Here is a 55,098-nt window from a genome sequence, read left to right as displayed (position 1 = left end):
CCCCCCAGACCACACAACCACCGTCCCGTCCCTGCGTGACCAGGCCACCCCCGCCGTCAGGCTCAGCCCGTCCCCGACCACGGGGTTGCCAGACCGCGTAGCTACGCTCCGGCCGGGAAACTACCGGGGGACCGGTAGCGTCCCGGCCTTGGCGTAGCGTCCCGACCCGAACCGTAGCGACGCCAAGCCAACAGCGGCGATCCCGGGGCTCCGCGCGTCACACCAGTCCGCTCCGGTCACGGTGCACATCGGCGCCCGTCACCCCGGCCGAGACGCCCGACACGACCTCGGCGAGGGGCCCGGCCACCCGCCCCGCGAGGGCGAAAAGGCAACGTAGCTACGCTCCGGCCGGGAAACTACCGGGGGACCGGTAGCGTCCCGGCCTTGGCGTAGCGTCCCGGCCTTGGCGTAGTGTCCCGGCCTTGGCGTAGCGTCCCGGCCTTGGCGTAGCGTCCCGGCCTTGGCGTAGCGTCCCGACCCGACCCGAAAGAGTGACCGCCAGGTTGCGAGGCATTCCTGGCCCGATGGCGCGGCCCGCGGACGGTGACCGCCACCTTGCGCGGCATACAACCTCAGGACCGACGCCCGTAACCCGCACAACCTGGCAGTCACCCCACACCAGCCGCCAAGACCCGCCCGACAACCCGCACAACCTGGCGGTCAGCCGCACACCGGCCACCGCCGCGCGGGCGGCAGGGTGGTCGGAGTCACGACCGGCGCCGGGTGGTCCAGTGGAGCCGCCACCCGCCCTACTTCCCTCTGGACGAGGTGGTCGGAGTCGCGACGCGGCGCCGGGTGGTCCAGTGGGGCCGCCACCCGCCCTACTTCCCTCTGGACGAGGCGGTCGCGGTCGCGACCGGCGCCGGGCACCTCCCCCTGAAGCTGTCATCCACCTTGCCGCCCTCTGGGCGGGGTGGTCGGGGTCACGACCCGGCGCCGGCCAGCTCCAGCCCGACGACCGCGCCGATCACCGTGATCGCGGGGGACTGCAGCCCGGCGGCCGACACCGCGCCGGGCAGCGTCTCGACCGTGCCGCGCACGATGCGCATGTGGTCCGTCGCGGCGTCGGCGACCGTGGCGGCGAGGGTCTCGGGCGGCATCCCCCCGCGAACCAGCCGCGCACAGATCGCCGCGAGGTTCGTGAGACCCATCAGGACGACAACCGTGCCCCCGAGTGCGGCGACGGCGTCCCAGTCGACGGTCGAGCCCGGATGGTCGGGGCCCACGTGGCCCGACACGACCGTGAAGCTCTGCGTGACGCCGCGGTGCGTGAGCGGGATGCCGGCGAGGGCGGGCCCGGCCACCGCCGAGGACACCCCGGGAATCACGCGCACCGGCACGCCCGCGGCCGCGCACGCCTGCCATTCCTCACCGCCCCTGCCCAGGACGAAAGGGTCGCCCCCCTTGAACCGGACGACCCTGGCGCCCTCGCGGGCGTACCGGATCAACTGCGCGTCGATGTCGTGCTGAGCGGTCTGGGCGCCGCGCGGACGCTTGCCGACGTCGATCAGCGTCGCACCCGGCCGGGTCTCCGACAGGCACGCCACCGGCGCAAGATGGTCGTACAACACGACGTCCGCCTCGCGCAATGCCTTCAGACCTCCGACAGTGAGAAGGTCGGGGTCGCCGGGACCGCCCCCGACGAGAACCACCTCACCCGGCCGCACCGCGACCTCACCCACGATCACACCCTTCGTCGACAGATCCACGCACTCGGTGCCCCCGCGCTCAGCCACCGGTCCGCCCATCGGTACCGCACAGCGCGTTCACCGCCGCCACTGTGACCGCGCTGCCGCCGCGGCGGCCGTGCACCACGAGGAACTCCAGCCCGAACGGGTTCACGGCCAGGGCCTGTTTCGACTCGGCCGCGCCCACGAAGCCCACCGGGATCCCCAGAACCGCCGCCGGCCTCACCTCCGGCTCGGCCGCGATCACCTCCAGCAGATGGAACAGGGCCGTGGGGGCATTCCCGATCGCGACGACACTCCCCTGCAGCACCGGACGCCACAGCTCGACCGCGGCGGCGGTCTTGGTGGTACCGAGGGCGGCGGCGAGCCCGGGCAGCCGGGAGTCCCCGAGATGGCACACGACCTGGTTGTCCCGCGGCAGCCGCGAGCGGATGATGCCGCTGGCGACCATGCGGGAATCGCACAGGATGGGCGCCCCCGCCCGCAGGGCGTCCGTCGCCGCGCGGTGCAGCCCGGCCGACCAGGCGAGGTCGTCGACCAGGTCGACCTGTCCGCTCGCGTGGATCATCCGGATCGCAACCGGGCGCAAAGCGACCGGGAGCCGGTCGAGACGAGCCTCCGCCTCGATCGTCGCGAACGAGCGCCGGTAGATCTCGGCGCCGTCCTTGACATAGTCGTAGGGCTCATCCACGGTCGGCCTCGGCGAGCTCCACCAGCCGGTCGCGCAGCGCTGCCGAACGCCGCGGATCGTGCTCGGAGAGCACGGCGATGGTGGCGCCGGCGAGCTCCCCGGTCGCCGGTGTCCATGCCGAGCCCGACGACGCCTTGTCGGCACGGACGCAGAACGTGTGCCGCTCCTCGGCCGCCGCCGCCACACGGGCGTTCACGGCAGGGTCGTCGGTGGCCGCCAGCACGTACCACGCGTCGTCCAGGTCGGATTCGACGACGTCGCGGGCGACCCACTCGATGCTCCCCGCCGCAGCGAGCTCCGCCAGCGCGGGATGCAGCCGGGGTGCGACGACGGTCACGTCGGCGCCCGCGGCGAGCAGGCGCGGAACCCGCCGCCGGTTGACGCAGCCGCCGCCGGCGGCCACCACCTTGCGACCGCGGAGCAGCAGACCCGACAGATAGGCGGGCGAGCCGAGATCGGTACGCGCGTGGAGCGCGCCCTCGCGATAGCGCGCGACAACCACCTCGGCGAGCTCGGGGCAGTCACCGAGGACGTCCGCGACACGCACCTGCGCATCGGGGTGGGCGGCGGCCCACTCGGTGGCCGCGGCCTGTACCCAGGTCGCCAGCCGCCCCGGGAACAGATAGTGCGGCATCACGACGATCCGGCGTGCACCGGTGAGGTGGGCCAGGTCCAGCGACTCGCGCACGGTGGGATCGGCCACCTGGATGAAGGCGGGCAGCACACGCCCGTACCCGCCGACGTCCTGCAGGACACGCCCGAGACGGACGTGGTCGGCGTTCGCGTCCGTCACGCTGCAGCCGCGGCCGACGAAGACCACCGCCACCTCGGCGGGGTCCCAGCCTGCGCAGGCGGCGTCGATCCGTTGCCGGGCCGCCGCGACGAGCGGCGCGGGCGAGCCGAGATGCCGTGTGTAGACGACCGTCGCGTCCGCGCGGCCGCGCCTGCCGCTCTCGATCGCCTCGGGGATGTCCTCGCGGACGTGGCCGCCGGTGCCGATCATCAGCGGCACGACGACGGCGTTCGGCGAATCGGCGAGGACGCCCGAGAGCGCCTCGTCGATCGTCGGCGGCGTGAGCTCCACGAAGCCCGCCTCGACGCGGACGCCGGGAAGCAGCGTCCGGACGCGGTCCACGAGGCAGAGGCAGACGGCCGCGCCGGCCTCGTCCCGGGTGCCGTGACCGGCGATGACCAGCGGCGGCGCCGCCGCGGGGGCAGGATCGGGCAGGGGTGTGGTGTCGTGGCTCATCGGCTCATCCAGTGGTAGTCGCGCGGGGTCACCATGGCGGTTCCCCCCGCGCCGGCGGGCAGGTAACGGGTGGTCGAGGAGCCGACCACCACGAGGGAATTCATGTTCACAACGGCCGGATCGAACTCGGCGATGGTCGACAGCGTGACCCGCTGGCCGGGCCGATAGGCCTCCTCGACCACGGCCACCGGGGTGGCCGGCGGCCGGTGCGCGGCCAGGAGGGCCATGGCGTCCGGCAGGTGGTGCAGCCGCGTCCGGCTGCGCGGGTTGTAGAGCACCGTGACCAGGTCGGCCTCGGCGGCGGCCCGCACGCGCCGCAGGATGGTGTCCCAGTCGGTGTGCAGGTCGGACAACGAGATGGTGGCGTGATCGTGCCCGAGCGGCGCGCCCAGGATCGCCGACGCGGCAAGGCTCGCCGTCACTCCCGGGACCACCTCGACGTCGATCCCTTCGGTGCCCTGCTCCAGGGTGGGCGAGGCCATCGCGTAGATCGCCGGGTCGCCCGAGGAGATGAGGGCGACGACATTGCCGGCGCGCGCGAACTCGATCGCGGTGGCCGTCCGCTCCTCCTCCTTGCCCATCGGTGTGCTGGCGATGCGCGTCCCCGGACGCAGCAGGTCCTTCACCTGGGAGATGTACGGGCGGTACCCGACCACGACGGACGCCTCCCGGATCGCCTGCTGGGCGCGCGGCGTGGTCAGGTCGCGGGAGCCGGGGCCCAGCCCGACGACGGTCAGCCGCCCGCGGGCCGGCAGCCGCCCGATCGCGCAGGTCGCCTCGGGGGTACGCCGCTTCTCCACCACGAGGTCCGCTCCGTGGGCGAGCACGGACGCCTCCGCGACGCTCGGCGTCCCGACGGCGGCCTGCGGGGCCGCGCTGGGGTTCGGCACGTCCTGCCCGGCGAGTGTCTCGGCCGGGTACGTGACGAACGGCACACCCAGGCGCGCGGCCAGGCCGGCGAGGCCCGGCTCGTCGGCCTTGGCATCGACCGAGACGAGGGCCGCCACAGACGCCGCCGCCAGACCCGCCGCCGCCAGCGAGGAGGTCAGCAACTCCTGGAGGGCGTCGACGGAGGTACCGCGGTTGCAGCCCATGCCGACGACCAGGCTCGGAGGGTTGAGGACCACGGTCGGCAGGCCGTCCGCCGGAGGCGACACCTCGTCGGTGACGAGCACCCGGGCCACCATTCCCACCGGCTCCCGGCCGGCGTCCACGACCTGCGCGTTCTCCGGCAGCGGGGGCAGCGGCCACCGGCGGGCACGGACGACGCCGACGGGCCGGCCGTCCAGGATCGCGCGGGTGACGGACGCGACATCGCCCGACCACGGCCAGCCGAGGGTGTCCAGCGCGGGAAGTCCCAGCGCGTCCGTCGCGGTGGTGATGACGGCCGTCGCACCCAGCCGGTCGGCGAGGCGCCGGGCGAGATCGTTGGCGCCGCCGCCGTGCCCCCCGACGAGCGGGACGACGAACCGGCCCGCCTCGTCGATCACGACCACGCCGGGATCGGTGTGCTTCGACGCGAGCAGCGGCGCGATCAGCCGGGTGGTGGCCCCGAGCGCCAGATGGCTGATGATGAGGTCGCATTCGCTCCAGGCGGCCGGCAGGCCGGCGACCGCGCCGTCGGCGTAGCGGCGGGTGGGCTCGCCGAGGATCTGGTCGATCCGGTCGGCGCGGGCGCGGCTCGCGGGGCCGCTGGTCACCTGCCCGATCATGCGCGTACTCCCGTCGTGAGAAGGAGACCGGCCACCGACTCGCCGGTCCAGTGATAGCCGGCCGGCAGCGGCTCCGGGACGCGGCCGGTCAGAACCGCCGCCCGGGGGGACACGCCGTCCAGCACGTCCGCCGTCCCGGCGACGACCACGTCGGCGACGGGCGCCGCGGCACGTCGCGGGATCGTGGCGTCGCGATCGATCGCGGCACCGGCCCAGGCGGCGAGCGCGGCGACGTCGGCGCCGAGCTCGCCCGTGGCCCACACCAGCTCACCGGGCTCGGGCAGCAGCCGGGCGAACGCGACGGCCGCCGCGGCCGAGACCTGCGGGCGGGGAGCACGATCCGGTCCGGCGATCACGCCTGCCCAGGCCGCATCGGGCTCGTCGGGCCGCGCGGCGAGGACGAGAACGACATTCGGCTCGCTCGGCTCCGTCGTCGCGGCGGCCGTGCCGTCCAGGACGCGGACACGCTCCTCCGGCTCGCCCAGGCGTTCGGCCAGGACATACCAGCGGTCCTGGCCGGCGAGGGCCGCGGCCAGCTCCCGCAGCCCGTTGTCGGCCGACGTGAGGACGGCGACCTTCGGGTGCGCGCGGGCGAGATTCGCGGCCGTCGCCAGCGGACGCCCGTGCGCGCTCACGACGACGGCGTCGTCCCAGGGCAGGCCGACCGCGGCGAACGCCGTCGCGATCGACGACGGCGCGGGGATCACGCGGGGGCGCAGACCGTGGAGCCGCAGGGCACGCACGACCCCGAAGAACAGCGGGTCGCCGCTGGCGATGACCACCACGTCCGCCTCGGGCGGCAGGTCGGCGACCAGTTCGGCCGCGAGTCGCGGGGCGCCCAGCCGGATCCGGCGGGCCGCCGGGACGTCCAGCGCGTCGAGCTGGCGGCTGCCCGCCACGACCCGGTCCGCGTGCGAGACGGCCGCGCGCAGCCCGTCGCCGGGGACCCCCAGCAGCCCGTGCACGGTGATCACGGCGCCTCCCGCGTGACGAGGGGCGTGCCGTCCGAGGGGCGGTAGCCGTGCGGGAAGCCCGGGTGGTACAGGTGGCTGCGCGTCGTCGTCTCCTCGGCCAGCGCCGGGCCGACCAGGACGACGGTGTGCTTCCACAGCTTGTGTGCCTTCATGGTCGCCGACAGTTCGCCGAGCCGGCAGCGCAGCAGCAGTTCGTCGGGCCACGTCACCCGGCAGCCCACGATGCACGGCGTGTCGGGGGCGTACCCGCCGGCGAGCAGTTCGTCCTGCAGGACCTTGTGCCGGGCCGCCGACAGGTACAGCGCCATCGTGACCCCGTGGGCCGCGAACCCCCGCACCGTCTCCCGGTCGGGCATCGGGGTGCGCCCGCCTTCGAGCCGGGTGAGGATCAGGGTCTGCGACACCTCGGGGACGGTGACCTCGGCATCCGCCCGGGCCGCGGCGGCCGAGAACGCCGACACCCCGGGGACGGTGCGGTGCGGGATGCCGATCCGCTCGCAGATCCGGCGCTGCTCGGCGGTGGCCCCGTAGATCGACGGGTCGCCGGTGTGCACCCGGGCCACCAGCAGCCCTTCGTCGTGGGCGCGCTGGTAGAGGGGGGTGATGTCCTCCAGCGACTCGGTCGCCGAGTCGATCACCAGCGCGCCGGGCTTGGTGTCGGCGACGATGGCCGCGTCGACGAGGCTCGATGCCCAGATCACGATGTCGGCCGATGCGATGACCTGGGCGCCCCGCAGGGTGATCAGGTCGGCCGCGCCCGGTCCGGCGCCTACGAACACCACCTCGCCGCTCACAGCCGGCCCCCGGTCTCGGAACGGACGGCCGGGACGAGCACCGTCGAGAAGTAGGGCGCCTCGTCGGTGGAGACCGCCGAGAGCGGGGTCAGCGACTGCCCGGGACGGCCGACGTCCACTCCCAGGACGCCGTCGCGCTTCCGGGCTCGTAGCAGCGCCAGCAGTTCGGCCAACTGCCGGCCCCCCTTGTACGCCACGATCGTGTCGGAGTGGTCCAGCGCGGCGGTGACCGCCTCGAGCCCGGCGGTGGCGGGCACCAGGGTCAGCGTCTCGCGGCCCTCGACCAGCGGCGTGCGGCTCACGGCCGCCAGCGCCTGCATGGCGGTGATGCCCGGGACGACCTCGACCGTCAGGCCCGGGACCGCGGCCTGCACGTGCGCGGCCAGGTAGGAGAACGTCGAATAGACGCTCGGGTCGCCGACCGTTGCGAACGCGACGGTCCGGGCGCCGTCCGCGAACGCCTCTTCCGCGGCCTGGGCGGAGGCCTCCCATGCCTTGCGGCGGCGGGTTCCGACTCCGCGGCGCTGCGCCATGCTGAACGGGATCCTGCGGATGCGGCCGGTCACGGACGGGCAGGCCGTGGCCACGATCTGCTCGGCCCGGCCGGGGTCGGTTCCGCTTGCCTCGGTGGCCGGGACGAGCACGACGTCGGCCGAATGGAGGGCGCTGACGGCCTTGAGCGTCACGAGCTCGGGGTCACCAGGGCCGACGCCGACCCCCAGGAGGGTCGGCGTGGAGTCGGCAGGCAAAGCCATGTCAGGGAGCCTCCTCAGGTGTCCACGCCCGATGCATTGCTCTGCAGCACGGCGAGTTCCTGGCTCCCGGATCGCTCCGGTCACAGTGGCGGGACCGCCCCGGACTCACCCGACCTCGGGTTCACCGGAGTTCCTCAGCACATCGCTGCGGGACCAGTCTGGCACACTCTCGCGCATCGGGTTACCACGAGCGGGAGTTGGACGGTGCGACGCAACGACGGTGTCCTCGCGGCAGGTCTGGTCCTCGGCTGGGTCGCCGACCAGGTGTTCGGAGACCCCCGGCGCGGGCATCCGGTGGCCGGGTTCGGGCGGGTCGCCGCAGCGCTGGAACGGCGTCTGTACAGCGATGATCGCGCCCACGGGGTGCTGTTCGAGGCGATGCTCGTGGGCGGGACGCTCGGCCTCGGATGGTCGGTGCGGCGCGTCGTCCGCGATCGTCCGCTGCTCGGCCTGCTGGCCACCGGGGTCTCCACCTGGGCCGTCCTGGGCGGACGTTCGCTGACGCGGGAGTCCGAGGGCATCGCCGCCGCGCTGTCCGCGGCCGACCTGCCCGCGGCACGTCGGCGCGTGCGCAACCTCGTGAGCCGCGATCCCGAGACGCTGGACGCGGCGGGCATCGCCCGGGCCACGCTGGAGTCGGTCGCCGAGAACACCTCGGACGCCGTGGTCGCGCCGCTGTTCTGGGGCGCGGTGGCGGGCGTCCCCGGCCTCCTCGCCTACCGTGCGGTGAACACGCTCGACGCGATGGTCGGGTATCGCAACGAGCGCTATCGCGCCTTCGGCTGGGCCGCGGCGAGGCTCGACGACCTGGCGAACTGGGTTCCTGCCCGGCTCGCGGCCGGCCTGACGATCGCCGCCGCGCCGCTCGTCGGCGGTTCGGCGGCCGACGCGATACGCGCCGTCCGCGAGCAGTCCGGGCGGCACCCGAGCCCGAACGGCGGCGTGGTGGAGGCGGCGTTCGCCGGCGCGCTCGGCGTGCGGCTCGGCGGCCGGAACGTCTACGACGGCGTCGAGGAGGACCGGGGCGAGCTCGGCTTCGGTCGTCGGCCGCGGCCGGGCGACCTGCGACGGGCCGACGCCCTGGCGGTGATCGTCTCCGCCGGTTCGGTGGCGACGTGCGCGGCTCTGGCGCTGCTGCGCGAAGGTTGGTCACTTCCCCGACGGGGAGGGCTCTTCCGGCGAGAAGTCGGTCACTTGGTGCACGGAGGGACCGGCCGATGACCGTCCTGCTGCTGGGCGGCACCGCCGAGGCCCGGCGCCTCGCCGGGCTCCTCGTGGCCGACGGGATCCCCCTGGTCACGTCCCTGGCCGGGGACGTCGAGCAGGTCCGGACGCCACCGGGGGACGTCCGCATCGGCGGTTTCGGAGGCGCCCCGGGAATGATGTCCTACCTCCGCTCCCGAGCGGTGACCGCCGTGATCGACGCCACCCACCCGTTCGCGGCGCGAATCACCGCGAATGCGGCCACGGCGTGCACCGCGGCGGAGGTGCCGCTGCTGCGGCTGTCGCGCCCGAGCTGGGGCGATCGTCCCGACGCCGCCGGATGGCATTGGGTCGACTCGCTCGCCGCCGCGCGCGTCGTGGCCGAGTCCCTCGGGCGACGGGTGTTCTTGAGCATCGGCCGACAGGGCGTGGCCGAGTTCGGCGCCTGGACCGACCGGTACGTCCTGGTCCGAGTCGTGGATCCTCCCGCCGATCCGGTGCCCGCCGCCTGGGAGGTCCTCCGCGCCCGCGGGCCGTTCGAGCTCGCCGACGAGGTGGCACTGCTGGGCGGCCGCCGCATCGACGTCCTCGTCACCAAGGACTCCGGTGGCGTCAGCACCGCCGCGAAGCTGGACGCGGCCGCGCGCCTCGCCGTGCCGGTCGTCGTCGTGCGCCGACCGCCCGTCCCCCCGGGCGTCCCGGTGGTCGCGACCGTCGCGGAGGCTCACGCCTGGGTCGCCGCCCGCTGATCCTCGGCCGGCGGAGCGGCGTCCTCGTCGCGCGAAGACCGGTCACGTCCCCGACGGAGAAGCCGTTCCCCGCGAGAGGACAGTCAGTCGTGCCAGCGGGCACCGGTCACGCGACGAGCTGCTGACCGAGTGCGCGAGCTCGCTGCAGCACCACCGCATTGCCCCGTCGCGCCGCGATCTCGGCGAGGCCGGGCCACCTCGGCTCGGGCAGCAGACCACGGCGAGACGCCTCGGCCAGGATGGGCGCGTACTCGAGGGCGACCTCGAGGACTCGGTTGAGCCATCGCGGCACCCGTTCCTGGCCGGCCGCGAAGCGGATCGATTCGGCCAGCACCGGCCACAGGACGGGCAGCGTCGAGACACTGTCCGCGAGGATCGGCATCAGCCTGCCCGGGTCGAACGCGTCGTTGCCCAGCAGGGACGTCATCGCGGCGCTCACAGTGCGGGAGCCGACCCGTGGCTGTCCGGCCAGCCACGGCAGCGTGGACCGCCCGTGGTGCTGCGCACGGTCCTGCGTGGAGACCGCCAGGACCGCCAGCATCTGGGCATCGAAGACGGGCGGCGGCGGCCCCTCCAGAGGTCCGTCGAGACCCCGCCGCCAGTCTCGGTGCTCGTGAACCACCACCGTGCGCGAGGCATCGTCCCAGTGCAGCCACGACCGCACGCGCACGGCCTCGTCGGGATCCTCGCCCGGGCTGAAGGGGATGGCGCTGAGCTGTCCCTCGGAGGTCAGGTCGTAGAACCACCCGCGTTTGAGGACCCGGAACCTCTGCTCGTAGCCGGGCACCGTGAGATCGATCCGGATCAGCCTCCTGGGAGCCTTCGGGTTCAGCCAGCCGATCTCCGCGGTGATGCCGTCGGGATTGCCCGGTGCGGTGCCCGCGCCGGTGGGCCAGGCCGTCTCGAACGGAGGCAGCTCGCGTTCGGGCGGGGCGGGCGGCTCCGTCACCTGGACGCGCGGCTCCGGCAGCAGCGCGACCACCTCCCCGGCGAGGCGCACGGCCGCCGAGGAGCCGGCACGCAGCGCCAGGCCACGCAGCCCCGGCAGGTCGAGCGCCGTCCGGGGCGCCAGGCCCGCGGTCACAGCGCTCGTGACCTCCGGCAACAGGTCCTGGACGGCGCTGACCACCTCCGACGCGCCGGTCATCATCCGCCGCTGTCGCAGCGCCGCCACCAGCAGGTCGTCGAGGATCGGCCACACCACCGACAGCACGCCGTCCTCGGCGACCGCCCGCAGCCCGCTGACGAGCGCGGCGACGTTGCGAGGCTCGCCGCGGTCCCAGTCGAGCAGTCCGACGTCGGCGACGCCGGGGATCAGCAACCCGCGTCGCCACGCCTCCTGCACCCCCAGGACGGCGTCGTGGCTGCAGCCCGGACGCTGCACGGCCAGCAGGTTCATCGCTCCTCCGGGCGGCAGCGGAGCAGCGCGCCGCGCCGCCTGCCGGACGAGGACGCCCTGTTCGAGCGTCCCTTCGACCGACCACCTGAGCCCCGTGAGGGCAGCGTCGCCCCACGTGGGCACCACCATCATCGACGGGCCGGCGTAGCGATCGCCGATCTCGCGCTGCGGGAAGTCGCGCAACGAATCCGGAAGCCCGATCGGCGGCCCGTTCCGGCCTTCACCGGTCTCCTCCGGCTCCACGAGGGGGGACAGCAGATACCCCTGCAGCACCTCTCCGGCGCGGCGCGGCATCAGGACCCCGTGCTGCCGGAGCACAGGCACCGCCAGAGCGTCGACGTCGACGCGCTCGCCGTTCTCGCCCGGATCCAGCCGCAGCAACGCCAGCAGCAGGTCGGCCTCGCTCGCGCGGGCCCCGACCTCGACGTAGCGGCGCAGTCTCTCGACCAGATCGCCGAGACGTACCTGCATCGACACGGTCGAGGGGGTCGACAGGAGGCAGGGCACCTCCCCGAGCCGGAGCATGATCGACGTCTCGCGCGCGCTCATCGGGTCGGCCACCGTCCCGGCACGGCGCCGGTAGGTCCTCACGCTGAGGTCGAACCCCCAGGCCGCCCAGTCGTCGTCCTCGGAGGGAGGCGGATCGAGATAGGCCTCCGGCCGCTCCTTCTTGACCCACGACGCGGCCGCCATGAGACCGCTGCGCCACCCGCTGCCGATCCCGCGCAACGCCGCGCGCGCGGCCTCCGCATCGTCGTAGGCCACTGCGTTCGCGCAGGCGAAGAAGCGCTCCGTCGTCAGGGTCAGCGCGTAGGTCTTGGCCGCCGTCAGCTCGGCGGCCAGGTCCGTGAGCCGCTGCGGTGTGCCTTCACCGACCTCGAAGTCGGGGACCTGCCACAACGCCGGCGTGGGCTGCCACAGTCCGCGCGTGGTCTGCTCGACGCCAACCGGCCGGCCCGACTCCGCAACCCCCCAGCTCCTGAGCAGCGCCGCGGCCGCCCGCGAGACCGCCCGGTCCTTCTCCGCCGCGAGCTCGTCGAGCCTGGGCGCCACCGATGCCACCGTCTCGGCGCTGGGAGCCGTCCGCGCGGCCAGCGCCTTGAGGACGGTGCGCTGCCCTTTGCGTGTGCCGACCATGAGACTGACCACGGCGATGTCGCCGAGCTGATCGTCGCCGACGCCCGCGATCAGCGGGGGTCCGAATCGTTCGACCAGCGGGGCCTCGCCCGTCGCCAGCGCGGGGATCAGCGCGTCGCTGCGCGCCACGAGGAACTGCGGATCGACAGCCAGTTCGTCGACGAGGACCTCGGCCCAGCGCTTCCGGTCTCCCGGCCGCTGCGCGGCGTCCATCCCCGACAGAGCCAGCTCGGCGGCGTGGCCGGGGTCGAGCCAGCCCTGCGCGACAGCCGCCGGGACGATGCGTCCCAACGGCCCCGTGCTGGGCAGACCGGACGAGACGGCCAGGTCGATGTGCTCGACGAACCGCTCGCGGGCCGGTTCCGCGGCAGGCATCGTCGCGTCACGCCCCGGAAGCTCGGCGGCATCCCCCGTGAGCTGGGCGACGGCGAAGGCGGCCCAGTCCTTGAGGTATTCGATGTTGTCCGGAACCTCCAGCCCGTGATGCAGCACCAGCCGGACGGTCAGCGATCCGTAGACCGTCGCGGAGTGCTCCCACAGCCGGGTCCGGGAACGACTGGCTGCGGCGATGAAGCGACGCGCGAACTCCGGGCCCCTCTCGACCAGCACCTCGAGCGCGCCGTCCCCCACCGGCATGACGGTCGCCGCGCGGCGCGCGTCGACGCCGACCCGCACCGCGAACGCCCCCAGCAGATCCCGGTCCACGTCGATGGCCGGGATCCACCCGTACGAGCTCCCGCTGAGCCGACCCCACTCGCCCCAGTCGCCGGTGGCCAGACCCTGCTTGGCCCGTTTGCGCTGCTCGGCCGTCCCCGTGCTCAGCCGTGCCGCGTCGGCCAGGGTGGCCCCCTCCCAGCCGAGATCACGGAAGACCTCGACGGCGTCGGCCAGATGCGGGTGTCGTCTCATACGGGCTCCTGGGTGAAGAGTTGGACGGCCAGCGCGTGTTTGCAGGCCCCGCGGCGGGACTGGTGGCGCAAGTACCAGGTGCAGGTGCAGCGAGGGGTGCGGTCGGGGGCGAACTCGACGGTGTAGTCGGTACCGGAGGAGCGGACGACCCACCGGGTGCCGTCGGCGCGCACCGCCCCGGCGTCCGCCAGCCGGCGGGCCGCGACGAGCCGCGGGTTGTCCTTGTCGACGCGGTCCGGGTCGTCGGGGAGTTCGCGGTGGAACCAGGCCCCGTCGTGGGCGTCCCAGCCGACCCGTCCGGAGGTGGCCAGCACCGCCAGCCCGCCACGGACGCGTCCGGGGCTGAGGTCGGCCCCGGACGCCAGGCGTGACACGTCGATGACAGGCTCGAACGCCAGCAGCGCCGAGAGGAGGTCGGCATCGTCGAGCACCTCCGCGGACGCGAGCGCGGAGAGCAGCGCTCCCTCGCCGGAGTAGCCACGCCACGACTCCTCGGTGAGCCCCAGGGTGAGCCGGGCCGCGGGCAGGTGAACGGTGACGAGCACCGGCCCCGCTGCGCCCCCGCCGGGACCGCGCACCGTCAGCCCGGTGACGTGCACGAGCAGGCGTTTGAGCGCGCTGAGCCGGTGCACGCCGCTGATCGCGACGGCACCGGTCGCCGGTCGGTTGGCGAACCTGACACCGGCACGAGTCGGGACGAGCCACCCGGTCACGGCCTTCGACGTGGCTGGCGGCAGGCCGGCGATGAAGGCCTTGGCCCCCGGCGCACCGACGGTGAATCCCTCGCTGAGCCCGTGATGCAGCTCCGCGGCATTCCCGAGGGCGCGCACCCACCGGTCGGGCATCTCGACCGGCCGCTCGGTGGCGCTGGCCGTCGGCGTCGAGGCCGTCACTCCCTCGATGCCCACATCGAGGTGAAGCAACTCGTTCCTGGCGACGGAGCTGAGCATCGCCCGGGTGGCGGCGGAGATGTCGACGTTGGTGGTGCCATGGCGGATCTCCCCGCCGTCGAAGGCGTCCGGCAGCAGGTCGAGCCGGGCGTACACGCTGTTGCAGGCGGAGAAGCACTCCGCGCGGAGCCTGTCCCCCTGGGCGGTCAGCACCGGGTCGCGCAACTCACTGGGAACGTATTGGAAGTAGCGGGTGGCGGTGATGTCCGCCAGGGTCACCAGCCCACGGGCCAGCACCTGGGGCTGCGTCGCGAATCCGTGGAAGAAGCTCGGTGCCGCGACCACCCCGTCCGGCGTCAACGCCGGCGCGAGCGCGAACGCGACGGCGTCGCGCTCGATGGTCGATGTACCCGTGAAATAACGGCTCACGGCAGGAGCCTACCGGCAGCCGGGCGCACCGCGGCGACCTCGGAGGCGCCCCGCGTGGCCCGGCCGGCGGGTGGTCACGGACGCCGGCCCCACCTGGTCGACGTCCGCCACGTCCGGCCACGCGTCCTTCGAGGTGGACGCGACAGGCGGTCGCTGAGCGACGCGGCCGACGGGCCGGCGGGAGGTGCGTGCACGACCGGTCGGAGCACCGCCTCGGGTGCCTTCCCGGTCATCGGGCTAGGGCGATCGGCGACGAAGCAGGTAGGTGTCGAAGACCCAGCCCTTGCGGGTGGCCGCCTCGGCTCTGGCGGCGAGGATCGTGTCCCGGACCTCGGCCAGCGGCCCGGCGATGAGGATCTCGTCCGCAGTGCCGAGGTAGGCACCCCAGTAGACGTCGAGCCCGGCCGGGTCGATGGCCGCGAAGGTCTGGCGCCCGTCGAGCATGACCACGACGTCATCGACGTCGGCCGGCATTCCGTCCCGGACGAGCCGGGCGGGGCTGATCTGCACCGCTCTGCCCTGCCGGTTCAGCGGAATGCGATGCCGGGCGGCCAGCGCGAGGGCGCTGCTCACACCGGGAAGCACGCGCAGGCTCAGCGGCGCGTCGCCGCCGGCGCCGGCCGCGACCAGATCCTGGGCGATCGCCAAGGTGCTCTCGTAGAGGCTCGGGTCGCCCCAGACCAGGAACCCGCCGGTCCGGCCGTCGGCGAGCTCGGCGTCCACGGCCGCTCCCCACTGCGCACGCCGCTGCGAACGCCACTGCGCGACGGCCGCGTTGTAGTCCGCCGCGGTGCGCCAGGGACGTGGCGGGTCTCGCAGTTCCACCGTGCGCAGCGGAGTGGTGCGATGGCGCTCGATCACGGCGCGCCGGGCCGCGACGAGGTCGTCGAGTTCGTCCTCCTTCAGCACGACGAACTGGACGTCGATCTCTTCGATCGCGCGCACGGCCTCCAACGTGATCCAGTCGGGATCGCCCGCGCCGATCCCGATGAGCACCAGCTCCCGGCTCATGGCTCGCCTGCGGCGGACAACGAGCGGGCAGTCGTGTCGGCTGTGGTCACGTCGCAGCTCCCGGATCGCGTTTCTGGCTCGTCGCTCATGCTAGTGCCGTGCCGGACGACGTCTGCCAGGGTGGTCGGCGGGCCGGATTGCGGAGTTGTGTACCTCACGCGGGCGCTCCCGGCCGGAGCGAGCCCCGACCGCGGAGTTCTGTACCCACTGACGGCGCCCGGCGGGCGCATGAGGGACAAAACACCGCATCCGGGCGGTGGGACCGCCCCGACCGGCCGCATTCGGTACAGAAAACCGCACACCGACACGCGCCGCGTTCAGGATGCCCACCGGGGACTTCGGCAACGCGCTGCCTGCCCACGAGGACCTCCGGGCCTTGTGGTCGATCCGCCCAGGACGTCCCGGAGTCCCTTTCGCCACGACTCCGGGGACCTGCCGCGAAGAGTCGGTCAGGTCGTGCGCGGAACCGCGGCCAGCGCCGCCACGAAGGCGTCCGTCACGACAGGTTCGGGCACCTTCACGCGGATCCAGGTCGGCCCGAGCCCGGGGAACGACTCGCCGCGCCGGACCGCGAAACCGGCTGCGGCGAGATCCTCGCGGACCGACCCCGGCCCCAGCGGAGATGTGTCGACCAGGACGAACGGCGCACCGCCGGACACGCTGCCGAAGCCGGCGGCGCCCAGTGCCGAGACGAGGTACGCCCGCTGCCGGTCCACCTCGCGATAGCGGGCGGCCGCCTCGGCACGCGCCTCCGGGCTGCTCGTGGCGATCATCGCGGCCACCGCCGGGGCCGAGACAGGCCACGTCGGCTGGGCCTGTTCCAGCCGCGCGACCCACCGGGGGTCGCCCACGGCGTAGCCGACCCGCAGCCCGGCCAGGCCCCAGGTCTTGGACAGCGACCGCAGCACCAGCCGGCCGGGCATCGACGGCGCGATGAGCGATTCGCGCTCATCGGTCGCGTCCATGAACGCCTCGTCGACGACCAGTACCCGCCCGTGCCCCGCGGTCAGGAGGTCGTCGCGCCGGTGCAGCCAGCCGGTCGGGTTCGTCGGGTTCCCCACGAACAGGGCGTCCGCCCAGGACGGCATGCCGGCAAGGCTCGGCACCGGCGCGCCCGCCGCCACCGGGAGGAGCCACCGCTGGACGGCGTGCCCGGCGGCCCGCAGCGATGCCTCCGGCTCGGTGAACTGCGGGTGCACCACGAGCGGATGGTCCGCCGTCAGCGTGCGCGCGATCAGCGAGAACGCCTCGGCGCCGCCGGCGGTCGGCAGCACCATGTCCGCAGGGACACCGTGAGCAGCGGCGATCGCCTCCCGCGCGGCGCCGGAGTCCGGGTAGGAGCCGAGAGCGGGGATCGTCTGCTCGATCTCGGCCGCCAGCCATTCGGGAGGGCCGGGGAGCCGCACGTTGACGGCGAGGTCGACGAGCCCCGGCCGCAGGTCGTGATCGCCGTGGTGATGCAGGTCGATGCCGTCGGACCGCTGCCCGGTGTGCTCACGGACGGCGTGCCTCGCACCCGCCCCGGCGGCGTCCGCGCCGCGCGAGCGGGAGGCGAACGCCGCGGCCGCGTCGGCGAACCGCTGCGCACAGGACGGCACGCCGGCCCAGTGCAGGTGCAGGTAGGACGCGTGCAGGCTCGGCCGGCCGGACCCGGACGGATCCGCCGAGAAGCCGTCGGCCCGTCCCTGCCAGGACCACGCGGCCGGTGTCCCGTGCGCGGGCTCGGTCAGGGTGCGGTGGAACTCGTGCCCGACGACCTCGGCGCCCCGCGCCGCCAGGAGAGTCTCCGCCGGCGCGATCGCCCGGCGGTAGCCCAGCGTGAGGCGCGGCGTCATGCGCGCCGACGCGCCGATCGCGCCGACCATCGGGTGACCGTCGAGGTGCGACCCCAGATAGAGCTGACCGGCGCACTCCGCGACGACGGGCAGCCCGGCGCGGATCGCCTCGCCGATCGCGGCACGCAGCGCCACGTTGCCGCTCAGCTCGACGGCGTGGAGCTCGGGGAAGCCGCCCCCGATGTACAGGCCGCAGAGCCCGGCGGGCAGTTCCGTGTCGCGCAGCGGGTCCACCTCGATCACCGAGCACCCCGCGGCGGCGAGCAGTTCGGTGGTCTCGGCGTACCGGAAGGTGAACGCGCGACCGGCCAGCACCGCGACCAGCGGACGTCCCGCGACGGGGGCGACCATGGCGGCCGGGTCCCACGCGACCACGTCCAGATCCGGGGCGGACGTCGCGACGTCCACCACGGCCCCGAGGTCGACATGCTCGGCGACGTGGGCGGCGAGCGCCTCGATCGTCGCGGCGGACTCCCGCCGTTCGGCGGCCGGCACCAGCCCGAGATGGCGCGACGGAGCGACGATGGACCGGCTGCGCGGCACCATGCCCAGCACCGGCACCCCGGCACGTTCGAAGACCCCGGCCACCTCGGCGGCATGCCGCGGACTGCCGACCCGGTTCACGACGACCGCCGAGATGCGCACGGAAGGGTCGAAGGCGCGCAGGCCCAGGGCGCTCGCGGCGGCGGTGCGCGACGAGCCGGCGGCATCGACCACCAGGACGATCGGCGCGTCGATCAGGCGCGCGACGTGGGCCGTCGACCCCGCGCCCTCCCCGCCGAGCTGTCCGTCGAACAGCCCCATCGCGCCCTCGACGACGGCCAGGTCCGCGCGGGCCGGGAAGGTCGCCCCGTGCACCAGCAGACGGGGAACAAGGTCCTCTCCGGTGAGGACGGCGTCCAGGTTGCGGCCGGGCCGGCCGGTGGCCAGGGCGTGGTAGCCCGGGTCGATGAAGTCGGGGCCGGTCTTGAACCCGGCGACCTCATGCCCGGCGTCCCGCAAGGCGCCCATCAGGCCGGTGGCGATCGTGGTCTTGCCCGCGGAGGACGCGGCGGCGGCCACCACGAGCCGCGGCAGGCTCACCATTCGATCCCCGCCTGTCCACGCTGGCCCGTGTCGAAGGGATGCTTGACCTTGCCCATCTCGGTGACCGTGGTCGCGATGCCGAGCAGTTCGGCCGGAGCGGCGCGTCCGGTGATCACGATGTGCTGGCACCCCGGCCGGTCCCGGAGCGTCGCCACGACCTCGCCCAGGTCGAGCCACCCCCAGTTCAACGGATAGGTGAACTCGTCGAGCACATAGAGCCGGTGACGCTCGGCGGCCAGTCGCTCCCGCACGCTCGCCCACGCCGCCCGGGCCGCGTCCGCCTGGGCGTCCGTCGCCCCCGGACGGTGCGTGCGCCGACGCCCCGCCCCGATCGCGTGCCACTCGACCGGGGCGCCCTGACCGGTGCGTTCGTGCTCGGCGCCGAGCGCCTCCAGCGCGGTCCTTTCCCCCGTCGGCCACTGGGCGGACTTGACGAACTGGTACACGACGATCGGCCATCCCTGCCGCCAGGCACGCAGCGCGAGCCCCATGGCGGCGGTGGTCTTTCCCTTGCCGTCCCCGGTGTTCACGATCAGCGCCGGACGGAGCCGCTCCTGCCGGACGGATGTCGTGCCGGCGGGGTCGGCGGGCGTTGTCGGCTCTGGCATGGGACGGTCCTTTCGGGCTGACGGGAACCGGACGGGTCCAGCCCCGCGTGGCTAAGGTACTCGGCATGGACGTCCCCGCCAGCGATCCCCTCAGCGCCGGGCTGCCGGACGACGTCTTCGTGACCGACGGCCTGCTCACCAAGCGCGTGATGCGGGCCTACGCCCTCGCGATGCTCGCCCCGGCGGCCGGCGAGCGGCTCTGGGACCTCGGTGCCGGCACCGGCTCGATCGGCATCGAATGGTGCCGGCTGCACGCCGCCAACCGTGCCGTCGCGGTGGAGCGCAACCCTGGACGGGCTGAGCGCATCGCGCTCAACGCCGCGAATCTCGGCGTCGCGGACCGGCTCGACGTCGTCGTCGCGGACGTCCCCGCCGCCATCGACACGCTCCCTCCGGCCGACGCGATCTTCGTCGGCGGGGGGCTGACGGCGGACCTGCTCGGGCGCTGCTGGTCCGCCCTCCCCGCCGGCGGGCGTCTCGCGTGCCACAGCGTCACCGCCGACTCCGACGCGATCCTGCTCGGCGCGTACCGGGAATGGGGCGGCGAGCTCAGCCGGATCGGGGTGGAGGCCGCCGAACCGATCGGCCGCTTCGTCGGGTTCAAGCCGTTGCGCACGGTGACGGCGTGGTCGGTGACCAGGCCCGTACCGGCCAGCGTGGAGGGTTGATGTTGGTAGTCCAACATCAACCCTCCACGCTACGGGTTTGAGAGGATGCCGAGCGTGGCAGGAATCCTCGTGGCGGGCACGTCCTCCGACGCCGGCAAGTCGCTGATCGTCGCGGGACTGTGCCGGGCGTGGGCGCGGCAGGGCGTCGACGTGGCGCCGTTCAAGGCGCAGAACATGAGCAACAACTCGATGGTCTGTCCCGACGGCTCCGAGATCGGCCGCGCGCAGTACCTGCAGGCGGTCGCGGCCGGGGTCGAGCCGTCCTCGCTGCTGAACCCGGTGCTGCTCAAGCCGGGCACCGACCGACGCGCATTCATCGTGCTGCGCGGCCGGCCGGGCGGCACGCTGGAGGCCGGGGAGTACGTCGGCGGGCGCACGGCCCTCGCCGAGGCCGCCTTCGCCGCGTACCACGAGCTGAGCGAACGTCACGAGGTGATCGTGGTCGAGGGCGCCGGCTCCCCGGCCGAGATCAACCTGCGTGCCGGGGACTACGTGAACTTCGGGCTGGCCAGGCGCTTCGGACTGCCGGTCGTGCTCGTCGGCGACATCGACCGAGGCGGGGTGCTGGCGTCCGTCTTCGGGCACTGGGCCATCGTCGACGAGGCGGACCGCGCAACTCTCGCGGGGTACCTGATCAACAAGTTCCGCGGCGACCAGGCCGTCCTGGAGCCGGGGCTGACCGAGCTCACGGCGCGCACCGGCCTGCGCTGCTTCGGGGTGATGCCCTGGCTCGACCGGGTCTGGCTGGACAGCGAGGACGCCCTCGCGTTCGCGACGTGGCCACGGCTGCCCGGGCGCGCCGGGACCCTGCGTGTGGCGGCGATCCGGTTCCCCCGGATCTCCAACGCCACCGACCTGGACGCGCTTGCCGCCGAGCCGGGGCTGGACGTGTTCGCCACGGCGAGCCCGGGTGACGTCGAGAGCGCCGACCTCGTGGTGCTGCCGGGCAGCCGCAGCACGCTCGCCGACCTGGAGTGGCTGCGCCGGCTCGGCCTCGCCGACGCCCTCGCGGCCCGGGCGCGGGCGGGCAGGCCCATCCTGGGCATCTGCGGCGGGTACCAGATGCTCACCGACGCGATCGACGATCCGATCGAGTCCTCCCGCGGCACCGAGCCGGGGCTCGGTCTGCTCCCGGCCCGGGTCCGTTTCGGGCCGCAGAAGGTGCTCGGCAGACCCTCGGGCACGTGGCGCGGCCTGCCCGTGGCCGGCTACGAGATCCATCACGGGGTCGTCGAGGCCACCGGCGGGGAGCCCTTCCTCGACGGGGTGCGCCAGGGAGCCACGTGGGGCACGATCTGGCACGGCGCGTTCGAGAACGACGACTTCCGGCGAGCCTGGCTGACGGAGGTGGCGGCGAGCGTCGGGTCGTCCTGGGAGCCGGTCCCCGGACAGCCGGGGTTCGCCGCGAGGCGCGAGCGGATGCTGGACTCGCTTGCCGACGCCCTGACAGACCACGTCGACACCGCCGCGCTGCTGGACCTCGCACGGGGCTGAGGAGTTCCGGGCGACGCCGCGCCGACCTGCGTCAGGGCGGGTCGATCAGTCCGCTGCGGATGGCTCGCACCAGCCGGCGCGGAACGAGATGGACGACGCCCTGGACGCGGATCGGCACCAGGTCGGTGGGCGTCGCCTTCCAGTTCGACCGGCGATGCCGCGTGTTGCTGCGCGATGTCCGCCGCTTCGGAACCGCCATCACGGCCGTCCTCTCATCAGGTCGCGGACGGGCCCGAGCCACGGCTCCAGTCCGTCCGCGCAGACCTCCCAGTAAGGTCCGCGCTCGGCGAGCTCGTCGTCGGTCAGCAGGCAGGAGCGGAACGCCGCGGTGAGCTCGTCGCGACCGTCGTCCATGCCGATCACGACGATCCGGGTCAGCGGGCCGGTGCCGTCCCAGTCCTCGCCGGGCCCGATGCTGACCATGCCCCCGGCTCCGTCCCACTGGCAGATCTGGTCGGGGCGGCTGGGCAGCCAGAAGCATCCACGGGAGCGCCGCGGCCCGCGGCCGAGCGTCGCGATCCGCTCCTGCAGGCGATCGGGGTGGAAGGGACGATCGGACGAGAAGTCGAGCACCCACGCGGCCTCGCCCGAGGGCGCCGGAAGAGGGCCGCGCCGGACCACCTGGACCCAGTCCTCGCTGTGCTCGTGGTGATGGAGGTCGAGCAGGTCGCGCGCCGCGACAGCCGTGATCGTGTCCACGACGCGCGTGTCCGGGCGGGCGATCACCTCGATCAGTTCCCGGTCCTCCGTGCCGAGCCCCTCTGCGATGACGAGGTCGGCGTACTCGACCATCGCCGACGTGGTCTCGCCCACACCGCGCCCGTCGTCCATCCGGACGGGGAGCCCGCGCTCGACGAGAAGATCCTCACCCAGCAGGTCCTCACGGACCGTCTCCCCGTCCAGCGCGACGAGCACGGCTGCGATCCGCGCGTGGGGCGCCGCCTGCGGATCGCGGCCGAGCACCCGGCACACCTGGGTCGCCTCGGCGGTCACCGGAAGGTGGGCGACGATCGCTCCCCATCGCCCGGTCGCGGCGAGTCGCTCCAGGGTGGGCACGATGTCCTCGCGGATCGAGCAGTCCACGCAGGCGTGCGCGACGCCGATCTCGACCCGCTCGCGCAGCCCGCCGGCGTCCGAGATCGTGCGGACGAGCGACTCCTGCTCCGGGTGGATCTCATGACGCACGACGACCGCCGAGGGCAGGTCCCACTGCATCCCGACGGTGACGGCGGCCATCGGCTCCGCGGCGACGCCGCTGACGAGGACGACCGGCACTCGCGGGTCCTCCCGGCCCGCTCCGGGCTCCTTCATCCCTGCCTCGCCTTCATGCGGGGGTTGCGCTTGTTGATGACGTACACCCGTCCCCTCCGGCGGACGATCTGCGCGCCGGGCTGTCGTTTCAGGGCCCGCAGGGAGTTCCGTACCTTCATCGCTTGCCTTCTCTCGTCGTGCCGTAGCGGCGGTTGTAGCGCTCCACGCGTCCCTCGGTGTCGACGATCCGTTCGCGCCCGCTCCAGAACGGGTGGGACGCGCTGGAGATGTCCACGTCGATCAGCGGGTACGTGGCGCCTTCGAACTCGATCGTCACGGCGGAGTCGAGTGTGGAGCCGGTCCGGAAGACCAGCCCCGCCGAGCGGTCGCGGAAGACCACCTGGCGGTACTCGGGGTGGATGTTCCTCTTCATGTCACCTGCTATCGTTATTGATAATGACTCTCAATATACATGAGGAGGATCGTGGCCCGCACATGCCAGGTGACCGGCAGCCGTCCCGGCTTCGGTAACAATGTCTCGCACTCGCATCGGCGCACCCGTCGCCGGTTCGACGTCAACGTGCAGCGCAAGCGCTATTGGGTTCCCAGCCTCGGCCGCCACGTCACCCTGACGCTCAGCACACGGGGCATCAGAACGATCGACCGGCGCGGCATCGACGCGGTCGTCGCCGACCTGCGCCGGACGGGGGTGCGACTGTAATGGCCGCGAAGAGCAAGGACCTGCGCCCGGTGATCAAGCTGCGCTCCAGCGCCGGCACCGGCTACACCTATGTCACGAGGAAGAACCGCCGCAACAGCCCCGAGCGGCTCGTCCTGCGGAAGTACGACCCTGTGGTGCGCCGGCACCTCGACTTCACCGAGTCGCGCTGACATGGCCAAGACGTCCAAGATCGTCGCGAACGAACGGCGTCGGCGCACGGTGGCCCGGTACGCCGCCCGCCGGGCCGCGCTGAAGGAACAGGCCCGCCGGGCACCCACACCCGAACAGCGCAGCGTCGCTCGGGCGGCGTTGGCCCGTCTCCCCCGCGATGCCAGCCCGACACGGATCCGCAACCGCGACGCGGTCGACGGACGGCCGCGCGGCTTCCTGCGCGTGGCCGGCGTGTCACGGATCCGCTTCCGCGAACTCGCCCACGCCGGCTACCTGCCGGGCATCCGGAAGGCGTCCTGACGGCGGACGCCTCGGGTGGGTTTGTCAGCCGGCCGCCGCGTGACGGCCCGCCAGGTACCCGAAGACGGCCGCCGGGCCGAGGGTCGACCCGGGCCCGGGATACGTGCGTCCCATCACCGAGGCCGAGTTGTTGCCGGCGGTGTAGAGCCCCTCGATCACCGAACCGTCCTCGCGCAGCACACGCGCATGCTCGTCGGACAGCAGGCCGCCCTTGGTGCCGAGGTCGCCGGGCACGATCTTCACCGCAGTGAAGGGTCCCTTCTCGATCGGCCCGAGGTTGGGGTTGGGGCGTACCAGCGGATCGCCGTAGTACCGGTCGTACGCCGAGTTCCCGCGGCCGAAGTCCTGGTCGACGCCGGATCGGCAGAAGCCGTTGAACCTGCCCACGGTCGCCTGGAGGCCCGCCGCGTCGACGCCGATGCGCGAGGCGAGGGCGGGCAGCGTCGGCTCCTTCACCATGATCCCCGCCTCCGTCATCGCCTTCACCGCGCGCGGATCCAGCGCGTACGAGCGCAGATACCGGCGCGCGTGGCGGACGTCTGTGATCATCCAGGACTGACCCGGCACGGTCTCGGCGTGCTCGCGCATGTGGTGCCCGAGGTCCACGTACGACTCCGACTCGTTGGCGAACCGGGCTCCGGCCGCGTCCACGATGATCGAGTACGGCATGGACCGCTCGCTGACGAGGAAGGCCGCGCTGCCGTCCTTGGTGGCCGGCGGGATCGACCCGCCCCACCACGCGTCGTCCATGAGGTCGACCGCGGCGCCGATGCGCATGGCGACCTCGATGGCGGTGCCGAGATTGCCGCGCGAGCCCGACGAGTCGGAGCCGTCCACACCCTGATAGCGCTCACGCCACTCGGCATTGTGATCGAAGCCGCCGCCGGCGAGGACGACCCCGCGCGTCGCGCGGACGTCGACGCTCGCGCCTGCCTGCGACGTGCGGACGCCGGTGACACGGCCGTCGGCGACGAGCAGGTCCTCGACCGGGGAGGACAGGCGGACCTCGACCCCGAGCCGCAGCGCGACGTCCAGCAGCGCGGCCGTCACCGCGGCGCCCATGCCCACGCTCCGCCGGCGCCGCAGCAGCGTGCCGAGCGTCCGGCCCACGACCTGCGCGCCACGGACGAGACCTCCCGGCGTGGACCAGGCACGGGACAGCAGCCAGAAGTCGTCGGTCTTCACCGGGGCGGGCACGCCGTCCTGGCCGCGGGCCGTGTCCCACCAGCCGTCGATCCTGTGCACGTCGAAGGGCGCGACCTCGATCGCGCGGCCGATCTTGCCGCCCGGCAGCTCCGGATAGTAGTCCGGGTAGTCGGGCGCTCGGACGAACGTCACGCCGTGCCGCTCGGCGAGCGCGACGAAGCCGGCGACGTTGTCGACGAAGGCCTCCTTGCGGGCGTGGGACGTCGCGGGTCCGGCATCGCCGACGGTCGCCTCGAGGTAGGCGAGGGCGTCCTCGCGAGAGTCGCCGGCCCCGGCCCGTTGCATGAGCGGATTGTTCGGCAGCCACAGGCCGTCGCCCGACATGGCGCTGCTCCCGCCCCAGCGGTCCGTGCTCTCCAGCATCAGCACCCGCAGTCCGGCATCAGCCGCGGCGAGCGCCGCGGCGAACGCCGCTACTCCCGTGCCCGCGACGATCAGGTCGTACGTCTGGTCCTCGTGTTCGGTCATGGCGTCCCCTCCGTCGGCGAAACCGGACAGCCTTGTCCGGTTCTGGCTGTCCAGCATGCCTTCGAACACCCGCTCTCGCAAGAGGTGGCGGCGTGGAGTCGTCGGCACGGCCGCGCGCCCCAGCCCGTCACGTCGAGCCGAGCGGCCGCCCGCGAACGGCCACGACACTCCCTGCGGGTAGCCTTGAGGGCCAGAAGGAAGGAGAGGACCATGACTGACTCCGTGATCCCGCGTGGCTGGCGGTACGCCGACCACATCGTGTACCACACGCCCGACTCGCTCGACGACCTGCACGGGCCGACGTCAGGCGTGATCCGCGTGCGTCCGCACATCAGGACAGCGCCGGAACCGACCTACGACTTCGACTCCCCCGGCGGGCTGTGGGCGGGGTACAGCGCGATCGTCCGCGACGGGTACCCGGACGAGCACGCCGCGTTCCTGGATCGGGCGACGCTGCTACGGCTGTGGCCCGACCTGAACCTGCCGAAACGGTGCCGCGAGGCGTGGACGGCGAAATTCGCCGAACTGCGCGTCCTCCCGGTGCGTGCCCTGGTCGTGTAGCCCACATGAAAGGGCTCGGACGCCCGGTAGCCTTGAAAGTCAGGAAGGCGAGGACCATGACTGACTCCGTGATCCCGCGTGGCTGGCGGTACGCCGACCACATCGTGTACCACACGCCCGACTCGCTCGACGACCTGCACGGGCCGACGTCAGGCGTGATCCGCGTGCGTCCGCACATCAAGACAGCGCCGGAACCGACCTACAACCTCGACTCCCCCAACGGGCTGTGGACGGCCTACAGCGCGATCGTCCGCGACGGGTACCCGGACGAGCACGCCGCGTTCCTGGATCGGGCGACGCTGCTACGGCTGTGGCCCGACCTGAACCTGCCGAAACGGTGCCGCGAGGCGTGGACGGCGAAATTCGCCGAACTGCGCGTCCTCCCGGTGCGCGCACTGGTCGTCTAGCTCATGAAGGAGATCCACGAGCGTCTTGCCCGAATCGGGCTGCGCGAGGCCGAGGAGTACGGATTCGTCCTGGCCGGTGGATATGCCATCTCCGCGAACGGCATGGGTGATCGGCCGTCGATGGACGTCGACCTGTTCACCGACCGGTTCGAGCCCGACCGGTTCGCCGAGGCCGCCCAGCGCGTGCGGGCGGCACTCGGCGAGGCGGGATTCGACGTCGAGGACAAGACCGTCGGACGGACGTTCGTGGACATGCACGTCGTCGATCGCGCGACCGGGGAGTCCAGCGACATCCAGCTCGGCGCGAATTACCGGGAGTTCCCACCCGCACGGATCGAGATCGGCCCCGTCCTGGATGTGCGCGACGCCGTGGCCGGCAAGATGAGCGCGCTGTGGTCGCGCGGTGAGGTCCGCGACTTCATCGACATCGACACGGTGGTGACGTCGGGCAGGTTCACGCGCGCCGAGGTGCTCGCGATCGGGGACCAGCAGGAAGCTCTGCCGATGGATCGCAGGATGCTCACCCAGCGGTTCGAGATGCTGAGGGACCCGAGGTACGCAGCCAAGTACCACCCAATCGAGTTCGCAAAGTACGGCGTCGGCGAGACTGCGCGGGTCGCGATCGTCGAGCGGTTCACACAGTGGGCCACCGAGATCGACCCTGCCCGCGCGGCCGAGGGCACATCGGCCGAGGCGACCCGGGAACGAACCGGCACCGAACCCACCGGCGGGCACGCCGGCCTGCCCACGGCACGCGCCGCGTTCCCCGACAAGGCCCGCGGCGCCGTTGGCGCGCCCCGCTCTCCGCACGCCGGGCCGACAGCGGCCCACCGGCCACCGGAGTACGACCGGGGGCACGGAACGGAACGGTGACGATCTTCATCGACCTGACGAGACCGGCACTCCCGTAGACGTCGGTCGAGTTCGCCGCCTGGCGTCGCGACGCCGCCGGGCGCGAGCTCACCCCTGCGACGCGGACGGCCCCCGGCGGCTGTCGTCGCGCGGCGAGACCCGCGATCGAGGGTTGGTCCCACCGGCGGGTGCGCTGGCCGAGCTTCCGGACGCCAGGCTCGCCCGACACAGGTGCGTTCACGAACCCACAGAGTCCCGGGCGTCCTCGAACAGCCCCGCAGGTGGTGGCGCGTACGGCAGCGGCTCGGTGACGCGGGATTGGTTCTGGTCGCCCTCGACGCCCGCGAACGGCCCGTCGGGATCCAGCAGGACGGACATGTGGTAGTCGGCATGGTCTCGCCACCACACGCTCATTCCCGTCGCAGGATCCAGGCGGAGGGATTCCCACGCGCGCCACAGCGCTTCGAGACGGGCCACCGCCTCGTCGTAGCGCCACCACTCCGCCGCCCAGCACCGCCGCCTACCGTCGACGCGCCGACGGTAGGCATGGCGGAGGAACTCACGGACGAACTCGTCGACGCTGCCGTAGTAGAGCATCGGAGCGGCCTCGTGCAGCTCGTCCTCACCCCAGTCGTTCATGAGGCCCTGCCCTCGTGAGGGTTCCCGAGGACGGCCTCCTCGGATCCCGCGGCCGTCTCGACGGCCACCAGCTCGGTCTGCGCCTCACGAATCGTGTGCTCGGCGTGCGGGTCGTGGGCGGCGATCGACGCCGCGACCTCGGCCGCCTGCGGCCCGGACATCCACGGCTCGGTCCGAACAAGGGTCGGGCGGGACCCCGAGGCCAGGACGACGGCGCGGCCTTTTGGCAGGGAGGCCAGCTCCGAGACGTCCAGGATCCGTTCACGGTGGAGCTGTGCCGACACGGAGCGGTGGCCGCGGCCGGACGATGTCGACGACGTCATCCGGTCGTAGTCGCCGATCACCTTCGACAGCGTCTCCAGGAACCCGTCGTCGTTCACGCCACCGCCGTACACCCTGATGTTCGCCGCGGACCACAGCTTCCGCATGCCGTGTTCGCCCCACACCTCGACGCCCTGGGACCAGCCCTGCAGGATCGTCATGAGGACGATCCCGCGGCTGCCGTAGTGCGAGTACAGGTTCGGCAGCTCGGCCCAGCGGCACACGTTCGCGGCCTCGTCGAGCACACCCAGCAGCGGCGTCGCGAGCCGCCCGCCCGCCGACCGGGAGGCGAGTTCCTCCGCGGCCTCCACGACGGCGACCGTCAATGCGGTGACGAGAGGGCCCGCCGTGCCCTGGCCCTCCTTCGACAGGCTGTACAGGGTGCCGCCGGAGAGCACGAAGTCGTCCGGCCGGAACTGGGGGCGTGGGTCGGGGCCGTCGCCGTGCGGCGTGACCCAGCGCGCGATCTGCCGGTTCGTAAGGCAGGACGCGTACCGCCGGGCGGTGCTGTAGACCGACCCGCGCTCGCGATCGGGCAGGGACGCGAAGCCGACCATCTGGTCGGCGGTGAGGTGGATCCCGTGGTCGCGCACGATGTCGGCGGGCTCTTCGTTCGTCGGCTTCGTGAGCCAGGTGTACGCGGCGGTGATGGGCCGGCCGTCGAGCGCGGCGGCCAGCAGCATTCCGGCCAGGAGATCTCTGCCCGAGTCCTCGAAGTGAGGGTCGGACGAGCGCGCGCCGGGCCGGGCCGACGCCGCCACGAAGTGCTCGGCAAGGTGTTGCGCCTTGACCTCGTCGGTGACGTAGCTCAGCGGGTTCCACCACCAGCCGGGTTCTTCGAGGGCGATCCGTTGCGGGTCGAACACCCACACGGGGCCGCTCTTGGCCCGCACGTCCCGGGTGGCGTCGGCGACGTCGCGCTTGTTCGACGTCACCAGGACGGCGCCGGGTGCGCCCAGGATCGCCGGCACCGCGCGGGAGGTCGTCTTCCCTGTCCGCGGCCCCCAGATGTCGATGTGCATGTCCTCCCACGAGCCCCACAGTCGCTCGCCGGTGGCGACGCTGCGGCCGATCGGCACGCCGGGTGTCGCCGCGACGCCGAGGCGCCGGGCCTTTTCCTGCGCGGTCCGGAGGGTGAGGTCGTCGATGTCGCGACCGCGGCCCATGTACGAGGCCGCCCGATCGACCCGGCTGCGGCCTCGTCGGCGCTGGGGCCTGGCGCGCACGGCCACTGCCGCGGCGACCGTGAGGACGACCGCGATCGCGGCTGCGACGGCCGTCGACCAGGACGTCCAGGCGACCTTTCCCTGGGCCAGGTGGATCAGCAGCACGAACGGATCGTCACGGACCGGATCCAGGCCGGCGAGTGCGTTCCCGGCCTGGACGGACACCCAGACGAGGCCGACCGTCGCCAGCGCGACGCACAGGAGACCCACCAGCAGCCACGACTCGCGACGGGCGAGCCGGCCGGGCTCGGGCCGGCGGTTGTTGGCGGTCACCGCTCCGCCTCGTGCCAGCGGTGGGACGTGTCGTGGATGCCCGCCTCCGTCGCCGTCAGCTCCACCTGGAGGGGGATCCCGGCGCGGCCGCCGACCTTGACCAGGAACTTGCCCATGCCCGGCGGCGGGGTGTCCCTGTCGGATTTCCATCCGGGCGGGGTGGCCCACGACGCGAGCAGGGTCTCCTCCCTGCGCGACATGGGCACGACCTGGGTCAGCATCGGCATCTCGTGGGCCGGGAGCCCGCCGCAGATCACCATTCCGGCACGTTCGATGAATCCGCGGGCCTTCATGCGGTCCTCCTCGGTGGCCAGGGAGGCCAGGTCCGCCATGGTGTGGGTGATGAAGATCGTGCCCGTCCCGATGGTCCTGTTCAGCCGGGTGAGCGCGTCGGTGCGATCGACCATGGCCGGGCCGGAGCGCAGCGCCTGCCACAACTCGTCCATCACGGTCAGGTAGTGACGCCGCGGCTCCAGGCCGACGTCGGCCAGGGTGTGCGCGACGTTCACGGTGGCGAAGCCGTTGCTCCAGCAGGCCAGCAGCGCCGCGGCCCGCTGGTCCTGCTCGCCTTCGGGCAGACCGGAGATGTCGTAGACGACCGGGCGGTCGCGCCGCATCGGCTCGCTGGTCGGGCGGGAGAACATGTCGCCCAGCCGCCCGCCGCGGACGAGCGACAGCAGCGCCGCCTCGAGGGCCTCGGTGATCTCGTCGTACCGCTGCCTCGACCCGCGGTCGACCGCCACCTCGCGCACCCGGTCGGGCGCGTCGCGGATCACCTGCAGCAGATCCGTCAGCACCGGCACTCCCGGGTGGCGGGCGTCGAGCACGTACAGGGCCTGGCCGAGGATCGACTCCTCGATCGCGGACACGGGTGCTTTGCGCAGAATCGCGATCAGGGCCGAGACGATGACCCGGCGCCGGCTGTGGGCGTCCGCCTCGACCTGCGCCGCCTCCGTGGGATGCCCGGCGTCGCGCAGCAGGGCTGCGGCGCCGGAGGATTCGCCGGGGTCGAGAACGTTGAGGCTTCCCCTGCCCGGGCCGAGTTCGATGACCTGGCCCTCAATCGCGCGGATCGCGTCCACGTAGTCGGGCTTGGTATCGCCCAGCACCATCGGGACCACCCCGTATCCGGCCAGGCCGACGACCATGCGCCGGGACACCGTGGACTTTCCCAGCCCGGGCAGGCCGAGGATGAAGAGGGACGGGTTGGCGATGAGCCGGGCGTCGCGGAACCAACTGATCGGGTCGGCGCACACCGTGGCGCCGGTGTCGAGGTGACGGCCGAGGGGGACGCCGGCGCGGGGGGTGCCGGCGCCGACGACCCACGGCCACAGTCCGCACACCTGGACGGTCGTGCCGCGCGCCAGGACGGGGCCGTCGAGGACTTTCGACTGGCCGCCGCCGCGGCCCCACCATCCCCGTGCGGGAGGCCGGTGTCCGCCGGCGCGCTCGGGCGGTCGGGGCTTCGTGCGGCCGGTCACAGCGCCTCCCGGAGCCTCGTCGCCGGCGAGGCGTGGAGGTGCGGCAGGATGCCCAGCGGGAGGGTCGTGACGAAGGCCACGTCCTGGGCTCCGTAGGCGGGGCGCAGGGTCAGTCGCGCCGCGGCCGACAGGGTGTCCATGGTGGCGTGCAGTTCGTCGAGGTCGTCGCCGGCGAGGACGGTCGCCGTCACGACCACTCCGAAGTCGACCAGTCCCGCACCTGCGGCCTCCTCCTCGGCCGTGCGCGTCGCCTGCTGGAGAGCGCGAGTGGCCCGGGCAGACGGGCGGCGGGCCGAGTTGACCGTCCACTCCGCGGTTCTCTTGTCGGCCTCGACCCGCGCGGCGGCATGCCCGGCGTCCATCGGCCGGTACAGGATCGTGACCCGTTTGCGTGCGATGTCGCCGCGCGGCGCCAGGAGCCGCGCCAGGATCGACGACGGCACGTTGTCTCGCGGCGGGGCGGACATCACCCAGGACGTCGACACGGCGCCGTCGTGGCGGTAGGAGTCCCACGAGGCCTGGGCAGCGGCCGGTCCCACGTCGGGCCACGACAGCCGCGGCGGGCCACCGCCCTCCTGGCGGGCCCGGTCGAACAGGATCTCGGCGGCCGGGTCGTAGGCGGTTCGCACGTGCTCGCAGAGGTCGGCGCTCGTCACGGGGCGCACGCTGCGCACGCCGGTCTCCTCCAGCGTCGACGACAGGCCCGGCAGCCGTGCGGCCAGGTCTCTGCCCATCTCGGTCGCGTCGCGATCCCGGGACGCGCGGGCGCCGCGGAACGTCAGCGCGACGTGGGCCCGGACGGTGCTCGCCCCGGCGGGGTAGGAGTCGAGGATGTCGGCCAGCATGGCCCGCGCGAACGCGGGGGCTGACGGCGATGTCGCGGCATTCACTTCCTGGCGCAGCCGGATCCCGCTGTCGGGGGCGGTCTCGATCGTCACCGCCACGCCGATCAACTGCGGCTCGTCGGACAGCATCGCCAGCCATCCCCCGTAGGAGGCGACCCAGGCGTCGATCGTCTCCTGGTCGACCAGCGACCCGCCGTCCGGATCTCCGGTGAACACCACGGTGTAGGTCGACTGCGACGGGGAGTGGATGAGCGCGAACTGACGGCCGTAGCTGTCGGTGTGCTCGGTCAGCGTCAGTGCCGCGGCAAGCCCCGGCAGTTGGGTACTCCCCCACGGCGTCCGCGAGAGCGGGCCCGACCGGTACAGGTCCGCGCCCGCTGCCCGGGCGCGCAGCCAACCCACGCGGGTCACCAGGCGGTCGATGACGGACCGGCCGTGCCGGTCCCGGCGCAGCGCCAGCCCGAGCACTGCCCCGACCACGACCGCCACCACGCCGCCGCCGAGCAGGCCGAAGCGGGCCAGCGCCACGATCATGCAGATCGCGCCGAACAGCAGCATGATCGTCCCCACGGTTCCCAGGGCGCCGAGGCCGGGTGAGCGCGTGATCCGCCAGTTCCCGTACGTCCGCCGCGTCACGGGCGTGCTCATGACGTCTCTCCGGTTGTGTCCTCGACGGCGCCCTTGGCGATCTTCGCGACGGCCTGTGCCCCGCCGACCACCTTTCGGCCCACGGCCACCGCCGCGCCGACCGGGCCCGCGGCCGCGGCAGCGCCCGAAGCCGCGGCCCCGCCTGCCGTCGATGCGCCGGCGGACGCCGCGGCGCCCGCCGGTCCTGCAGCACCGGCCGCTCCGGCGGATCCAGTCGGAGCGGATCTGCCCGTGGCGCCGTCGGAGCCGCGCGGCGACGACGAGGCCGACCGGGCGGACGGGCGCTCGGTGCTGGCCGCGCCGGTCGGCAACTCCAACAGCGCGGCCGTGGCGGCGCCGCCGGCAGTCGAGGCCACCGCCGGAACGGTGAACCTCATCAGTGCCGGCAGGGCGACGAGCGCCAACAGCATCAGCACCAGGCCGGCGGACACCGAGACGATCGCGTTGTCGCCCGACCAGCCGCTGCCGACCAGCTTCAACGCCGCGGCGTACACGATGGCGGCCGCCGGCTTGTACAGGATGAACGCCGCGAGCCAGCCCACGGACTTCGTCCACCATGCCTGTCCGAGCTTGGTGTTGGCGGCTGCGGCCGCCGCCGGCAAGGTCGCCGCGAGGATGACGAGCATCGCGCCGCGCAGCAGCATCAGGCCGATCTGCGCGAGCGAGGCGAGCATCGCGACGAGGCTCAGCACGATCAGCAGCAGGGGCCCCAGGCCACTGGCCGCGGGCGTCGCCAGGAGCACCACCTTGCCCATGCCGCCGGCGAAGCACCCCTTCGACGCGTCGGAGATGTCGCATTCCAGCGCGCCGTTGAGGATCCAGAGGGAGAACGCGTCGGCGGCTTCGGTCAGCAGCGCGACGATCGCGATCCCGGCCCCCGACACGACGATCAGCCTCACCAGCGACTTCGCGAGGTCGACCAGGGGTTGAACGCGCTGGGTCCACAGCATCGTCGCCGCAGCGACGATGACCGAGATCGCCACGAGCATGAGCATGTAGGGCCAGATCCCGGCCTGCAGGTAGCCCACCGTCTCGGACGCGCACCACTTCTTCTCGCAGGCCGGTTCCGATCCCACAAGGGCCGACCCGATCCCGGACGCCCCGGAGATGAGAGCGACCGCGCCGACGACGACGCCGGCCCGTCCCAGCCGCGCATCACGCCCATGCCGGTGCGCAATCACCATCCGGGCGCCGAGCACCATCACCGACCCGATCGCGATCGCGAGGCCGATCCACGTCACCCAGGACAGCACCGTCGACAGCGGGTCCGTACCCGGCGCCGGGGACGTCGGCCCGGACGACCCCGTCCCTCCGGTCAGCGTCGGTGTCGGCACCTCCACCCAGGCGGCGCCCAAGCCTCCGAGCGCCTTCGACAGCGTCGACAGCACCGCGGACGTCGCCGACTCGGTGGCCTTCGCGAAGGCCTCCGCCAGGCCCTCGCTGAGATGGCACCCCATGTTCGTCACGTCACACACGTCAGCTCACCTGCCACAACAGGTAGCCGACAAGGTCGTACACCTGGGTCGGCTGGTACGGGGGCGTGCCGTCGTCGCGCACCACCACCCGCCAGTCTCCCTCGGCCCATTGGAGCTCGAACGGATACGACATGTAGGCACCCTTCGAAACGACCCGGAACGCGAGGTCGACGGTGGCCTTGTCCGCGCTGTAGGAGAGAAGCCGGAACCCCGCCAGGCGAGCCGACGTGTCATCGCTCTTCGGCGTCCCGGTATCGTTCCGGATCACCTCCGCGCCCGGACCGGGAACGAACGTCCGGTCGACCACCTTCTCACGGAATCTGACCAGGTTGGACGTCACCGCGATCATGTTGGCAGCGGCCAGGACAGCGCCTTCAGGGGTGTGTGCGTAGCAGTACCGGAACCCGTCCGGCTCGATCCGGCCCGGCCCGGCGGTCGCACTGTGCGGCGCCGCGATCACACCCACGTACTGCCAATCCACCACCGGCGGAGACGTCACCGTGCCCGACGCCGCATACCCCGGCAGGCCGCAGACACTCCCACCCGCGGCCACAGTCGCATCCGGCGTCACGGAACCAGCCGAAGCCGCCGTCCCGGTCGACGCTGTCCCCGCCGCCGTCGCTGCCGACGCCGGGGACGCCGGGGACGGACCCGCCACATCCCGCCGGCCGACCAGGCTCGCGACCACCAGAGCACCAGCGATCACCACAATCAGCGCCAGCACGACCGCCGAAACAACCCACCGGACCCGACGCCTGGAGGTGCGCATATCAGCTCACCTGCCACAACACGTAACCCACAAGGCCGTACACCTGGGTCGGCTTGTACGGGAAGCTCCCGTCATCCCGAACCACCACCCGCCAGTCCCCCTCAACCCACTGAAGATCGAACGGGAATGACACATAGGCGCCCTGGGACGCGATGCGCGCCACGAGGTCGACGGTCGCCTTGTCCGCGCTGTAGGAGAGGAGCCGGAACCCCGCCACACGTACAGATGTGTCTTGGTCTTGGTTACTGCCGGTGTTCTTGCGGACCACCTCCGCGCCTGGGCCGGGGACGAGCGTTCGGTCAACCAACCTCTCACGGAACCTGACCAGGTCGGACGTCACCGCCAGCAAGTTTGCAGTGGCGAGGATCGCGCCTTCGGGGGTGTGTGCGTAGCAGTACCGGAACCCGTCCGGCTCGACCCGGCCCGGACCAGCGGTCGCACTGTGCGGCGCCGCGGTCACACCCACATACTGCCAATCCACCACCGGCGGAGAGGTCACCGTGCCCGAGGCCACATACCCCGGCAAACCGCAAACGCTCCCACCCGCCGCGACAGCCGACGTCGTAGAACCAGCCGAAGCCGCCGTCCCGGTCGACGCTGTCCCCGCCGCCGTCGCTGCCGCACTCGACGCTGACGACGGACCCGCCACATCCCGCCGGCCGACCAGGTTCGCGACCACCAGAGCACCAGCGATCACCACAATCAGCGCCAGCACGACTGCCGAGACGACCCACGCGACCCGACGACGCCTGGACGCCCCCATGTCAGCTCACCTGCCACAGCGCGTAGCCGACAAGGTCGTACACCTGGGTCGGCTTGTACATCGGGCTGCCGTCGTCCCGCACCACGACCCGCCAATCCCCCTCAACCCATTCGAAGTCGAACGGATACGACATATAAGCGCCGCGGGACACCATTCGGAACGCGAGGTCGACGGTGGCCCTGTCCGCGCTGTAGGACAGCAGCCGAAACCCCGCCACACGAACCGACGTGTCATCGCCCCTGGGCGAGCTGACCTCTTTCCGGATCGCTTCCGCACCAGGGCCCGGGACAACGCTGCGAGCCACGAATCTCTCGCGGAAGACATCTATTCGATTGGTTACCGCCAACAGATTCGCGGCGGCGAGGATGGCGCCTTCGGGGGTGTGTGCGTAGCAGTACCGGAACCCGTCCGGCTCGATCCGGCCCGGCCCGGCGGTCGCACTGTGCGGCGCCGCGGTCACACCCACATACTGCCAATCCACCACCGGCGGAGACGTCACCGTGCCCGACGCCGCATACCCCGGCAAACCGCAAACACTCCCACCCGCCGCGACAGCCGACGTCGTAGAACCAGCCGTAGCCGCCGTCCCGGTCGACGCTGTCCCCGCCGCCGTCGCTGCCGACGCCGGCGACGGACCCACCACATCCCGCCGACTGACCAGGTTCGCGACCACCACGACGACAGCAAGCACCACGATGAAACCAACCACGACCGCCGAAACAATCCACCCGACCCGACGCCTGGAGCTGCGCATCGCTCAAGCCCCCACGAGCGCCATGATGATGCCCACGCCGGAGCTGATCACGATCACGCCGGCCAGGACCCAGGCCAACGCGGTCGCGTGCTCGCCCCCGTCGCCGCCCCGGCGGTGAGAGATCGCCATGCGACCGCCGACGATCAGGACGCCGGCGATCGCCACCGCGAAGCAGAGCCACTTCACCCAGGACAGGATGGTCAGGATCCCGCCCGAACCGGGAGGGGCCATGGCGGGTGGGTCGGTGGGGGGATCACACGGCAGCACCTGGAGGAGCTGGAGAACCGCATCGAGCATGACCATGGCGTTCCTTTCATCGAGGGGTTTCGCCGGCAGGGGTGAGCGAGGCGAGTGTCGCCGCGACACGCGCCGCGGCCGGGGGGACGGACGGCTGCGGGCCGAACCGCCACTCGTCGATCCACGGGAGGTCGACGCGAAGGGGCGCGCCTCCGGAAACATGGGCGGCAAGGTCACGCAGCGGTTTGGGCAGCTTCCCGGGCGCGTCCGCCACGAGCATCAGCGCGACCAGCGCCGGCACCTCCGGGCCGCGCCAGGCCGCCCACTGCGTCAGCGCCCGCTGGGCGGCGAGGAGCCCCGAAGCGTGCGTCCGGGCGACGAGCACACACGCTCGCATCCCATGCCCGGCGGGCCAGGCGTGCCCGGCCTCGGCCCAGGCGGGGTCGAGTGCCGCGACGCTCGACTCCCCCGCTCCGCCGTGGGCGCCGACGACCCACAGCGCCGGCCCAGGCGCACAGGGACGCAGCGGCAGTCCCTCGGCGGGCGCCGACACCCCTGCCTGCGGTGCCAGTCGCGGGGAAATCACCGGCCTGACAAGCACATCCGTGTCCGGCACACTACGTTCATCGACAGACTGCGGAGTCAGCCACGGGTTGGGACTATTCACCGGGTCGGCTCCCATGAGACTCCTTCGGGGCGGATATATGACTGTGGCACAGGGTACACTCTGTAGGGATGCATACATGCGGATATGTTCTGTGGAAACCGGAACGGGGCATTGATGGCCGATCGCTTGGACGAGCTCTTCGCCTATCTACCCACCGTGCTGACCGTCGAAGAGGTCGCCGACCTGCTCCGCGTCTCCAAGCCCGGCGTCTACAAATGGCTGAGAGACAAGACGATTCCCGGGTACAAACTAGGCAACGCGTGGTTCATCTTGAGGGATCAGTTGCGCGATCATCTCCGCGCGGGGACGAACCTCACCCCGGCCAGCGGCCCAGACAGTCCCGAGTCCGGAGAGGATTCGCCCTTGCCCTGACCGTTTTGGCGCTCGTCGGTTGCACGACGGAGACGCCGAATACGCCGATCCCGCCGGCCGTCTCATCCCCGACACCTGGTGAGATCCCTTCTGTCGTGGTCGATGACGAGGGCCAGACGTCCGAACAGGTCCCGACTGGTGATCCCGACCGGCGAGAGGCCGCGCAACGGGCCGGCGAGACCCTGCGGCTCTTCGCTCGCCGCGACGTCACCGCCGAACAATGGCTGGCGGACCTGGCGCCCTACCTGACCGTCGAGGCGCTGGAGACCCACCGCGGCACCCGGCCGTACAAGGTCCCGGCGATGATGGTCGGCGACGCGCGCGTGATCCCCACCGACAGCGCGTACGTGGCGCGCGTTCAGGTGTCGACATCGATCGGCGCCTATCTGCTGACGCTCGTCCGCACCAGCGCGGATCCGGTGTGGCGGGTCGCGTCCATCACCCCGCCCGAGCAGGCCCCCGCATGAGCGAGCGGAGCGGTGGCCGCGCGATCCTCGTCCTGCTGCTGCTCGGTCTGGCGCTGGTCCTCGTCCTGCCGCTGGCCGCGATCTCCCTGGTCGTCATGGCGGCCACCTCCTGCCAGGACGAGACCTCCACGGCCGCGGTGGACATGTCGACGATCCCGGCCGGGCCGATCGCCGGGTACGGCCGCGACGAGCTGGTCGTCGCGGCGCAGATAATGATCGTCGCGCAGCAGCTCGGCCTCACCGTCCGGGACCAGCAGATCGGCGTCATGACCGCGATGGGCGAGTCGTCCCTGATGGCCGACCCCACCGCGGCCCGGCCCAACGGCGACGGCGACGTCGGCCCCTTCCAGCAGCGCACCCACCTCGGCTGGTACGCCGACGGGTCGTCGGTCGAGGCCAACATCGCCCAGCTCAACGACCCGGCCTACGCCGCCCGGACCTTCTTCCTCGGGCACGACGTCGGCGTGCCCGGCCCGAGCCCCGCCGGGCCGGTCGGCTACCACATCCCCGGCCTGGTGGACGTGCCCGGCCGGGAGTCGCTGGAGCCGACCGACGCCGCGCACCGCGTCCAGGGCAACGCCGACCCGGGTCACTACACGACGTGGTGGACGGCGGCGGTCGAGGTCGTCACCGCGCTCGCCGGCGTCCGCGCCGTCGCGACCCCCGGCACTCCGAGCGGCACGGTGGACGACGACAGCCTCGGCCCGGTCCAGCCCCAGACCGCCGCGTTGGCGCACCTCCTCGGCCCCCGGTTCGGAATCACCGATATCGGCGGGGTCCGTGAGGACTCCGTTCCCGACCACCCCTCGGGCCTCGCCCTCGACTTCATGGTGTACCGGGACAGGGCGACCGGTGACCGGCTCGCCGCCTACATCGTCGGCCATGCCCGCGAGTTCGACGTGCAGTACCTGATCTGGCAGCAGCGCATCTGGAATATCGACCGGGCCGACGAGGGCTGGCGCGCCATGGAGGACCGCGGCTCCGACACCGCCAACCACAAGGACCACGTCCACGTCACGATGAAGGCGTCCGGAACCGTCACCGATCCCGGCGCCGCGGCCGAGGCGTCGTCCGGTTGCGCACTCACCGCGCCCGGCACCTCCACCGTCGACACCAGCAGCTCCGGATGGGCCGCTCCCGTCGACGGGCCGCTCAGCAGCCCGTTCGGCCACCGCACCGATCCGCTCTCCGGCAGGTCGGCCCTCCACGGCGGGCAGGACATCGCGGCGTCCTGCGACGCGCCGATCCACGCCGCTGCGGACGGCATCGTGTCCACCGCCGGAGCCGCAGCATCGTACGGGCATCTCATCGTCGTGGACCACGGCGGCGGCCTGCAGACCGCCTACGCGCACATGTACGCCGACGGCGTGCTCGTCACGACCGGGCAGACCGTCACGGCCGGCCAGCAGATCGGCGTGGTCGGCTCCGACGGCCGCTCGACCGGTTGCCACCTGCACTTCGAGGTGCGTGACAGCGGAACCCGCGTCGACCCGATCCCTGTCCTCGCCCAGCACGGCATCACCTACCCACACTGACAGGAGCACCCGCATGGACTATCTCGCTGTGTACCCCGATGGAACCGGCACCGCCTTTCTCGGCGGGACGCGGACGGACATCCACGCCGACACCCCCGAGGCGGCCCGGGAGCAGCTCCGCCAGCTCGTCGCCCACCACGCCGCCGACCGCGGCGAGGCCATGCACGTCACGGTGCAGGAGGGGTCGACCACCTGGGCGATCGTCATCGACGCCGAGGGCCACGTCGCCAGTGCCGGCGACGTGGCCCCGACACCGGACGCCCCGCCCAGGCGGCGCCTCGTCCCCGTCCCGGTCCCGGCCGCACCGTCGCCGGACCAGCCGCCCTGGCCCGACGACCCCCGCGGCCCGAGCTACCAGCCCATGCCCATGCCCATGCTCGAGGAGGTGTTGGAGCAGCCGGTCTCGTATCCGCCGCGGCGGTCCTTCCTCGCCGACACGGCCAGAGTCCAGCCGGCCACCCAGGGGTGGCGCGGCGCCCTCAACGCGACCCGCCTCACGCGACTCGCCCCCGGCCCCGTCGAGGAGGGACGGCGACGCAGCATCGACGCCGTGTCCCAGCACTGGCCGGGACCGCGCACCGTCGCGATCGTCAACGGCAAGGGCGGCGCCGGCAAGACGCCTACGACGATCCTCCTGTCCGCCGTGTTCGCCCGCTACGGCGGCGCCGGCGTCCTGGCCTGGGACAACAACCAGTTCCGCGGGACGCTCGGCTGGCGTACCGAGCAAGGCCCTCACCAAGGCACCCTGCTGGAGCTTCTGCCTCAGGTCCCCCGGCTCCTCGGCACCGGGGCGCAGTCGGCTGACCTGGCGCGGTTCGTGCACCACCAGACCCAGGACCGCTACGACGTGCTGCGCTCCAAGCCGATGGCCCTGGCCGACGAGCAGCGCATCTCCCCCGCGGACGTCACCGCGATCCACGACGTCGCGACGAAGTACTACAGGCTCGTCTTCATGGACAGCGGCAACGACGAGTCCGACCCCGCCTGGAGGGCCATGATCGACCACACCGATCAGCTCGTTGTCGCCACCACGACCCGCGACGACCACGCCGAGGCCGGTGCCCTCCTCCTCGAAGCCCTCGCCGACCGCGACGAACGATCCGCCCACCTCTCCCGACAGGCCGTGACCATCGTCACCCAGGCAGACAGCAAGGCCCGTCCCGGCGATGTCGCGGCCATCGCGAACGGCTACAAACCGCTGGCCCGGGCCGCCGTCACCATCCCCTACGACCCGGCCATGGTCGACGGACTCCTGCGGTACGCCGCCCTCTCCCCCGCCACCCAGGACGCCTGGCTCTCCGCGGCAGCCGCGGTCGCCCAAGGGCTCTGACGCGCACGGCGAGCAGGCCCGCCCCGGACGCGTCGCGGTCATCGCGGACGACCGGCAGCCCCACAGGAGGCCGCCGTCACCGTGACCCCTGCGGGCGGTACGGTCGTCGGCAGGAGGTGGATGTCGATGTCGATGGGGGTTCCAGAAGAGGCCCGTGCAGCGGAACGTGCCCGGCTTCGCAAGGTGATCGCCGATCTCGACTACGGACGAGAACTGCGGCGCCTCCACGAGAACGGCCACAGCTACAAGGACATCGCCCGGCTGATGCGGGTCACCGAACCCGCCGTGCGCAACACCCTGCACGCCGCAGCCAAGGCCGCGATGCCCCTCGACGGCTTCTCCAGCGCCACACCCGAAGAGATCTGCGAACGCTACGGCGCCGGCTTCATCGACCGGGACCAACTCATCGACGAACTCTCCCGATACCCCTACGCCCCCGGCGGACACACCGACGGCTACGACACCCTCATCTTCGACCCACCCGGAGCCTGGTCCGAAGTCTCGGCCGCCCGCTGGCGGGGCCTGATCGACGACGACGTATACGAAGAAGTCTTCAACCGCCGTCACCCGGCGAGGAAGCGCGACAAATCCGAGAGGTGACTGCGAGCATCCCGCAGGAAAGGCCTGCCCAGCATGCCGCTTACGATGATCCGGCCGAGGCTCACGAAGCCAGGCCGAGACCCGGGTCTCTCGCGATGGCATCGACGTCAGCGGCCTTGTGACATGGGAATCGAAGGGTGACCAAGGTGGAGGACGTAGCAGCTCAGCGGACTCAGTTGGAGAACTGGCTCAACCACGTGCTCGGTCTGGTGCGGCGGTTCGACCAACTCGGGCGCGACAGGCAGGCGGCCTACGCGCGACATCGGCATCTGTACGTGCGCTACCTGGAACGCTGGGGAGCAGCGGCGTACTTCCTCTGGGTGTTCATCCTCACCGTCGCATTGACGATCGTCGCGATCATCCTGTTCATCGGCATCCCGCTCGCGACGATGAACACCTCGGAGGACTTCCTCGCGGAGGTCGCCCGGATCTTCCTCCTGCCGTTTCCCGCGGCGCTCCCCGGGGCACTGGCGATCGTCCTGCTTCGGAACACCCGCGCTCGTGCGATCAACAAGCGGCGACGCGTGCTCAACGAGCAGCGGGCCGATCAGATCGAGGACGCCGTCCGGCCGGAGATCGAGAGCATCAACGCCGGTCTCCAGGAGATCGCCGACGACTTCTCGAAGCATGTCGCGGGCCGGTTCCCGGAGGCGTATCTCTACGACGAGGCGATCCTGTTCTGCCTGACGATGGCGCGCAACCACCGCGCGAGCACACTCACTGCGGCGCTGAACCTCTACGAGACCGAACTGCACAACAGGCGGATGGAGAACTATGCTGAAGCGCAACTGGCCGAACTGAAGCGGGCGACAGAAGTCGCCATCTTCAACGGGATCATGAACCAGCTCGGTCATGCCGCCACAGCGTCGGCCGTTCGCGCAGCCTCTTTTCGCAGTCGCTGAGCACAGCTCCTTCGAGCCTCGTCGGCCTCGGGTCCCTCCGGAGGGGACGGCCATCACGGAACGCCACGAATCCGGACAGTCTTGTCCGCTTCTAGACTGTCACTCATGCCTTCGAACACCCGCACTCGCAACAGAGGACCGGCAGCCGCGAAGGCCAACAGGGCGGCCATCCTGGCCGCCGCGCGGCGCGTCTTCGCCGAGCAGGGCTACCGGGCGCCACTGAGCACGATCGCCCGGACGGCCGGCGTCGGCCAAGGCGTCCTGTACCGGCACTTCCCCGACCGGCGCGATCTCGGCCTGGCGGTGTTCGAGGAGAACTTCGCCGAGCTCGAGCGGCTGGCGTCGTCCACACCCGGGCCTGACTGCTTCCACACGGTGTGGCGCCTTCTCGTGGAGTACATCCTGGAGTCCAGCGCGATCATCGAGATGGTCATCGACGCCAGGGCCGCGCTGCCTCCGTCCCTCAGCGACGAGCGGTTGCGCCGGCTCATCGCCGACCCGCTGGCCCGCGCCCAGGAGGAGGGCCTCGCCGATCCCGGCTGGGCACCCGCCGACATCCTGCTGATGGCACTCATGGTGTACGGGGTGGTCGTGTCCCAGACCAACCCCGCGGACGCACCCGGCGCGGTCAGCCGAGCCCTCCATCTCATCGATCCACGACTCACCTGAGGGAGACGTCCCGAAGGGAACGACCGAGCCCGGTCCCCGAGACCCGTCCGGGTGCAGCCGCCCGGGAGAAGCGATCCGCGCACCAGGAGTGAACGGGACAGGGTGACCGCCAGGTTGTGCGGCATACCAGCGGGGTCATCGGGTCAGTGCGGGCTGACCGCCACGTTGCACGGGTTATCCGGCCCGGATCCGCAGTCGTATGCCTTACAAGATGGCGGTCACGGCTGGCGCGCCGCGCCCACGGGGCCGGTATGCCGCGCAACCTGGCGGTCACGGCGTTGCTCCCCGATCCGCGCAGTCCAGGCAATCGCTTCGCGGTGGCCGCGTCGAACTCGGCCCGCGAGATGGCGCGCTCTCCAGCAGTTCGCCGGCGCCGGCGGTCTCGTCGTCCGGGCTGCTGCCGGCCACCGATCGGATGTGGCTCTCGGCGGCGGCCCGCCGGGCACGATTCTGGGCCACGCCGCTCACTCGGCGCCCGCTCCCTCCGCGCCCGCTCAGCGCGAGCCGTCTGCGGCGGAGCGCAGGTGATGCGCTGTCCAGTCGCGCGCAGCGAGGCTCGACAGTGCGTACACGGCGAGCACATAGAAGCTCGTCCCGACGATCGCCAACACGCTCAACGACCCGGCGGGCAGCGTCACCCAACCCGAGAGCTGCACGACGAGCTGGAACGTCAGCGCCGCCAACAACAGCCGCCGCGCCCAGCCGTGGCCGCGGAACGTCAGGGCCAGCAGCAGGAACAGGACGAGGTAGAACACACCGAAGACCACGACCAGCGTCGCCAGCACGACCGCCACCTCGTCGGCCGCGACGTGAGCGTCGCTCATCGCCTGCGCAGCGGCCGGCAGGTACGTGAACGGATCGAGGACGGCGGCGAGCAGGATGAGCACCACCCCCGCGACGACCGCGGGCGGGCGGGCCCCGAGACCGTGCTCGTGTGCCACCGGGATCGCGGGCGCGGGCGACGCGGGCAGGTCGGTCAGTTCGAGGATGGGCAGGTCTCCGTCGGTGCGCACCTGGTCGCCGCCGCCGTTGCGACTGTGGTACCCGGTCGAGAAGCCCGTCAGGACGGTCGTCGCCACGGACGGGTTCGCATACCGCACACTGGCAAGGATGTAGTCCCGCTCGGCGTCGATGTCGGCATCGATCTTGTGCGTCACCTGCAGCGTGAACAGGGACAGTCCGACACTGCGGTCGTAGGTGCCCGCCGCCAGGAAATCCACCCGCTCGCCGCCCGGCAGGAGCCACCCGTCCGGCGTCGGCCAGAACCGGACGTGATGACGCCGCGCCGGGTTGCCCTCGACCTCCTGCTGATAGGCGAACGCCTGCCGCTGCCCGAAGAGCAGCAGCGGGCTCACCGGCGCCTCCGGATAGCTCCGCCGGAGCAGGGACGACGTCACGATCCGCCCTGCGGAGCGGAGCGTGACCGGGTCGGCCGGCGTCCACCCCGCCCGCTGCATCGCCGCATGGATCTCACCCGCCGTCCCGCGCACCGCGAGGTTCACCGGGTCACCCAGCAACCCGTCGGTCGTGTGCGTGCGACCCACGAAATAGTCGGGTACGTAGATCCTGGTCAGCATCCAGTGGACCCGCGGCAGCGCCACATAGGCCAGGACCAGCCAGAAACCGATCAGGTAGACCATGCTCCACGACAGCCTCAACCCCTGCCGGAACAGGACGGCCGCCAGCAGCAGCACCGACAGGCTGGCCAGCGCGAAGAACAGGTTGTCGATCTCGGTGCCGAGCCGCAGCCGCCGCAGCAGGGGCTCCCGGACCTTCGCCGGTGGGCTGTACGTCGGCGGAGTCAGGGGGCCGTGTCCGCGCGGGGAATCGGTCACGCAACCGTACGGTACCCCGGGTCGGCGGCGGACGTCCTGGTTCGGGCGACGCGAACCGGCCCGGCTCGGCCGCCCCGGGTCGCCACGGCGCCGCCCTCATCGCGCCGCGGCCCGCGGCTCACCCCTGTCGCTGTTCGAGGTGGCTCAACCCGAGCGCGGCCAGCAGAGTCCGGCTCAGGTCCTGCTCACCGGGGAATCCGAGACCGCGCGGAGGTGTCCCGGGAACCATCAGGTCGCAGCTCACCCGGCCGTCGTCGAGCACCACGACCCGGTGAGCCGTTCTGACGGCCTCGGCCACGTCGTGGGTGACCATGACGACCGTCCAGTCGTGCCGGGCCCACAACCGGGAGATCAGCGCCTGCATCTCCAGCCGGGTGAGTGCGTCCAGAGCGCTGAAGGGCTCGTCCAGCAGGACCAGCCGGGGACGGCGCACCAGCGCCCTGGCCAGTGACGCGCGCTGCGCCTGCCCGCCGGAGATCCGCAGCGGCCAGGCATGTTCGCGGCCCTCCAGCCCCACCTCGGCCAGCGCGGCCGCGACCCGGGCCGCGGCGTCGGCCCCCCGCAGCCCGAAGCCGACATTCGCGGCGAGGTCCAGCCAGGGCAGCAGTCGCGGTTCCTGGAAGGCCACCGCGACCTCCTCCGGCGCCGCGATCGCTCCCGCGTCGGGCTCGGTCAGCCCGAGGACGAGCCGCAGGAGGGTCGACTTCCCGCAGCCGGAACGTCCCACCACCGCCACGAACTGCCCGGCGGGGATGACGAGATCCAGATCTCTCAGGATCTGCTGCGACCCGTAGGCCTTGGCGACGCCGGTCAGCCGGACGGCGGCGGGCGTGTCCGTCATGCCGGCGCGGCCGCGTCGAACACATGTCCCGAGATGTCCGGCGCGTCCTCGATGAGTCCGTAGCGCGTGAGTTGCTCGGCCAGCCTGGTCAGGTTGGTGACCTGGGCGTCGTCCACCGGCTCGATCGTCGGCACCGAGAACGTGGCGATGCGTGAGATCTGCTCCTCCGTCGCGCCGAAGCCGCGATAGGTGTCGAGGATCACCTGGGGGTCGGCCGCGGCGGCGGTCGCCTGTGCCCGCAGCGCCCGGTAGGCCGCCCGCAGCAGCTCCGGATGCGTCTCGGCGATCTGGCGGGAGGCGATGTGGATCGTCCAGTTGAGCGAGTCGAGCCGGTCGCCGGTGACGAGCGTGCGCGCGCCGTCGACAGCCTGGGCTGTGGCGAGGTACTGGTCGAACGTCGACCAGGCGTCCACCTGACCGGTGGTGAAGGCGGTGGCGGCGTCCTTCGGCAGCAGATAGACGATCTCGACCTTGGTGATGTCCAGACCCGCGTCCTCGAAGGCGCGATGGAGCAGCCAATGGCCGGTGCCGCCCTCCTGCCCGACGGCGATCTTCTTGCCGTACAGATCTTTCAGCCCGGTGACGCCGCTGCCGGGCGCCGCGACGATGCCCTGGCTGTTGCCGGAGTACCGCTCGATGGCGAAGGCCACATAGTCGCTGCCCTTGGACAGCAGGGTGTCGAAGGAGGCCGTTCCGGTCGAGGTGACATCGGCCTGCCCGGCGTTGACGGCGGCCAGCGCGTCGGTCGGGACGAAGGGGCCGACGAACTCGGCGGAGCCTCCCTCCGCGGCGGTCTCCCGGGTGAGCAGGTCGCCGCCGCCGACGATGGTGAGGTAGTTCGCGGTGGTCAGGTTCGCCACCCGGAGCGTGGCGCCCGAGGACGTCGTGGGGCCACCCGCACCGGCGGAGCAGGCGGACAGGACGAGGGCGACCAGGACGGCGAGCCCGGCGACGACCCGACGGAGACGGGTTCTCATGGATGGACTTCCTTTCAGGATGGGGAGGATGGGCGGCCGGGGAGCGGGCTCAGTCGCCCGTGTAGGCGGCGCGCCAGTGCAGCAGCCGGTGCTCCAGCAGCCGCACGAACCAGTCGGTGAGTCCGCCGAGGATGCCGTAGAGACCGAGGATCACGAGGATCACGTCGATCCGGGTGAACTGCTGGGCCTGGCTGAGCTGGTAGCCGAGCCCGGTGCCGGCGTTGACCACCTCGATGTAGATCAGGGCGATCCACGCCAGCCCCAGCGAGAACCGCAGGCCGGTCAGCACCGACGGCAGCGCGCCGCGGAGCAGGACGTCGCGGGCGATCCGGGCGCGCGGGACGCGGTACACCCGGGCCATTTCCACGAGCCGGCTGTCGACGTCCCGGATCCCGGCGAAGGTGTTGATGTAAAGAGGGAAGGCGACGGCCCAGGCGACCACGAACAGCCGCATCGGCTCGCCGATGCCGAGGAAGAGGATGAACAGCGGCACCATCGCGTTGAAGGGCACCATCCGCAGCATCTGCAGCGGCCGGTCGAGCAGGGTCTGTCCGGCCCGGGAGAGTCCCGACGCGACGCCGAGAGCCACTCCGGCGACGGCGCCGGCGAGGCCGCCGATCGCCACCCGCGCCAGACTGGCCGCCAGGGAACGAGGAAGCTCGCCCGAGGCGGTCATGCGCCAGGCCGCGCCCGCGACGCGCCCCGGGGAGGGCAGCGCGGCGGCGGGTACCAGGCCGAGCGCGGTGACCAGCCACCAGGCGACGACGGCGACCATGGGGAGGGTGTAGGGAGCAAGCCCCTGTGCGACACGCTGCACGACGATTCCATTCCTACGCTGGCATGACCCAGATCAGGTGTGGCGGTCGAAACCTCGTGGTTTCCTCTCAGCCGATGACGGCTCCCGCTGTGGGTCCCAACGTACAGGCGAGCCCGCCCCGACGCCCCCGTGACCACGGACCGGTCGTCGTCCCGGATCGTCGGCAGCCGATGTGATCGTGCGCGCTCTTGTCCTGTCGGAGCTGCTCCTCGACGAGACACGCTATGCGGCGATCTTCGGCAACGACGTGCAGGTGAAGGACTTCGGTCTGCCGCTCCAGAGCGTGGATCGCGGCAACAGTGTCGCCTGGAGGTGCGCTCACGTCGAGACGCGTACGCCGGGCCCGGGGAACGTGGCATCGGACCGTCCCGCGTCCCCCGCCTCGTGCCCGGGCGACGGCGGAGGAGTCCCCGCTCCGCGCGCGGCCGGTCAGGTGCTGCGCGGCGAGGCCCGCACCGCAACCTGCACCCCCCGCTCCGCGCGCGGCCGGTCGGGTGCTCGGTGGGTGAGCCGTCCCGGCCGACTGCGCGCCCCGCTCCGCGCACGGCCGGTCGGGTGACTGCCATGTTGCGCGGCATTGCCGGCCGGGTCGCCCGACCCGTACGGGCTGACCGCCAGGTTCCACGGGTTATCAGCCTCAGATCCGGGACCGTATGCCATGCAACGTGGCGGTCACCGCTCACGGGCAACATCCCCCGGGCCGGTATGCCGTACAACCTGGCGGTCTCACCCCCACACCCGACGAATCCACACCACCCACCCCACGCGCAGGGCCACCAACTCACCGCACGCCCTGTTCAGGCCGAGAGCTCCGCCCAGCCCGCGAAGAAACGCCGCCTCGCCACACGTCGCACCATCGAGATGATCGCCATCGAGTTGGCGCTGGAGTTGAGCAGCGGACAGGTGACCGTCGACATGATCTGCGAACGAGCGCTCATCTCCGTCCGGACGTTCTACAACTGCTTCCCCTCCAAGGACGCCGCGCTCGCTGGGAACGGGCCACCGCTGCCCGACGAGGGCGCCCTGGGCGCGTTCCGCCGGGACCGCGGCCCGGATGTGCTCGGCGATCTCCTGCAGATGCTCGCCACCGCGCTCGAACAGGCGCCCGATGAGCGCGAGATCAAGCGCGCCCGCGGCCGGTTGCTGTGCCAGGAGCCGCATCTGCTGGCGGGCGTGACCGCACGCCTGACCGCTGTCAGCCAGGAACTCGTCCCCCACGTCATCGCACGCTTGGAGAACACGTCGCCGGACCGCGCCGAGCGCGCGTCCGCCGAACTCATCGTGAACCTCGCCACCGCCGTCCTGACGACCGCGCAACGCGAATGGGCCCGCCACGGAGCCGGCGACGAGGACCCTGTGCACACGCTCCGCCGCACCATCTCCCTCGCTCGCGACCTCACCTCGCCGCGGGCGGGTGAGGGGACGCCCATGTCGCTTCGTCCGGACGCCGAGTAGGCGCACGCCTACTCGGCGGGGAACTCCTTCGAGGCGCTCCGGGACGGGTCTGCAGTTTGTTCCAGCGCCACCCGGAGCGATTGCGCGTCATGGGGTCCGCGGTGACGGCGGCCGTTGACGTAGAAGGTCGGCGTGGTCTTCGCGCCACTGGCCTCGGCGCTGGCGACGTCCTCGCGGATCCGGCGGGCGACCTCGGGATTGTCGAGGTCGCGCATGAACTGCTCCACGTCGAGGTCGAGTTCGTGGGCGTAGCCGACGAGATCCTCGTACTCCAGCTCGTCCTGCCGGGCGAAGAGCAGGTCGTGCATCTCCCAGAACCGATCCTGCCGCGCGGCCGCCTCCGCCGCCCGTGAGGCCTGCTCCGCGTGCGGGTGCACGTCCGGCAGCGGCAGGTGCCGCACGACGTAGCGAAGCCGGTCACCGAACTCACGGCACAGCTCTTGGGTGACCCCGGTTGTTCGCGAGCAGAAGGGGCACTCGAAGTCGACGTACTCGACGAGGGTGAGGGCGGCATCGGGAGCGCCGTGGACATGGTCCCGAGCGGCATCCACGTCCGTGGACAGGTGCTGCGGCAGGTCGGCGTCCCGCTGCCCGAACCGCGCAGCGATGGCGAAGACGGCCCAGCCCAGCAGCGTGGCCAGGACGGCGGCGAGCAGTACGCCCACGGTCGCCTGATCCCGCATCGCGCTGTCGTCGAAGGCCAGCCCGGCGATCAGCAGGGAGACCGTGAAGCCGATGCCGGACAGGCCCGCTCCTCCCAGCACATGCCCGCTGCGGACTCCCTGCGGCAGGCTTCCCGCGCCCAGCCGCACGGACACAAGGGCCGACGCGCCGATGCCGACGAACTTGCCGACCACGAGACCGATCACGACGCCCCAGGTCAGAGGCGAGCCGAGGGCGTCGGCAAGCACCCCGCCACGCAGGTCGATACCGGCATTGGCAAAGGCGAACACCGGGACGACCAGATAGCTCGACCATGGATGAAGGCTGGTCTGTAGCCTCTCGTTGACAGAGATCGCGCGCGCCAGGCCGCGGCGCGCGACATCCCCCACCTCCGCCATCGGTGACTGCCGGAACGCCCGCACCAGCCGAGCGGCACCCTCCACGTCCGAACGCTTCGGTTCGCGGGCCGCGACCAGCAGACCGGCGGCCATTCCTGCGATGGACGGATGCAGCCCCGACTCCAGCGTCGCCAGCCAGATGCCGAGCAGCAGGAGCAGGTACGGCGCTGCCCGCCAAGCGCCGAACCGACTGAGCAGGGCAATCACGCACAGGCCCGCCACGGCGACGAGCAGCGGCCCGAGCGCGACCCCGTCGGAGTAGGCGACCCCGATCACGGTCACTGCCACGAAGTCGTCGATCACCGTGAGGGTGAGCAGGAAGACCCGCAACTGTGTGGAGAACCGCGGACCAACGAGCGCGAGCGCGCCCAGCATGAAGGCCGTGTCCGTACCGATGACGACACCCCAGCCAACTGCCTGCGGTCCGGACGGGTTGAACAACAGGTACAGGAGGGCAGGCAGCGCCATGCCGCCGAGCGCAGCGATCATCGGCACCACCGCGCGGCTGCGGTCTGTGAGCTCACCCACGGAGAACTCGCGGCGTACCTCCAGACCGATCACGAAGAAGAACAGCACCATCAGGCCGTCATTGACAGCATGCTGCACGCTCATCGCCAGGACAGCGCCGCCGACCGACACCGACAGGTGGGTATGCAGCAGGCCGACGTACGCCGCCGACCACGGCGAGTTCGCCCACACCAGTGCAAGCACTGTCGCGGCGAGCAGGATCCCCGCCCCACCCGACTCGGTGTGCAGGAAATGCCGCAGCGGTGCCGACAGTTGGCCCAACAAGTCGGTGCGGCGCGCGGACGTGCCCGCTTGGCCCTTGCGCGTCAGGAACTGCAGCATTGGGGTTCTCCTCCGGATTGCCCGTGGGCTGACGGTGTCGACGCACGCTCTGCGCCTGAGGAGACGCTACTCGGCTGGGCCGAGTACCCGGCCAGGCACAATCACCTCCGTCTCGTGATCCACCACCGCCCAGGCTCGGTTCGACCCTGGACCTCTGGGTCAGCCGGCCGCCGCGCGGCGCGCAGCTTCTGCTTCACGCCGCCGATCGCGAGCATCCGTCCGGTCAGGGAGGGCCTCCGGTCATGCCGACCTCGGCGCACACCTTGCGTCCGGCGATCGGAGAGACCAAAGCGGTCGTCATGGTGGCACCGAGGTGACTGCCATGTTGCGCGGCATTGCCGGCCGGGTCGCCCGACCCGTGCGGGCTGACCGCCAGGTTCCACGGGAAACACCGTCTCCCGAATCGGGCGGCGGGTCAGGACCAGATGCGAATCTCCGGGTGCCAGGCACCCGCCGCACCGCCCGTGAGGACGGGGTCGATGAAGTTACTGAGGAGTTCTCGGGCCGCGGTGATCGGGTAAGGCTCGGCTGGCGTGTTCCTCACGAGCTTGGCGTAGGCCGCACCCCATTGGGCAGGGACGGCGAACTCGTCCGGGAACCGAAGCCTGCGCTTGGCACACTCGCTCGCGATCGCCTGGCGGAGGCTGACCGCGTCGACGCTCTGCGTGATGACCATGACGACCAGGTCGACGAGGTCCTTCTCGCGGCTGGACGGCCGCCCGCCGTAGTCGGTGATGGTGGCGCAGACCTTGTCGGCGATCTGGTTCGTGACCGGGTAGAGCCGGTAGGGGTAGCTCACCAGACGCGGCAGCCTCAGCCGGTTCGCCGGCTCCTCTACCTCGAGGCTGTCAGCGGGGAGCGTACCGGCAGACAGGTCGACCTTGATGGTGTCGACGAGCTTGACGCCGAGATAGGCGTCGAAGGTGACGCGGTAGCCGTCCATGTACGGCTGGGTGTCATCGGCGAGGATCTCGTGGTGCTCGCGATAGACGAACCGGAAGTGGTCACCGAGGTCGAGCTCCGCCAGCCGCCGCAGGTCGGCCAGCGCCTGATCCTTGTCATAGCCAGCCCGGTACAGGTCGGCGTCCAAGGTGCGGCGGGCAGTAGGGATACGGGCGAGCATTCCGGTGCCGCCCTTGAGCACCCACTCCGATGCGTCGGACCCGGAGAATACCCGGCACAGGAACCGGTCGTAGTGGGCCTGCCGGATGAGATCCCCGGTCTGGCGGGTGGGGTCGGCGTCGTGGGCGCTCTTCGCGGCAGCCTTGATCGCCGCCTCGACGCCCGCGCTGTCGGGATAGCCGAAGTCGGGCATGGGTCAGGTCTCCTGGTGCGCCGGTCGGGTCGTGCGATCGAGCTGGTCGCGGAGGGCTTCGCCTGAGGGGAGGCCGTTGCGGGCGGCCATCGGCCCGAGCAGCTCGGCCAGCCGGGTCCGGTCGAGGCTACGGGCATCGGCCAGCAGGCCGGCGATCATCGACTGATCGGTGCGGGCCTCGACGAGATCCGCGATCGTCTGTTCGACCGTCGTCACGGGGAGCCCCTCGCGCAGTGTGACCGAGTCCTTGGGCAGTTGCCGCACACGGAAACGGATCTCGGAGCGCTGGGTCTGCCGCCGCGCCGGCACAGCGAACTCGTACGGCTCAGGCACCAGGTCTCCCAGCCCATGCAGGTAGGCGGCCGCGGCTCCCGACACGACCGCATCGGCGGTTGGTTGACGCAGTCGTTCTTCCGCCGTCCGCTTCGGATCAACGGACAGCCAGGCGGCCTTGAGCGCTTCGAAGCGATCAGCAGGGACGCCTGCGGCCCGATAGATACCGTGGCCCAGTCGCTCCAGATGGCCGGCATCAGCCAGCCGCGACAGGTGAAGCCTGCTGACCCCACGGCGTCCCGCCTGGGCAGTGGTCACCAGCCCCCATTGCGCTGCCGTGACCTGGCTGAGTTCACGCAGCACCTCCAGCGCGTCCATGCTTGGATTGTATCGTCTTGTAAGATACAGACCAAGCATTCCCGTTGGTGGCGCTCCCACCCTGCTGGGGCGACGGAACCGTCCCGAGAGCATCGCACGACAGCCGCAGAAGATACGAGATGGGTCACGAACCTCGACCGTGCCCACCGGAGCCCGCCGGAGTTTGGAGGCACACTCGGGACACATCTCGGCCATCCGATGCACAAGTTGGGGCCAGAATCGCTGTGTATTACTAGTCAGACCCAAACTTCAACTGGCGGAGGATACGAGATTCGAAGAATCTTCTATGTATCCCCGGAGCCCCTCGCCAAAAGGGGTTTTACGCTCAGCCACTAGGGGAAACACTCGGCGGCTGCTCGCTCGTGCTTGCCTGTGAATAGGCCCGATCGACCAAATTTAGCGCAAAGATAGCGCACAGCGAGAGATACGAGATCGACTGCCGAGGGGTCAGATGGCACGCACCAAGGGCACGTGGGGAACCGTCCGCGAGGTCCCCCGCAAGGGCAGCGGACGCTACCAGGCGAGCTACATTCACGGCGGCGTCTGGGGCATCCAGAAGGGCGTCCGGTTCACCGCACCCCAGACGTTCGAGAGCAAGGGCGACGCCTGGGCGTGGATCGACCGCGAGCGCCGGCTGATCGAGAAGGACGAGTGGACTCCCCCCTATGAGCGCGTCCTGCAGGAACGCGCCAGGGCAGAGGCCGCACGCCAAGCAGCCGAGGCCATCCCGACGATCGCCGCCTACGGCGCCCAGTACGCCAAGCGCGACGACCTCTCCGGCAACACCCGCCAGCGCTACGCCCAACTGCTGACGTTCTACATCAACGGCGAACCCGCCACGATGACCCGCCGCGGCAACATCAAGGGCAAGACGCTCGTCCACCACGGCATCGGCGACATCAAGGTCACCGAACTCACCCGCGCCCAGGTCCGGGACTGGTGGCGCGGGCTGCCCGTGAAGACTCGCGAGGCCTCGTCCAAGCAGGCCTACGACCTGCTGCGCGCCCTCATGAACGCCGCCCTCGAAGAGGAACTGATCGACGTCAACCCGGTTCGCATCAAGGACGCCGCGAGCGCCAAGGCCTCCCGCGAACGCGACCAGGATCCGCTGCCGTTCGACATCCTGTTCCGGGTCGCCGACGCTATGCCCGCACCCTGGCGGCTCGGCGTCCTTCTCGGAGGAGTCCTCGGGTTGCGCTCCGGCGAGGTCCGCGCCCTGCAACGCCGCGACTTCACCCTGACCGGTGAGGTGCCGTTGGTGAAGGTCTACCAATCCGTGAAGGAGGACGAGGGGAAGCTCGAGATCGGCCCCCTCAAGACCGCCCGCCGCGGCGTCTCCTCCCGCACCGTGGTGATCCCCGCCGCGCTTGTCCCCGACATCAAGGCCCATCTGCGCGATCACACCCAGCTGGGGCGGACCGGCCTGCTGTTCTGGCGAGCTTCGGACGGCAAGCCCGTCCGAAGCGCCCGATGGCTGAAGGCGTTCAAGAAGGCCTGCAACCAGGTCGCCGACGAACTCGAAGCGGAGGCCGCGAAGGTCACTGCCAAGACCGGCGAGCCTGAGAGTGACGACTCCCAGCGCATCCGCGAGACCCTCACCGCCGGCGGCGGCTACGTCTTCCACGGCACCCGCTCGACCGGCCTCAGCTGGGCCTACCGCGTCTCCGGCGGCAACCTCAAGGCCGTCCAGGACATCGGTGGCCTGACCTCTGCCAAGACCCTGATGGGCTACCAACGAAACGAACTCAGCTACCGCGCCGAGATCGCCAACGGGTCTGCTGCACGGATAGGTGACAACTGATCTGGCTTGCCCGGGAGGGTGGCCTGAGAGGATGTTGCTGTGCCCAAGCCGTACCCGAAGGAGTTCCGGGATGATGTGGTTCGGGTCGCGCGTGGCCGCGAGCCAGGCGTGACGGTCGAACAGATCGCCAAGGACTTCGGTGTCCATCCGATGACCTTGTTCAAGTGGCTGCGCCAGGCCGATATCGATGATGGGGCGAAGCCGGGCCCCTCACGGGTGGACTCGGTGGAGTTGCGGGAGGCGCGGAAGCGGATCCGGCTGCTGGAGCAGGAGAACGAGGTCCTGCGGAGGGCTGCGGCGTATCT

At 71.9% G+C, this 55,098-nt stretch carries 55 protein-coding genes, 1 pseudogene and 2 riboswitches; of the genes and pseudogenes, 21 read left to right on the top strand and 35 right to left on the bottom strand.

Features of this window, described 5'->3' with window-relative positions; all coding sequences use genetic code 11:
- Positions 1-923: 923 nt before the first annotated feature.
- The 7 genes and pseudogenes from cobA to cobI all read right to left on the bottom strand — a co-directional run bounded on the left by cobA (position 924) and on the right by cobI (position 7,863).
- Entirely contained in the window at positions 924-1,685 is a 762-nt protein-coding gene (gene cobA / locus G555_RS0115950) for a uroporphyrinogen-III C-methyltransferase (RefSeq protein WP_036923574.1), read from the bottom strand.
- 43 nt (positions 1,686-1,728) lie between these two features.
- On the bottom strand, positions 1,729-2,379 hold the full coding sequence (locus G555_RS20710) for a precorrin-8X methylmutase (protein ID WP_036923521.1): 651 nt from the start codon (positions 2,377-2,379) through the stop codon (positions 1,729-1,731).
- Positions 2,372-3,628, bottom strand: coding sequence for a CbiX/SirB N-terminal domain-containing protein (locus tag G555_RS0115940; RefSeq protein ID WP_051209464.1), 1,257 nt, complete (start codon positions 3,626-3,628; stop codon positions 2,372-2,374). The genes G555_RS20710 and G555_RS0115940 overlap by 8 nt, the downstream gene beginning before the upstream one ends.
- Positions 3,625-5,328 (bottom strand): precorrin-3B C(17)-methyltransferase, encoded by a 1,704-nt coding sequence (gene cobJ, locus G555_RS20705; RefSeq protein WP_245581303.1) that lies wholly within the window; start codon positions 5,326-5,328, stop codon positions 3,625-3,627. The genes G555_RS0115940 and cobJ overlap by 4 nt, the downstream gene beginning before the upstream one ends.
- Positions 5,329-5,336: 8 nt before the next feature.
- A complete protein-coding gene (cbiE, locus tag G555_RS21540) occupies positions 5,337-6,314 on the bottom strand; it encodes a precorrin-6y C5,15-methyltransferase (decarboxylating) subunit CbiE (protein WP_051209463.1) in 978 nt (325 codons plus the stop codon).
- Between the two features lie 29 nt (positions 6,315-6,343).
- Positions 6,344-7,108: pseudogene (gene cobM / locus G555_RS22450) on the bottom strand (precorrin-4 C(11)-methyltransferase); the annotation flags it as partial.
- On the bottom strand, positions 7,105-7,863 hold the full coding sequence (cobI, locus tag G555_RS22445) for a precorrin-2 C(20)-methyltransferase (protein ID WP_028709615.1): 759 nt from the start codon (positions 7,861-7,863) through the stop codon (positions 7,105-7,107). The pseudogene cobM and the gene cobI, both read right to left, overlap by 4 nt.
- A gap of 33 nt (positions 7,864-7,896) precedes the next feature.
- A riboswitch (cobalamin riboswitch) is annotated at positions 7,897-8,036 on the bottom strand.
- Between the two features lie 31 nt (positions 8,037-8,067).
- On the opposite strand from cobI, the gene G555_RS20690 reads away from it, so the two are divergent.
- Positions 8,068-9,084, top strand: coding sequence for a cobalamin biosynthesis protein (locus G555_RS20690; RefSeq protein ID WP_084635343.1), 1,017 nt, complete (start codon positions 8,068-8,070; stop codon positions 9,082-9,084).
- The gene (locus tag G555_RS0115910; RefSeq protein ID WP_028709614.1) at positions 9,081-9,815 is read left to right on the top strand and encodes a cobalt-precorrin-6A reductase; all 735 of its coding nucleotides are present in this window, start codon (positions 9,081-9,083) and stop codon (positions 9,813-9,815) included. The genes G555_RS20690 and G555_RS0115910 overlap by 4 nt, the downstream gene beginning before the upstream one ends.
- Before the next feature lie 106 nt (positions 9,816-9,921).
- Here G555_RS0115910 and G555_RS20685 read toward each other — a convergent pair whose 3' ends face one another.
- The 5 genes from G555_RS20685 to cobO form a co-directional block, all read right to left on the bottom strand.
- Positions 9,922-13,260, bottom strand: coding sequence for a hypothetical protein (locus tag G555_RS20685; protein WP_036923515.1), 3,339 nt, complete (start codon positions 13,258-13,260; stop codon positions 9,922-9,924).
- Complete coding sequence (locus G555_RS0115900) at positions 13,257-14,579, bottom strand: hypothetical protein (protein WP_051209461.1); 1,323 nt, start codon at positions 14,577-14,579, stop codon at positions 13,257-13,259. The genes G555_RS20685 and G555_RS0115900 overlap by 4 nt, the downstream gene beginning before the upstream one ends.
- 237 nt (positions 14,580-14,816) lie before the next feature.
- Positions 14,817-15,590 (bottom strand): precorrin-6A synthase (deacetylating), encoded by a 774-nt coding sequence (gene cobF / locus G555_RS0115895; RefSeq protein WP_028709612.1) that lies wholly within the window; start codon positions 15,588-15,590, stop codon positions 14,817-14,819.
- 449 nt (positions 15,591-16,039) lie between these two features.
- Positions 16,040-18,511: a bifunctional hydrogenobyrinic acid a,c-diamide synthase/histidinol phosphate aminotransferase CobBC gene (gene cobBC / locus G555_RS0115890; RefSeq protein ID WP_028709611.1), complete on the bottom strand. Its 2,472-nt coding sequence runs from the start codon at positions 18,509-18,511 to the stop codon at positions 16,040-16,042.
- Positions 18,505-19,119 carry a cob(I)yrinic acid a,c-diamide adenosyltransferase gene (gene cobO, locus G555_RS0115885; RefSeq protein ID WP_028709610.1) on the bottom strand — a complete coding sequence of 205 codons (615 nt, stop codon included), beginning with the start codon at positions 19,117-19,119 and terminating at the stop codon, positions 18,505-18,507. Before cobO ends, cobBC begins: the two co-directional genes overlap by 7 nt.
- 65 nt (positions 19,120-19,184) lie before the next feature.
- On the opposite strand from cobO, the gene cbiT reads away from it, so the two are divergent.
- Both cbiT and G555_RS0115875 read left to right on the top strand, forming a co-directional pair.
- The gene (cbiT, locus tag G555_RS20680) at positions 19,185-19,787 is read left to right on the top strand and encodes a precorrin-6Y C5,15-methyltransferase (decarboxylating) subunit CbiT (RefSeq protein ID WP_051209459.1); all 603 of its coding nucleotides are present in this window, start codon (positions 19,185-19,187) and stop codon (positions 19,785-19,787) included.
- Between the two features lie 45 nt (positions 19,788-19,832).
- Complete coding sequence (locus G555_RS0115875; RefSeq protein ID WP_211223292.1) at positions 19,833-21,281, top strand: cobyric acid synthase; 1,449 nt, start codon at positions 19,833-19,835, stop codon at positions 21,279-21,281.
- A 31-nt stretch (positions 21,282-21,312) separates the two neighbouring features.
- Here the strand turns inward: G555_RS0115875 and rpmF are convergent, their stop codons facing one another.
- The 4 genes from rpmF to G555_RS0115855 are packed head-to-tail and all read right to left on the bottom strand — an operon-like array spanning position 21,313 to position 22,965.
- Positions 21,313-21,480, bottom strand: coding sequence for a 50S ribosomal protein L32 (gene rpmF, locus G555_RS0115870; protein ID WP_028709608.1), 168 nt, complete (start codon positions 21,478-21,480; stop codon positions 21,313-21,315).
- Entirely contained in the window at positions 21,480-22,592 is a 1,113-nt protein-coding gene (locus tag G555_RS0115865) for a CobW family GTP-binding protein (protein ID WP_028709607.1), read from the bottom strand. The genes rpmF and G555_RS0115865 overlap by 1 nt, the downstream gene beginning before the upstream one ends.
- Positions 22,589-22,711 (bottom strand): type B 50S ribosomal protein L36, encoded by a 123-nt coding sequence (gene ykgO, locus G555_RS0115860; RefSeq protein WP_028709606.1) that lies wholly within the window; start codon positions 22,709-22,711, stop codon positions 22,589-22,591. The genes G555_RS0115865 and ykgO overlap by 4 nt, the downstream gene beginning before the upstream one ends.
- Positions 22,708-22,965 (bottom strand): type B 50S ribosomal protein L31, encoded by a 258-nt coding sequence (locus tag G555_RS0115855; protein ID WP_028709605.1) that lies wholly within the window; start codon positions 22,963-22,965, stop codon positions 22,708-22,710. The genes ykgO and G555_RS0115855 overlap by 4 nt, the downstream gene beginning before the upstream one ends.
- A gap of 51 nt (positions 22,966-23,016) precedes the next feature.
- Here G555_RS0115855 and rpmB point away from each other — a divergent pair, with 51 nt between their 5' ends.
- The 3 genes from rpmB to rpsN are packed head-to-tail and all read left to right on the top strand — an operon-like array spanning position 23,017 to position 23,724.
- Positions 23,017-23,253: a 50S ribosomal protein L28 gene (rpmB, locus tag G555_RS0115850; RefSeq protein WP_028709604.1), complete on the top strand. Its 237-nt coding sequence runs from the start codon at positions 23,017-23,019 to the stop codon at positions 23,251-23,253.
- On the top strand, positions 23,253-23,423 hold the full coding sequence (gene rpmG / locus G555_RS0115845; RefSeq protein ID WP_028709603.1) for a 50S ribosomal protein L33: 171 nt from the start codon (positions 23,253-23,255) through the stop codon (positions 23,421-23,423). The genes rpmB and rpmG overlap by 1 nt, the downstream gene beginning before the upstream one ends.
- A gap of 1 nt (position 23,424) precedes the next feature.
- On the top strand, positions 23,425-23,724 hold the full coding sequence (gene rpsN, locus G555_RS0115840; protein ID WP_028709602.1) for a 30S ribosomal protein S14: 300 nt from the start codon (positions 23,425-23,427) through the stop codon (positions 23,722-23,724).
- A gap of 24 nt (positions 23,725-23,748) precedes the next feature.
- Here rpsN and G555_RS0115835 read toward each other — a convergent pair whose 3' ends face one another.
- Positions 23,749-25,398: an FAD-binding protein gene (locus tag G555_RS0115835; RefSeq protein WP_028709601.1), complete on the bottom strand. Its 1,650-nt coding sequence runs from the start codon at positions 25,396-25,398 to the stop codon at positions 23,749-23,751.
- A 210-nt stretch (positions 25,399-25,608) separates the two neighbouring features.
- Here G555_RS0115835 and G555_RS0115830 point away from each other — a divergent pair, with 210 nt between their 5' ends.
- The 3 genes from G555_RS0115830 to G555_RS20675 are packed head-to-tail and all read left to right on the top strand — an operon-like array spanning position 25,609 to position 27,239.
- Complete coding sequence (locus G555_RS0115830; RefSeq protein ID WP_028709600.1) at positions 25,609-25,959, top strand: hypothetical protein; 351 nt, start codon at positions 25,609-25,611, stop codon at positions 25,957-25,959.
- Between the two features lie 56 nt (positions 25,960-26,015).
- On the top strand, positions 26,016-26,366 hold the full coding sequence (locus tag G555_RS0115825) for a hypothetical protein (RefSeq protein WP_028709599.1): 351 nt from the start codon (positions 26,016-26,018) through the stop codon (positions 26,364-26,366).
- Between the two features lie 3 nt (positions 26,367-26,369).
- Complete coding sequence (locus G555_RS20675) at positions 26,370-27,239, top strand: nucleotidyl transferase AbiEii/AbiGii toxin family protein (protein WP_051209457.1); 870 nt, start codon at positions 26,370-26,372, stop codon at positions 27,237-27,239.
- Positions 27,240-27,455: 216 nt separating this feature from the next.
- Here G555_RS20675 and G555_RS20670 read toward each other — a convergent pair whose 3' ends face one another.
- From G555_RS20670 to G555_RS20635, 10 genes are read right to left on the bottom strand one after another with little or no spacing between them, the layout of a single operon-like run.
- Positions 27,456-27,857, bottom strand: coding sequence for a DUF4913 domain-containing protein (locus tag G555_RS20670; protein ID WP_036923512.1), 402 nt, complete (start codon positions 27,855-27,857; stop codon positions 27,456-27,458).
- Positions 27,854-29,677, bottom strand: a complete 1,824-nt coding sequence (locus G555_RS20665; RefSeq protein ID WP_051209456.1) for a type IV secretory system conjugative DNA transfer family protein — start codon at positions 29,675-29,677, stop codon at positions 27,854-27,856. Before G555_RS20665 ends, G555_RS20670 begins: the two co-directional genes overlap by 4 nt.
- Complete coding sequence (locus G555_RS22930) at positions 29,674-31,158, bottom strand: ATP/GTP-binding protein (protein WP_051209455.1); 1,485 nt, start codon at positions 31,156-31,158, stop codon at positions 29,674-29,676. Before G555_RS22930 ends, G555_RS20665 begins: the two co-directional genes overlap by 4 nt.
- Positions 31,155-32,651, bottom strand: coding sequence for an SCO6880 family protein (locus G555_RS0115800; protein ID WP_028709598.1), 1,497 nt, complete (start codon positions 32,649-32,651; stop codon positions 31,155-31,157). The genes G555_RS22930 and G555_RS0115800 overlap by 4 nt, the downstream gene beginning before the upstream one ends.
- The gene (locus G555_RS20655) at positions 32,648-34,126 is read right to left on the bottom strand and encodes a TrbL/VirB6 family protein (protein WP_156887617.1); all 1,479 of its coding nucleotides are present in this window, start codon (positions 34,124-34,126) and stop codon (positions 32,648-32,650) included. The genes G555_RS0115800 and G555_RS20655 overlap by 4 nt, the downstream gene beginning before the upstream one ends.
- 1 nt (position 34,127) lies before the next feature.
- Positions 34,128-34,895 carry a DUF8175 domain-containg protein gene (locus G555_RS22440; protein ID WP_051209453.1) on the bottom strand — a complete coding sequence of 256 codons (768 nt, stop codon included), beginning with the start codon at positions 34,893-34,895 and terminating at the stop codon, positions 34,128-34,130.
- A 1-nt stretch (position 34,896) separates the two neighbouring features.
- Positions 34,897-35,610: a DUF8175 domain-containg protein gene (locus G555_RS20645; protein ID WP_156887615.1), complete on the bottom strand. Its 714-nt coding sequence runs from the start codon at positions 35,608-35,610 to the stop codon at positions 34,897-34,899.
- Between the two features lie 49 nt (positions 35,611-35,659).
- Positions 35,660-36,412 carry a DUF8175 domain-containg protein gene (locus G555_RS23460; protein ID WP_483823589.1) on the bottom strand — a complete coding sequence of 251 codons (753 nt, stop codon included), beginning with the start codon at positions 36,410-36,412 and terminating at the stop codon, positions 35,660-35,662.
- A gap of 3 nt (positions 36,413-36,415) precedes the next feature.
- On the bottom strand, positions 36,416-36,715 hold the full coding sequence (locus G555_RS0115775) for a hypothetical protein (protein WP_028709597.1): 300 nt from the start codon (positions 36,713-36,715) through the stop codon (positions 36,416-36,418).
- A gap of 10 nt (positions 36,716-36,725) precedes the next feature.
- On the bottom strand, positions 36,726-37,235 hold the full coding sequence (locus G555_RS20635) for a DUF6668 family protein (RefSeq protein WP_156887613.1): 510 nt from the start codon (positions 37,233-37,235) through the stop codon (positions 36,726-36,728).
- A 195-nt stretch (positions 37,236-37,430) separates the two neighbouring features.
- Between G555_RS20635 and G555_RS0115765 the strand changes: the two genes are divergently transcribed.
- The 7 genes from G555_RS0115765 (at position 37,431) to G555_RS0115735 (ending at position 43,191) form a co-directional block, all read left to right on the top strand.
- Complete coding sequence (locus G555_RS0115765; protein WP_028709596.1) at positions 37,431-37,688, top strand: helix-turn-helix domain-containing protein; 258 nt, start codon at positions 37,431-37,433, stop codon at positions 37,686-37,688.
- A gap of 95 nt (positions 37,689-37,783) precedes the next feature.
- Positions 37,784-38,155 (top strand): hypothetical protein, encoded by a 372-nt coding sequence (locus G555_RS22435; protein WP_028709595.1) that lies wholly within the window; start codon positions 37,784-37,786, stop codon positions 38,153-38,155.
- On the top strand, positions 38,152-39,690 hold the full coding sequence (locus tag G555_RS22925; RefSeq protein ID WP_051209447.1) for a M23 family metallopeptidase: 1,539 nt from the start codon (positions 38,152-38,154) through the stop codon (positions 39,688-39,690). The genes G555_RS22435 and G555_RS22925 overlap by 4 nt, the downstream gene beginning before the upstream one ends.
- A gap of 13 nt (positions 39,691-39,703) precedes the next feature.
- Positions 39,704-41,020 (top strand): MinD/ParA family ATP-binding protein, encoded by a 1,317-nt coding sequence (locus tag G555_RS0115750; RefSeq protein WP_036923510.1) that lies wholly within the window; start codon positions 39,704-39,706, stop codon positions 41,018-41,020.
- Positions 41,021-41,140: 120 nt separating this feature from the next.
- A complete protein-coding gene (locus G555_RS20625; RefSeq protein ID WP_211223291.1) occupies positions 41,141-41,620 on the top strand; it encodes a sigma-70 region 4 domain-containing protein in 480 nt (159 codons plus the stop codon).
- A 137-nt stretch (positions 41,621-41,757) separates the two neighbouring features.
- Positions 41,758-42,522, top strand: a complete 765-nt coding sequence (locus G555_RS0115740; protein ID WP_156887611.1) for a hypothetical protein — start codon at positions 41,758-41,760, stop codon at positions 42,520-42,522.
- Between the two features lie 105 nt (positions 42,523-42,627).
- A complete protein-coding gene (locus G555_RS0115735) occupies positions 42,628-43,191 on the top strand; it encodes a TetR/AcrR family transcriptional regulator (RefSeq protein WP_028709592.1) in 564 nt (187 codons plus the stop codon).
- Between the two features lie 494 nt (positions 43,192-43,685).
- On the opposite strand, the gene G555_RS20620 is transcribed toward G555_RS0115735, so the two are convergent.
- The 4 genes from G555_RS20620 to G555_RS0115715 form a co-directional block, all read right to left on the bottom strand.
- Positions 43,686-45,026, bottom strand: a complete 1,341-nt coding sequence (locus G555_RS20620; RefSeq protein ID WP_084635338.1) for an LssY C-terminal domain-containing protein — start codon at positions 45,024-45,026, stop codon at positions 43,686-43,688.
- Positions 45,027-45,144: 118 nt separating this feature from the next.
- Positions 45,145-45,867 carry an ABC transporter ATP-binding protein gene (locus G555_RS0115725; RefSeq protein WP_028709591.1) on the bottom strand — a complete coding sequence of 241 codons (723 nt, stop codon included), beginning with the start codon at positions 45,865-45,867 and terminating at the stop codon, positions 45,145-45,147.
- Positions 45,864-46,844 carry an NrtA/SsuA/CpmA family ABC transporter substrate-binding protein gene (locus G555_RS20615; RefSeq protein WP_036923508.1) on the bottom strand — a complete coding sequence of 327 codons (981 nt, stop codon included), beginning with the start codon at positions 46,842-46,844 and terminating at the stop codon, positions 45,864-45,866. Before G555_RS20615 ends, G555_RS0115725 begins: the two co-directional genes overlap by 4 nt.
- A 49-nt stretch (positions 46,845-46,893) precedes the next feature.
- Complete coding sequence (locus tag G555_RS0115715; protein ID WP_051209444.1) at positions 46,894-47,661, bottom strand: ABC transporter permease; 768 nt, start codon at positions 47,659-47,661, stop codon at positions 46,894-46,896.
- A riboswitch (TPP riboswitch) is annotated at positions 47,657-47,759 on the bottom strand. (Overlaps the previous gene by 5 nt.)
- A gap of 80 nt (positions 47,760-47,839) precedes the next feature.
- Between G555_RS0115715 and G555_RS0115710 the strand changes: the two genes are divergently transcribed.
- Positions 47,840-48,220: a hypothetical protein gene (locus tag G555_RS0115710; RefSeq protein WP_156887610.1), complete on the top strand. Its 381-nt coding sequence runs from the start codon at positions 47,840-47,842 to the stop codon at positions 48,218-48,220.
- 302 nt (positions 48,221-48,522) lie between these two features.
- Entirely contained in the window at positions 48,523-49,116 is a 594-nt protein-coding gene (locus G555_RS21530) for a TetR/AcrR family transcriptional regulator (protein ID WP_051209440.1), read from the top strand.
- 8 nt (positions 49,117-49,124) lie between these two features.
- On the opposite strand, the gene nhaA is transcribed toward G555_RS21530, so the two are convergent.
- The 4 genes from nhaA to G555_RS20600 form a co-directional block, all read right to left on the bottom strand.
- Positions 49,125-51,026 carry a Na+/H+ antiporter NhaA gene (gene nhaA / locus G555_RS0115700; RefSeq protein WP_028709588.1) on the bottom strand — a complete coding sequence of 634 codons (1,902 nt, stop codon included), beginning with the start codon at positions 51,024-51,026 and terminating at the stop codon, positions 49,125-49,127.
- A gap of 223 nt (positions 51,027-51,249) precedes the next feature.
- A complete protein-coding gene (locus G555_RS23440) occupies positions 51,250-51,402 on the bottom strand; it encodes a S16 family serine protease (protein ID WP_156887627.1) in 153 nt (50 codons plus the stop codon).
- 39 nt (positions 51,403-51,441) lie between these two features.
- The gene (locus G555_RS20605) at positions 51,442-52,341 is read right to left on the bottom strand and encodes a nucleotidyl transferase AbiEii/AbiGii toxin family protein (RefSeq protein ID WP_036923506.1); all 900 of its coding nucleotides are present in this window, start codon (positions 52,339-52,341) and stop codon (positions 51,442-51,444) included.
- Positions 52,342-52,344: 3 nt separating this feature from the next.
- Complete coding sequence (locus G555_RS20600) at positions 52,345-52,992, bottom strand: type IV toxin-antitoxin system AbiEi family antitoxin domain-containing protein (RefSeq protein WP_036923504.1); 648 nt, start codon at positions 52,990-52,992, stop codon at positions 52,345-52,347.
- A gap of 451 nt (positions 52,993-53,443) precedes the next feature.
- On the opposite strand from G555_RS20600, the gene G555_RS0115685 reads away from it, so the two are divergent.
- The gene (locus tag G555_RS0115685) at positions 53,444-54,793 is read left to right on the top strand and encodes a site-specific integrase (protein ID WP_028709587.1); all 1,350 of its coding nucleotides are present in this window, start codon (positions 53,444-53,446) and stop codon (positions 54,791-54,793) included.
- 39 nt (positions 54,794-54,832) lie between these two features.
- The coding region (locus G555_RS22920; RefSeq protein ID WP_028709683.1) for an IS3 family transposase at positions 54,833-55,098 on the top strand (266 nt) is incomplete at its 3' end.

Source organism: Propionicicella superfundia DSM 22317, from assembly GCF_000423465.1.
GTDB classification, from domain to species: Bacteria; Actinomycetota; Actinomycetes; order Propionibacteriales; family Propionibacteriaceae; genus Propionicicella; species Propionicicella superfundia.
The sequence above is the reverse complement of the archived record's forward strand: the minus strand, read 5'-3'. Positions and strand labels throughout refer to the sequence as shown.

Bases quoted from the DNA above. Each gene is read 5' to 3' on its own strand.
- cobI (WP_028709615.1), bottom strand. From the start codon at position 7,863: ATGGCTTTGCCTGCCGACTCCACGCCGACCCTCCTGGGGGTCGGCGTC.
- G555_RS23460 (WP_483823589.1), bottom strand. From the start codon at position 36,412: ATGCGCAGCTCCAGGCGTCGGGTCGGGTGGATTGTTTCGGCGGTCGTG.
- G555_RS22925 (WP_051209447.1), top strand. From the start codon at position 38,152: ATGAGCGAGCGGAGCGGTGGCCGCGCGATCCTCGTCCTGCTGCTGCTC.
- G555_RS20600 (WP_036923504.1), bottom strand. From the start codon at position 52,992: ATGGACGCGCTGGAGGTGCTGCGTGAACTCAGCCAGGTCACGGCAGCG.
- G555_RS0115775 (WP_028709597.1), bottom strand. From the start codon at position 36,715: ATGGTCATGCTCGATGCGGTTCTCCAGCTCCTCCAGGTGCTGCCGTGT.
- G555_RS0115750 (WP_036923510.1), top strand. From the start codon at position 39,704: ATGGACTATCTCGCTGTGTACCCCGATGGAACCGGCACCGCCTTTCTC.
- G555_RS0115685 (WP_028709587.1), top strand. From the start codon at position 53,444: ATGGCACGCACCAAGGGCACGTGGGGAACCGTCCGCGAGGTCCCCCGC.
- G555_RS20685 (WP_036923515.1), bottom strand. From the start codon at position 13,260: ATGAGACGACACCCGCATCTGGCCGACGCCGTCGAGGTCTTCCGTGAT.
- cobF (WP_028709612.1), bottom strand. From the start codon at position 15,590: ATGAGCCGGGAGCTGGTGCTCATCGGGATCGGCGCGGGCGATCCCGAC.
- G555_RS0115865 (WP_028709607.1), bottom strand. From the start codon at position 22,592: ATGAAGGAGCCCGGAGCGGGCCGGGAGGACCCGCGAGTGCCGGTCGTC.
- rpmG (WP_028709603.1), top strand. From the start codon at position 23,253: ATGGCCGCGAAGAGCAAGGACCTGCGCCCGGTGATCAAGCTGCGCTCC.
- G555_RS21530 (WP_051209440.1), top strand. From the start codon at position 48,523: ATGATCGCCATCGAGTTGGCGCTGGAGTTGAGCAGCGGACAGGTGACC.
- G555_RS20605 (WP_036923506.1), bottom strand. From the start codon at position 52,341: ATGCCCGACTTCGGCTATCCCGACAGCGCGGGCGTCGAGGCGGCGATC.
- cobBC (WP_028709611.1), bottom strand. From the start codon at position 18,511: ATGGTGAGCCTGCCGCGGCTCGTGGTGGCCGCCGCCGCGTCCTCCGCG.
- G555_RS0115910 (WP_028709614.1), top strand. From the start codon at position 9,081: ATGACCGTCCTGCTGCTGGGCGGCACCGCCGAGGCCCGGCGCCTCGCC.
- G555_RS0115835 (WP_028709601.1), bottom strand. From the start codon at position 25,398: ATGACCGAACACGAGGACCAGACGTACGACCTGATCGTCGCGGGCACG.
- nhaA (WP_028709588.1), bottom strand. From the start codon at position 51,026: ATGCTGCAGTTCCTGACGCGCAAGGGCCAAGCGGGCACGTCCGCGCGC.
- ykgO (WP_028709606.1), bottom strand. From the start codon at position 22,711: ATGAAGGTACGGAACTCCCTGCGGGCCCTGAAACGACAGCCCGGCGCG.
- G555_RS20675 (WP_051209457.1), top strand. From the start codon at position 26,370: ATGAAGGAGATCCACGAGCGTCTTGCCCGAATCGGGCTGCGCGAGGCC.
- G555_RS0115825 (WP_028709599.1), top strand. From the start codon at position 26,016: ATGACTGACTCCGTGATCCCGCGTGGCTGGCGGTACGCCGACCACATC.
- G555_RS22440 (WP_051209453.1), bottom strand. From the start codon at position 34,895: ATGCGCACCTCCAGGCGTCGGGTCCGGTGGGTTGTTTCGGCGGTCGTG.
- cbiT (WP_051209459.1), top strand. From the start codon at position 19,185: ATGGACGTCCCCGCCAGCGATCCCCTCAGCGCCGGGCTGCCGGACGAC.
- G555_RS0115735 (WP_028709592.1), top strand. From the start codon at position 42,628: ATGCCTTCGAACACCCGCACTCGCAACAGAGGACCGGCAGCCGCGAAG.
- rpmF (WP_028709608.1), bottom strand. From the start codon at position 21,480: ATGGCGGTTCCGAAGCGGCGGACATCGCGCAGCAACACGCGGCATCGC.
- G555_RS0115855 (WP_028709605.1), bottom strand. From the start codon at position 22,965: ATGAAGAGGAACATCCACCCCGAGTACCGCCAGGTGGTCTTCCGCGAC.
- G555_RS0115765 (WP_028709596.1), top strand. From the start codon at position 37,431: ATGGCCGATCGCTTGGACGAGCTCTTCGCCTATCTACCCACCGTGCTG.
- G555_RS20615 (WP_036923508.1), bottom strand. From the start codon at position 46,844: ATGAGAACCCGTCTCCGTCGGGTCGTCGCCGGGCTCGCCGTCCTGGTC.
- G555_RS0115800 (WP_028709598.1), bottom strand. From the start codon at position 32,651: ATGAGCACGCCCGTGACGCGGCGGACGTACGGGAACTGGCGGATCACG.
- G555_RS0115875 (WP_211223292.1), top strand. From the start codon at position 19,833: ATGCCGAGCGTGGCAGGAATCCTCGTGGCGGGCACGTCCTCCGACGCC.
- rpsN (WP_028709602.1), top strand. From the start codon at position 23,425: ATGGCCAAGACGTCCAAGATCGTCGCGAACGAACGGCGTCGGCGCACG.
- G555_RS0115830 (WP_028709600.1), top strand. From the start codon at position 25,609: ATGACTGACTCCGTGATCCCGCGTGGCTGGCGGTACGCCGACCACATC.
- cobO (WP_028709610.1), bottom strand. From the start codon at position 19,119: ATGCCAGAGCCGACAACGCCCGCCGACCCCGCCGGCACGACATCCGTC.
- G555_RS20625 (WP_211223291.1), top strand. From the start codon at position 41,141: ATGTCGATGTCGATGGGGGTTCCAGAAGAGGCCCGTGCAGCGGAACGT.
- G555_RS0115725 (WP_028709591.1), bottom strand. From the start codon at position 45,867: ATGACGGACACGCCCGCCGCCGTCCGGCTGACCGGCGTCGCCAAGGCC.
- G555_RS20670 (WP_036923512.1), bottom strand. From the start codon at position 27,857: ATGAACGACTGGGGTGAGGACGAGCTGCACGAGGCCGCTCCGATGCTC.
- G555_RS0115940 (WP_051209464.1), bottom strand. From the start codon at position 3,628: ATGAGCCACGACACCACACCCCTGCCCGATCCTGCCCCCGCGGCGGCG.